Raw genomic sequence first — 57671 nt, 5'->3', positions numbered from 1 at the left:
AGTCATCCCACTAATTAAACGTATCATGCCTCTCGTATTCGAAGATACATAATATAAAGTATGTTGAGAGTCTGTATCTTCAAAGTACTCAGTATGTGTTTCTAAAGTTGAAAAGGGGAACTGTGAATTTAATTGTTCTTCACTATGATGTTGAGTAGACGATTGGTTTGGATTCATATTTTCGTCAATTGCTTTAATAATGCCCGATATGGAATGCTTAATTCTTTTTTTTATGGGGCGCCAACCATATGCAGGTAATGAAATTAAGCTTGCGCCATTTTTACTATTGATATCAAATGCGACAACATGCTTGTTCTTAATAATTGGTAAATCAGTTAAACCAATCGTATATTGCCATTCATTATCATTTTGATTATCAGAAATTTTAGTGTATATCTTTTGCACCGTTTCAGCAGAACCAGTAAGTGGGTCAATCATTGTATCAATTTGCCATTCAACTTCTGAATTTATAGTAGATGATAACAATGAAGGTAGCTCTTGTTGCAAATGGTTGGCTATTGTTTCAGTCACACCAGGTGCAGCTACTAAACCTATCTTGATAATGTGATTGCACATTATTCTTCCTCCTCTCTGTGCGTTTGTTTTCGACCTGCATAATCATTTGATTCTTCATCGTTATTATAATCCGCATCATTTTCTTGTTCTAATTGCTTGTTTCTATAATATTGTCTGAATGAATAAGTAGCACGTTTAATCTTGTCAGCATTTTCTACGGTTGATCCCATTGCACCTGCTAAGATTCCTAAAGAAGTGATAAACCATATCAAATTAATATAATTGATTAAAGTGGGTTGTTTACTACCAAGCGAAGTCCAGTTGGAAAACAATTCCGGAGGTACAAATAATAATGTGCTAATGGTTAGTAATAGAAATAGGGTTATAAAATTAAAAAGCGTAATTACAGTTAATGTGGTCAACGTTGTAAAATTATAGATATATCTATATAACTTTTGTGTTTTTGGGTTTTTACGTTCCCATAAATTATAAGAATAAATAAGCCAACCAACCATGCCGAAAATGGACATAAACATAAGTAAAATGAAGCGCCAATAATCATAATCTAAGCTTATATCCCAAGGAGTAGAGAAAATTGAAATATAAGTACCTGTCGCAAAGGAGACAGAAATGATTTTTTTGAAATCAAAAATTGTTGACCATGGCTCATTAGCAAAAGTCATACCGGATATGAGGTGTAACCAACCTATGAAGGTAGATGTTGAAATAATACGTAAATGATTTTTATTTTTATCTTCTTCATTTGGAGTAACTGTGGTAAATTTAGTTAATTTAAAATGTTGACTATTCAAGAGATTATTATCTGAACCATTACTATACATATATTGAATGACAAATGAAATAAAATGGCGTAATTTTTGTTTTAAATTTATTGCACCTAATGCTGGTAATGAAATCAAGGCAATATTATTTGTTAAGTCTATGTCACATACGACGGTTTTATTGTTAGAAAGAGTAGGTAAATCTGTAATACAAATAGCATAGTCCCATGCTTTTTGTTTTTTCATATTCGTCGTGATATCCATTGCTTTATCCATGTGCTCAGCAGTGCCTACAATTGAAGCAATGTGTTTTTCAATGTGCCATTCATCATTTCCCCCTGTATGATGACGGATTTCATTCGGTAAATCAGTATATATTTTATTTATAATTTTATGTGGCATATCGGGTGAAGGGATTAAACCAACGGTGATATTAGCCATAAACAACACCACCAATCTATGTATGTGATTAAATTTCCACTGTTTTATAATTCCCTTTATGACCAGTATTAATCATGCACCATTTTATAAGAGTACAAAATATCAAGCGCTAGCGCGCGTTTATTATTCAATGTTGGTGGTAAATAGATAACAAGAACAAAACAGATTGGAAGTGCTCATAATGCCTTGGACAATGGAAGATTACCCTCAAAGTTGGAAAAATATGGATAAACTTGAACGAAAAAAAGCCATTGATATTGGCAATGCCATGTTAAAAGATGGTTATGAGGAGAGTAACGTGATACCTATTGCTACAAAGCAAGCAGAATCTTGGTATAAAGATGCATCCGAAAAAGAATTGGAATCCTTAAAAAACAAAAAAATTACTAAACATGAAAAAGATGATTCAGCAGATCCTGCATTAAACAAGAAAGATGTACATGTTTATTATGAAGATGATGAATGGAAGATTAAATCAGATGGTGCGAAACAGGCATCTGATAGTTTCGATAAAAAAGAAGATGCCATGAAACGTGCACGTAATATCGCTGATAACCGTAGAACTGAAATTATCGAACATAAAAAAGATGAATAAAATTAAGCATGCTAGAACAATTAAAAATAATTAAAAGGGCAATCCAATGCATAAATTGAAGGCATTGGGTTGCTTTTCTGTATTGAAAATAACCACTTAAAACACAAATTGAATCTTTTAGAAGCGTAAAATTTGAATGACTTTTTAAATTTAATAAGTCAATTATAATAAGCTATAATGAATTTTAAAGAAGTTTTTTATTGGAGGTAAGACAAAATGTATATAGAACGTAAACCCTCGGTAAACATTGACGATTTGAAAGCTGAATTTAAGGAAAGTATTGATCATATAAACGCGTCAGAAGAAGCATTAGATATGGTTGTAGGCTTTGTTGCTTTAGAGCAACTTTATACGTCGGCTCTTAAAGAAATTAGTACAAAGTTAGATATTTTAGATGATCAATTTCAACAGATGTATAAACATAATCCCATTCATCACATGGAACGTCGTGTGAAAGAGATGAGAAGCTTAATTAAAAAATTAGACAGAAAGCGTTACCCTATTAGCACTGAGTCAGCCAAAGAAAACATATTAGATATTGCGGGTATTAGAGTAGTTTGTAATTACTTTGATGATATATATGTTATTGAAAAATTATTATTAAAACAAGAAGACGTGAAATTGATTAAACGTAAAGATTATATCGAACATCCGAAAGAAAATGGTTATAGAAGTTTACATATTGTTGTAACCATCCCAGTTTATTTAGCGCATTCTGTTGAAATAGTCCCCGTAGAAATACAAATAAGAACGATTGGAATGGATATGTGGGCGAGCTTAGAGCATAAAATACGTTATAAAAACACAGAAAATACGGAAAAATATAAAGCGATATTGAAACAATGTGCAACAGACATTACATCAGTAGAAAGTAAAATGCAGGAAATACATTCTGAAGTATTTGATAATTAAATAATAACAATGCAATATAACAATTTGCTTGCTCATGACGTCGCGTCATCAACTATGATTAGACTCAGGAGGTGATTACATGAGCCAATATCAAACAGGTGAATTAGCGAAACTAAAAAATGTTTCTGTTCGGACCATTCAATATTATGATAGAAAAGGTTTATTAAAAACGGTACAAACAGCAAAAAATGGGCGGCGTATATTTGATGAACAAAGCAAACAAGATTTAGAAATCATTCTAATTTTAAAAGCTTTTAATTTCTCCTTGAAAGATATTAAAACAATCTTGAATGAAAAAAATAAGTTGAAAACGGTTCGTGTTATGTTAGCACAAAAAGAATTAGATATAGAAAAGGAAATGCAGAGCCATAAGACTTTGCTTGCAGAGATACGACAATTTAAACAATATATTGGTCGACGTTCTGAAGCGCCTTTAGAAAAACTATTAGAAACAAAAACATACGTAAATCAAAAACCAAAAATGAAACAATTTAAACAATCTGTATTGTATCGCATCATACCTATAGGTATATTTCAATATACTGCTTTAATAGTAAGTATGGTCACTAAAAAATGGTGGCCATTGTTATCTACCTTACCTATATTGTTTACCTATGCTGTAAATTTTACAATATTTACTTATACGGCACTAAGCTATGTTTGTCCAAATTGCCAAGCAACATTTAAACCCAATTTAAAGCAATGGATGTTTTCGGCACATACGCCTAAAACGAGAAAATTACAATGTCCACATTGTGACCAAGATCATCACTGTGTAGCAATTGTCCAATCTTAATCAAATTTCATATGAATAAAAAAATTTTTGAAACCGATGTGTGAGGGATGAAACCTGACATATCGGTTTTTTTACTTTAAGAAAAACGATATTTATAATTGCAAGCGCTTGCAAATTGGGTACTTGTGTTTTAATATACTTGTATACAAGTATATCGTAAAGTTATCGAGGTGATGTTTTAGTGAAATACGATTACCCAGAACAATGGTTAGAAGGTGTTTCAAAGGGCGAAATGATTGCGGCAGAAATTCGACTGAGAATTGTAGATGGAAAAATAGCACCAGATACATTATTAACGGAGAACCAAATTGCTAAAGAATATAATGTAAGTCGATCACCAGTGAGAGATGCATTTAAATTATTAAAGCAAGACCAACTCATTCATCTTGAACGAATGGGAGCAGAAGTTTTACCGTTTGAAGATAAAGAGAAAAAGGAACTCTATGATTTGAGAATTATGCTAGAGTCCTTTGCTTTTAGTAGAATTAAAAACTTAAATCATGAGCAAATTGTAAAAGAAATGAGAAAGCAGCTTGAAATGATGAAAGTTGCAGTGCAATTTGAAGATGCAGAAGCCTTCACTGAACATGATATGAAATTTCATGAATTAACGATTATGGCTTCAAAGCACCAATATTTAAAAACATTCTGGAATAATTTGAGACCAGTGATGGAATCACTCATATTATTATCTATGCGTAAAAGAATGAATGAGAATCCGGAAGATTTTGAACGTATTCATCATAACCATGAGATATTTATAGAAGCGATAGAACAACAAGATGCTAAGAAATTAAATAAAGCATTCCATTTAAACTTTGATGATGTTGGTGAAGACATCGATAGTTTTTGGTTAACTTAGCAATTTAATGCAGTAAAGATTGTAGGAGGCGAAATCATGAAATACATGATTGGTGTTGATATTGGTACAACAAGTACAAAGTCAGTACTTTATGACGAAAAAGGTCAGTTTATAATGAAACATAATATTGGTTATCCATTGCACACACCAAATGTTGAAGTTTCAGAAGAGAATCCAGATGAATTATTTGATGCCGTGTTAATGACCATAAAATATGTTATGAGAGAAGCAGACATAGCTAAAGAAGACCTCAAATTAATTTCATTTAGTGCACAAATGCACAGTTTAATTGCAATGGACGCAAGTCATCAACGTTTAACAGAGAATTTAACTTGGGCTGATAATCGTGCGAGTCGATATGCAGAATCAATTAAAACCAAGCATAATGGCGATGCGATTTATCAAAGAACAGGGACACCTATCCATCCAATGTCGCCATTGTCTAAGATATTCTGGATGAAACATGAACAACAAGAAATATTCAATCAAACTGCAACGTTTGCGGATATTAAGACCTATATCTTTTATCAACTTTTTGAAACGTTTGTGATTGATCAATCAATGGCTTCTTCGACAGGGATGCTTAATTTGGAATCGTTGGAATGGGATAAAGAAGCCTTGTCGCTTTTAGGTATAACTGAAGCTCAATTGCCTGAAATTGTACCAACGACACACATCTTAAAAGGTATGAAACGTAGATATGCAGCATTAATGGGTATCGATGAAAATACGCCAGTTGTAGTGGGTGCAAGCGATGGCGTACTTTCAAATTTAGGTGTGAACGCATTTAAAAAAGGTGAAGTTGCAGTGACCATTGGAACTTCTGGTGCCATTAGAACCGTGATTGACAAACCACGTACAGACTATAAAGGTAGAATATTTTGCTATGTTCTGACAGAAGACCATTATGTTATTGGTGGTCCAGTTAATAATGGTGGTGTTGTACTGAGATGGTTACGCGATGAATTACTAGCTAGTGAAGTAGAGACAGCTAAACGTTTAGGCGTTGATCCTTATGATGTCTTAACCAAGATTGCTAATAATGTCAAACCCGGTGCAGATGGACTAATCTTCCACCCTTATTTAGCGGGAGAGCGTGCGCCTTTATGGAATGCTGATGCAAGAGGTTCATTCTTTGGTTTAACACTATCACATAAGAAAGAACATATGATAAGAGCCGCTTTAGAAGGTGTACTTTATAATCTATACACTGTGTATCTTGCGCTTATTGAAGTGATGAATGAAACGCCTAAAACAATCAAGGCGACTGGTGGTTTTGCTAAAAGTGAAGTCTGGCGTCAAATGATGGCAGATATATTTGATACAGATTTAATTGTGCCAGAAAGTTACGAAAGTTCTTGTTTAGGCGCTTGCGTATTAGGTATGAAGGCATTAGGTGAAATTGATGATTTTTCAATTATAGAAGATATGGTTGGAACAACAAACAAACATCATCCTAATGAGGATAATGTAAGAACGTATCAACAGTTAGTATCTATATTTATTAATTTAAGTCGTTCATTGGAAGCACGTTATACAGAAATAGCAGCATTCCAACGCGAACATATGACAGGAGACGAATGATGAAATATTAGAGCAGGTATAACGGATGTCATGATTAAACAAACAATGTATTTTTAATCATGACGTTACCTTACCTGTGTCATATTATTAGGAATAAAAATTTTACGTAATTAAGAAAGCGTTACCAAGATTGAATGGCGATTTCAATTAGCTGAAATTCAATCTTGATATTGAAAGGGGAGAACGGAAATGTTTGAAACAATTTGGCCACTGATCACTGTGGTAATCGGTATCATTGTATTATTGTCGCTCATCATATTCTTGAAATTAAACACGTTTATTTCACTTATTATTACATCAGTTGTAACTGCTATATTACTAGGAATGCCTTTAGATAAAATCATAGAAACAATCGAAAATGGCATGGGCAGTACACTAGGTCACATTGCTTTAATATTTGGTCTAGGTGCCATTCTCGGTAAATTACTTGCGGACGGTGGCGGTGCTACACGAATAGCTGATACGCTTATAAAGAAATTCGGTCATAAGCACGTACAATGGGCAATGTTAGTTGCCGCATTTATTGTAGGTATTGCGTTATTCTTTGAAGTAGGTCTTGTCTTATTAATTCCATTGGTATTTACGATTGCCAAACGAGCTAATGTTTCACAATTAAAATTAGGCTTACCAATGGTAGTGGCGCTATCTGTAACACACGGATTTTTACCACCACACCCTGGCCCAGTTGTAATTGCAAAAGAATTACAAGCAAACTTAGGACATGTATTACTATACGGTATTATTATTGCAATACCAGTGACATTAATTGCTGGACCATTATTCAATAAAATTGCACAAAAAATCACACCATCAGCTTATCGTCGTGAAGGCGACATATCAGCTTTAGGTGCACAAAAAGAATTTACTGAAGAAGAAATGCCAGGATTTGGCATCAGCTTTTTGACAGCTGTGTCTCCAGTTATCTTAATGTTATTATCAACAATTGTACAGTTAGTAACAGGACATGAATCAGCGACGAATGGTTTTGAATCATTTATTTACTTTATTGGTACTGCAGCAACTGCAATGTTGATCGCTGTCTTATTTGCGATTTTTACAATGGGTATCAAACAAGGACGTAAAAATGCCGATATTATGGATTCAGTTTCAAATGCGATTTATCCAATCGGAATGATGATTTTAATTATTGGTGGTGGCGGTACTTTCAAACAAGTATTAATTGATGGCGGTGTCGGTGATACAATCGCTAAATTATTTGAAGGTACAGAAATGTCTCCGATATTACTTGCGTGGATTGTAGCTGCAGTGCTTCGTATTGCACTTGGGTCATCAACCGTAGCTGCTATTTCATCCACAGGTATCGTTTTACCGTTATTACAAGCATCAGACGTTAACGTTGCATTAGTGGTATTAGCAATTGGTGCAGGGAGTGTTATTTTATCTCATGTTAATGATGCTGGGTTCTGGATGTTCAAAGAATATTTCGGTTTAACAGTTAAAGAAACCTTCCTAACATGGTCATTACTAGAAACAGTTATCTCAGTTTCAGGTCTTGTCTTTATCTTGATTTTAAGTATATTTGTATAAAACGAAATCATAGCAGTGAAAACGATAGAAGATTGAATGGGATCACGGTTTACATTGTAGATGTTTTTTGACCAGACTCACTAACATAACTTCAATTTTTAAAGGCTTAGATTAAGCTTATTTTAAATTAAGTTAATTATTGAGTTTGGTTTATTTTATAGTATGGTACAAATGCTTACTGAATGAATACTTGGACAATGTTTTAACGTAAAAGGGTCAGTGAAGGAGTTTGAAAATAACAAAATTTAGTTTAGAAAGTTTTTCTTTAAAAGGTAAAAATGCGATAGTAACAGGCGGTGCACGCGGATTAGGCAAATATTATACCATTGCTTTAACAATGTATGGGGCAAATGTAACTGTAGTTAGTTCTTCAACCAATGCCTGGGATGAAATGAAAGCATATGTGAAACAGCATGAGGGTAATGTATCCTTCCTTCAGCAAGATTTAACCGAATCGGGTTCTGCAGCAAAGGTTATCACAAATGCAGTTGGAACGTGGGGATCACTTGATATATTAGTTAATAATGCAGGTGTTCAAATTAGAAATAATATTTTAGATTATAAAGATGAAGATTGGCAAAATGTCATAGATATTAATTTAAATGCAACGTATTATATGGCTCACGAAGAGGCTAAAGTGATGACAGAACAAGGCTCAGGTAAAATCATTAATATAGGTTCTATGCAGTCATACCGCGCTGGAAAAAATATCTTTCCTTACGCAGCGAGTAAGCATGGTGTAGTTGGCATTACGCGCGCCTATGCAGATGCTTTGGCACCATACAATATACAAGTAAATGCATTATCTCCTGGTTATATCCGTACTGATATGACGAAAGTGCTAGAAGAAGATCCAATTCGAGGGCCAGAAATTAAAGGACATATACCATCGGGACAATGGGGTGTTCCGGAAAATTTAATGGGTCCACTTATATTTCTAGCTAGTGAAGCCTCAGATTATGTAACAGGTATATCATTACCAGTAGATGGTGATTATTTACTAAGATAATAGATAAACAGATGCTTCGGACAAAATCATTTTTGTCCGATTTTTTAATGAAACAAATTTAATAATGTTGATATCAATGCCGTTTGTTTGAATGTGAGACCATTGAATTACAACATGAATTAATTTTAAAATGATAAAATAGAGAAGTTACTATTGTCTGAACTTACTGAAAATGCATTGGAATGTATAATTTAGATGCTAGATTAAAGTATTGAGATAAACGGAAGTATGTTGTAAAGGAAGTAGTTATATCGCTATAGGGGGTTGGAAAATGAAAAGGATATTATTGATTGCGAGTGCTTTTATTGGCGTCATTGTTGGTGCAGGATTCGCTTCTGGACAAGAAGTGCTCCAATACTTCACAAGTTTTGGCATGATGGGAACATTCGGCGCAATGATAACGACCGCATTATTTACATATGTTGGAATGATGTTAGTTTGGCTGGGAAGTAAGTCTGAAACTGATTCTCATAAAGAAGTCATTTATCGTATCACGGGTAAGTCAATGTTTGGAAAATTATTGGGATGGGTGATTGATTTAGTCATCATATTCACATTATTTGGTGTAGGGGTTGTCATGATTGCAGGTGCAGGTTCAAATCTTAATCAGCAGTTTGGCTTACCATCTATCGTTGGCACACTATTGATGACTGTACTTATCATTCTCGCGGGTATGCTGAAAGTTGAAGGTGTTGTAAAAGTAATTGGAAATATTACGCCGTTTTTAATCATTTTTATAATTATTATTTCAGTTTATAGTTTTATGACAACGGATAGTTCATTTTCACAGTTAAATACTTTGTCTGATGCGAAACCTTCAACATTACCGAATTGGTTTGTAGCAGGTGTGAACTACGCATCATTTAATACAGCTGTAGGTGCATCAATGGCCATTGTTATGGGAGGTTCAGAGAAGAATACGAAAGTAGCAGCTATTGGCGGACTAGTTGGTGGATTCGCGTTAGGCGTCATGATTGTATTGAGTCATTTGGCTATATTCACACAAATAGATATCGTTGGAAATATGGAAATGCCAATGTTAGGTATTGTGAATCATATTTCACCAATACTTGGAGTCATTATGGCTATTGTTATTTTTGGAATGATCTTTAATACGGGTTTAGGTATGTTTTATGCGTTTGCTACAAGGTTTACAGTCGTAGATACGAAAAGTTTCAAACTGTTCTATGCTGTTACCGTTATTGTAGGTCTATGTCTGAGTTTTGTTGGTTTTACAGATTTAGTAGCAATCTTCTACCCATTAATCGGCTACCTAGGCCTTGTATTAATTTTTGTATTGTTGTATGCACCTTTTAAATTGAAGTTTGGCAAGAAAGATATATAAAAGTTTTATTATAATCTATAACTTTGTTTATGCTTGTTGACACTTATGTATATAAAATTAATTTCGAAACACACCTTATCCTTATTTTTAGTTATAATAAAATAAAGGAATAGGGGGTGTTTTTTTATGAACGAGGAAACATTAGAAATTTTACAGACGAATGCGTTGTAATTTTTGGGGATTCAACTAGAAGGCTATGATATGGATGACTTAAAAGGGATCAGCAATCATATTAAGTCACCATTTACAAATACGTCACGTAAACAATTCAAAAATGAGTTGAAACATTTTATCGTCAATATGGGCAGTAATAAAATTTACCATTATACCAATGTTTTCGATGTGAACTTCTTAATATTTAAGTTTAAAAAATATAAACAGATTTACATTATAGGCCCATATATGGAACAGCGACCCAATGAACGACGTTGTAATGAACTGCTACAACAAGCGAATATTAAAATATCTAAGCAATGTTCTTTCGTACCTGCTTCTTGTGCGAACATACCATTTAAATAAGGTGTTAGATGATAGGTTTTCCACTCGTGTTGTACTGCAGATAGATTGGCCGAAGATACGATGGCGATATCGGCGAATGTTGCAGCATGTTTTAATGTATCAAGCACATAATTAAATGGCACGGTACTAGGTAATGACTTAATTCGACTACTTACCATGTGAGACCAAGAGAGTGCTTTGCGTAAGCCTATTTGATTTGGAGAGGCAGTAATAGCTTGTTCTAATCTTGGATTAGAAAATGAATCGGTTGTTGTAACCCAATGTTTAATGTATTTATAACCTTCAATTTCAATCCCCTCAGAGACCAATTCGCCTAACATTTTTTCTAAACCTTTGAACCTATTGATACCTCTTGTGATTTCATAGAGGTTAAATGCATTCCAACGGTTTAATATCTTTTCGGAATAGGTATCAAGTTGCCATTCATTAACAAGCGCAGGGCCGAATGCACGTTCATGTTTAATAGTCATTGAATCGATAGCACAGCCATCAGAATCAACACATATTAATTTTTTATAATGTGGTTTGTATTGTGTTAATGATTCGATCATGTTAAAAATTCCTCTCGAAATAAATTGATTGATTAAACAATCGATATGTATCGTTTATAGAGCTTGAGTGTTGAAATGAAAATAGATAAAAGAAAAGCAGAGTGTAAAATAAAGCGCTTTCTTTATACTATTAAAGTTAGCATTTCAAGTTCAAAAAAACTATAGGATTCAATCATATTATGTGATATAACTCACAATATAATCACTTTAGGTTGAATTTATTATAAAAAGGTTAAGTAAATAACAAAATAAATTAACAGTCATCTATTTATATAAAAAGGTTGTATTAATGCACTTTTCAGTAAGCAATAAGATCTCATTGGTTTCGATTGTACAGATTGAAATTAAAAACTTCGTGTATCTTAACAGAAGTTAAAATTGCTGTATTGATTATATTGTCAATTTTAAAACTAAGGAAATTAACCGGAGAAAGGCAAAAGTGATAATTTTGTGAAATTAATCACAAAACACTTCCAATTTGTATCCTTATGAATTAAGATAAAGATGTAATAAATGACGCAAGCTTTGCGAAAGAAAAAATACGGAGTGATTCATATGAGAGAAGTAATTGAAAAGGTTATTTTTTCAAATGAAAGCAGCTATGAAATTTACACTCATACAGGTGTAAATCAAGGTATTATTAATGATATTAAAGATGGATACAGAAGTATTGACTATATAGCTTATATTGATGCAGAAAAGTTATACAACTATGGATTGAAAAAGACGCTATTAGTTAATCATTAATACACTGTATGCATCAAGTAATTAAAAAGTTTTGTTGTATTCACAATCTATTAATATAGCAAACGGGTATTATTTTTAAAGTTTTTCTCCCTCGTATTAACTTTCATGATTTATTTGAAACGCCCTAAAGTATTTTAAAAAGCCTATGTTTACTGTCCATCCAGTAACATAGGCTTTTAGTTATAGTATTTAATGATGACAATTAAACATAATCTTTAAAATTATGCTTGATTTCATTAAAATCATATAAAGAGTTGTACATACGCATACGAATATGTTCTTCAGATGCATAAGGAATGCGTAAGTGATTATGTTGTGCTACATATTTACGGAAAGTTTTTTCTAATTGTTGTCGTTCTAATATAGGCATTTGAATCCATTCATCTTTGTCGAATAAATCTTCAAAATGAAATTGGAAACTTGTTCGATCTATTGATTTTCTTAATGCTTCTAATTTTTCATCAAAATTCATAATATATATGCCCCTCCCTTAACGCTACAATAAACATTATTAATATATACTTTATTATATACCCACTTTATATTGAAATATGGATATTGACAAGCTGATCAAAAGCAAAACTTTCAAGAAAATGAAAACGCCATGATACAATAACCGTAATTAGGGAAATATTTAAATAAATATAGAGAAGTATAAATAGAAAGGAAGATATACATGGTTGAATTACAAGATAAAGTGGCAGTCGTAACAGGAGCGAGTAGTGGTATCGGTGCAAGTATAGCCGAAACATTAGCTAATCAAGGAGTCAAAGTTGTCTTAACAGGACGAGATGAGTCGCGCTTAGCAGAAGTGGCTAAACGTATACAAGATAATAAACAAGCAGTAGTTGAGACAAGTATTGTGGATGTTACACACAAAGAAGAAGTAACAGAATTAGTTGAAAAAACAAAAGAAAAATTTGGTCAGATTGATATTTTAGTGAATAGTGCTGGCTTAATGTTATCATCAGCAATAACTGAGGGTGACGTTGAAGCATGGGAAGCAATGATTGATGTGAATATCAAAGGTACCTTATATACAATTAATGCTGTGCTACCATCTATGCTAAATCAGTCTAGTGGTCACATTATCAATATTGCCTCAATTTCTGGATTTGAAGTTACTAAAAAAAGCACGCTCTATAGTGCATCCAAAGCAGCTGTACACAGTATTACACAAGGTCTAGAAAAAGAATTAGCGAAAACAGGCGTACGTGTGACAAGTATCTCTCCTGGGATGGTTGATACACCATTAAGTGGAGATACAGATTGGGGAGCACGCAAAAAATTAGATCCTAAAGATATTGCAGAAGCAGCAATTTATGCATTACAGCAACCAAGCCATGTCAATGTGAATGAAGTGACAGTGAGACCTGTTTAAACATAAATGAAATATTAGAAGGCCGGGACATTAATAAGAAGTGTCTCGGCCAAATTAATTTATATGGACTGTAATCTACATGCTAAGTTACAAATATAAAAACGCTAGCTCATGTATTACGCAAATGAGATTCATTTAACGCGTTATTTAATAAGAGCGAAGACTATGAAATTTTTATCAGGACTTTTTGATTTTGTTCATTTTTCTAATAGTTTAGCTTGAATGTATTCGTGAAAGAAGTGAGAAAAATGGAAATGCGATACCTTACCGAAAGAGATGTAAAACAGTACCGAGCCATTCGATTAAAATCGTTACAGACGGATCCAAAGGGATTTGTATCAACATATGAACGTGAAAAATCATTGCCGGAAGATGAATTTAAAGCACGGCTTAAATTAAATGATACGCATTTTACGATAGGCACGTTTGATAGTGGGGAGCTTATTTGTATCGCTACATTTTATAGTGAGAGAATGGAAAAGGTAAAACATAAAGGTAACTTAGTGACTGTCTATTGTGATCCCCGATATAGAGGTCAAGGTATTACAGCTCAAATGATACAACATATCATTAACGATGTTAGTGTGGTTGGTGTTGTGAAAATCATTGGCTTATGTGTATTATCTGAGAATACACAAGCCATTCGTTTGTATGAAAAATTAGGGTTTCAGCGTTATGGTAGGGAACCTAAATCAATCTTTGATGGTCATAGGTATTATGATGAAGACTTAATGTATCTTGAAGTGTAGTTGTTATAAATAACACGTATTCAACTTATGGGTGCACATAAAAAAACCAGGGCGAGTCACCATTATGTCTCGTTCTGGTTTTTTAGTTTGAAATATCATAACCATTCTATAATTTCAATTCTGTTACCAAATGGGTCATAGATATAAAAACGATTGGCGCCTTCAAGTTCATCACCATAGATGATTTCAATTTCTTTAGCTTCAAGTTCTTTCCGTATATCTGAAGCGTTCTGTACTAAAAACGCTGGGTGGGCTTTTGTTGCTGGTTTAAAGTCATCTTGAACACCAATATGTAGTTGTTGGTCACCAACTTGAAACCAAACGCCACCATTTTTCGCGAGATTGGAGGGTTTTGCTATTTCTTTAAAACCTAATTTATCAGAATAAAAAGCCTTTGCTAACGATTCATTGTGAGGTGGTGCAGCTAACTGAACATGATCAATACCTAAAAATTGATTGAACATAAATAACAACTCCTTTAATATATAATAGCAAAAATATAACTATAAAAGTATTTGGTAAATTATTTTTTTATAAATTAGAAGCAACTAATTATTTTAAAAGTTCATTTTATTCTATTGCAATTGATAATCGTTTTCGATTAAAATAGTAGTAATAAACAAGAGAAGAGGTTATCGTTTTGAACAAATTTTTATGCTTGATGTTATGTTTGTTATTATTTTTAGCAGCTTGCGGTAATGGTTCGAAAAATTCAGAGTCAAAAGATGACAAAGATACAAAGACTTATACTACAGATGATGGTAGTAAAGTAAAAATACCTAAAAATCCAAAAAGGGTACTTGTGTTAACCGCTAATTATGGAAACTTTAAAAATTAGGTGTTAAACCTGTCGCTATCACAAATGTATTTCCAGATTCTAAATATATAGATATGAGTAAGGTTAAAAAATTAATCCTGAAAATGTTGAAGCGGCGGCAAAATTAAAAACAGATTTAATTATTACATATAAAGAGAACAAGAATAATAAAAAATTAGCTAAAATTGCACCGACAGTACCTATTAAAGTACAGGATATGGACTATAAAGATACACATATTGAAATTGGGAAATTAGTAAACAAAGAAGCTAAAGCTAAAAAACAAGCTGATAAACTATGAGAAAAACTAGCTAAAGATGGTAAAGAAATTAAGAAAGCAATTGGTAAAGATAATACTTTTTCAATTATGGATATTCAAGCAAAAGATATTTATCAATTTGGCCCTAGATTCGGCCGCGGAAGTAAAGCTATATATGAAGGGTTTAAGTTGAAAGAGGACCCAGAAGCTAAGCAAGCAATGCCAAAAGAGAAGTTTATGAAAGTTTCAAAAGAGAAATTCAATACGTATTCGGGAGATTATTTACTCCTTCCTACTAAAGATGGTAAGAAACCGAATAATGATTTTGTGAAATCAAATACTTGGAAAAATAATAAAGCTGTTCAAAACGGTAATGTTATTTATTATTCTATGGATGAAGCAATTTATGCAGATTTAATTTCAGTAGAGAAACAAGCTGAACTATTTAAAAAAGAACTTTTAAAGCATAAGTAAAAACTAAGCACGTCATAGTCATCGAATTTATATAATTTGATATCTATGATGTGCTTAGTTTATTTTGACGCTTACCAGTGATCAATATCACTTCGTTCGCCTTTAAAATTATTAGCTGTTTGATGACGTTTTGCTAGTACTTTTTCAACTTCTTCAAATTTAATATTTAAAGCATGTAATAATACAAAAAGGTGATACATAACATCGGCGGTTTCATTCGTCACTTCTTCAACGTCGCCTTTCATTGCACCAATCACCACTTCAAATGCTTCCTCACCAAATTTTTTAGTTATTTTTTCAAGTCCTTCTTTTAATAAATATTGAGTATACGAATTACTTTTATCTGCCTGCGCACTTGCTGCAACTGTTTGTTCAAGTTGTTGCACATTAAAAGGTACGGACGTATTAAAACAACTTTGATTACCTGTATGACAGGTTGGTCCGTTTGGAAGTACTTCAATAAGCAATGTATCTTGATCACAATCCAGATGGATATGTTTCACTATTTGAGTGTGACCTGAAGTTTCACCTTTAGTCCATAAACGTTCTTTTGAGCGAGAGTAAAATGTAACAATCCCCTCAGTGAGTGTTTTTTGATAGGCAGTTTCATTCATATATCCTAGCATGAGCACTTGCTTGTTACGTACATCTTGTAATACAACAGGGATAAGTCCTTTGTCAAAATCAGGCTCTTGAGTAGTCATCTTACTGGAATACCTCCTCGTTTCATTGATGATTTAATTTGATTCACAGTTGTTTCTTTATCGTGTAATATGCTTGCCGCAAGTCCCGCTGAAACGTTTGTTTCTTTAAACAAGTCAACGAAATGTTCAGGATTTCCGCCACCACCAGAAGCGATAACGGGAATATTCACAAGTTTTTCAATTTCATGTAAGTGTGAGACATCAAAACCTTGTTTCATACCATCGTGCGTCATACTTGTAATGAGAAGTTCACCTGCGCCTAGGGCTTCAACTTCTTGAACCCAATCATAAACGCGTTTATCCGTTCGCTGTTTACCACCGTGTGTGTAACAAAAATAATCATTTAGTTCGCTATCGTAATTGCTATCTATGGCGATACATATACATTGTCGTCCAAATTTTTCGCTGGCTTCCTTTATAAAACTTGGATTTTTAAGTGCACTTGAATTTAAGGATACTTTATCTGCACCGTGGTTTAATAATTGAGAGATATCGTCAATGGTTGAAATACCACCGCCAACTGTCAATGGAATGAAAAGTTTTTCTGCTGTTTCCGAAATAACATCAAGTATAAGATCATGTCCAGCTTCTGTACGTGAAATGTCTAAGAAAACAAGTTCATCAGCACCTTGTTCATTATAATAAAGTGCAAAATCTACAGGGTTGCCAATATCACGCAAGCCTTTAAATTGAATGCCTTTGACGACGCGACCATCTTTGACATCTAAGCATGGAATAATGCGTTTTTTAATCATGACAATCCCTCCCAGAAGGTAGCGTTGTGTGCAGCTTTGCCAACAATGGCTGCATGAACGCCAATGGATTCTAATTGGGCTAAATCTTGTTGATGACGAATACCACCAGAAGCAATAATTGGTTTTTGAGTTGCTTGAACTAATTGTTGTGTGATTTCGAAATTAGGGCCCTCGAGTTTGCCATCTTTAGAAATATCTGTGTAAATGATACCACCGAGTGGGAGAGCTTCTACTTGTTGTAATAAATCAAAGATATCGAGGCCAGCATCTTCTTCCCAGCCATTAATTTTGACTTGTCGACGGTAAGCGTCAATGGATAGATATAAACGATTTGGAAATGCTTGTGTCATGTGCGATAACCACGCTAAATCTTCTATACCTTTGGTGCCGATGATACAATAATCAATACCATTATTAAAGTAAGTGTCAATGGTATTTCTATCTCTAATACCACCGCCAACTTCCATAGGTTTATCAGTCAGTGAGCGTAATTGATTGATATAGTCACTCTCGATGGATACTTGATTTTTTGCACCAATTAAATCGACGATATGAATTCGGTCTACACACTGATACTGATTGTAGAAAAGTACACTTTCTTCTGCGCTACGCGCCATTTTAACTTCTGAATCGTATTTACCTTCAGTAAGTCGCACGCTAGTAGCATTGATTAAATCAATTGCCGGCCATAGTTTGATCATCTTGAAATCCGCCTTTCAGTGCTTGATTAAGTATTGCTAATCCATCATCACCACTTTTTTCTGGATGGAATTGAATGCCGATATAATTTTGATATTGCACAATTGCTGGGATTTTTGTGCCGTATTCTGTGTAAGCAACCACATGTTGTGACATTTCAGCTTGATACGCATGGACAAAGTAAACATCATGTAATAATAAAGGGTGTTTACTTATTAGATTATTCCATCCTAAATGCGGTACAGGATAAGGGGACTGTATTGGAATTATATTTCCCGGGAAAATATTTAACCCTTTGACATCACCCTCTGCACTCCAATGATAAAATAGTTGCATACCGAGACAGATACCAATCACTGGTTTATCCGTAATGGATGTGATTATATTTGCTAAACCGCGCTCGTTAATTGCTTGCATGGCATCTTTAAAGTGACCTACACCGGGTAAGATGACGACATCAGCATTTGCAATTTCGTTATACTTATCGGTCAATATCGCATCGTATCCTAAATACTGAACTGCGCGTTGAACATTTTTTACATTACCTAATCCGTAGTCAATGATCGCAATCACTCAATCACACCCTTAGATGAAGGGATGTTATCATTATCATTTTCTGAAAGTGCCATTTTTAATGCACGGGCAAATGATTTAAATATGGCTTCAATTTCATGATGCGTATTGCCGCCTCTAAGTAGATCAATATGCGTAGTTAAACGTGCATTGATGATCAAAGCACGGAAGAACTCTTCAACCAATTCGCTATCAAATGTGCCTACTTTTTCTTTACTCAAAGTGGCATTAAACGATAAATAAGGGCGTCCACTAATATCAACTACAGCACGAGATAAAGTTTCATCCATAGGGATGTAACTCACACCATATCTTTGGAAAGATTTGCGTTCTCGAATCATGTCTAATAATAGCTGACCTAGTACGATGCCAATATCTTCTGTTACGTGATGATCATCTACATCGGTATCTCCATTTGCTTCAATTATAATTGACAGCCCACTATGAAACGTAAAGAGTGTGAGCATATGATTTAGGAAACCAACCCCTGTGTTAATTTCACTTGTTCGTTTGTCATCGGCTAAAATGATTGATAACTCTGTTTCTGCAGTCTTACGTTTCTTTTGAAATATCATATTGTGACCTCCATGATTTAATGAGCTGTTCTAATTGGTCTAACTGGTCGTCTGTGGCGATGGAATATCTTACATAATCGTTCATGTTTGGTTCGTCATAACGTCTAGGTAAGAAGCCATGATCTTCAATATAAAGGCCAAGACTTTGCGCTGCGGATCCTTTTGTTAAGACAAAGTTAGTTGATGAAGGGAAGACTTTCATTATATCGCTAACATTATCTTGGAACATTTGTCTTAATCTAACAGCTAATGCACGCTGATGTTCAATGAATGTGCGTGTCTTATCAATATGTTCAAACATGAAAAGTGCAATGTGTAAAGTGAGTGTGTTTAATGGATAAGGATGTTCAATACTTTGTATAAGTTGAATCGTCTCAGGTGTTCCAATTAACACGCCTAAACGTAAACCGGCAATACCAAATGCCTTTGAAAGGGTACGCATTTGAAGAACATGTGGTTGCAATTCAAGCGTGTAGGCATCCCCAAAATCTAAATAAGCTTCATCAATAACAAAATAACCACCAATATTTTTCATTTTATCTGCAATTGCAGTTAAAAATGTTAGATTATACTGCTTGCCAGATGGATTGTGTGGATTACTCATAATAAAGAATGCGGGTTGCACTGTTTCAATGCGACTTAATATATTTTCTAGATTAAATGTTAAGTCGTTATCTGCATTTACAAACGCTATTGGTCGATGAACTTGGTCGGCATAGGCTTGGTACATAAAGAAATCTGGATTAAGTGCTAATGCTGGACCTTCTGGCATGATAAGCATTAATTTTTGAATTAATTCATCAGAACCATTACCTGCAATAATTTGGTCTGGTGATAGATTATAATAACGCGCATAACCTGCCTTAAATCGTTCATATTCTTCATCTGGATAAAAGTTAAATGAAGCATGATGTATAATCGATGTGAGTTGTGCTTCTGTTAAAGGGCGAAGTGGGCTTTCATTTTTGTTAATTCTTATCATCGTTAAACTCCTTTGATGTTCTAATTTCTATGGATTGTTCGTGATTATATAATTGTTCAACATGGGCTAATTTACGCGCAGTCAGTTCTACGGTATCGAATGTATCTTTTGATAAATCTATCACTGAATGACGTGTTAAAAAATCATTAACAGATAGACCATTGGTAAATCGAGCTGTTTGATTGGTTGGCAGTACGTGACTTGGGCCAGCGACATAGTCACCAATAACTTCAGGTGAATAATAACCTAAGAATAGTGCGCCGACGTAACGGACATGATTTAGATAATCATGTGGTGAAACTGTTTGTATTGAAGCATGTTCTGGTGCAATGAGATTCATTAAATCACACGCTTCGCTAAAGTTATTCACATGTATCAAAAAATGGTTATCATTTAAACTTGCTTGAACGATTGATTGACGTTCAATTTGAGGAAGTATGTGCTGTATTTTTTGTTCAAGTTGTTTTAATAATGCTTCATCTTCACTAATGACAAAAGTTCTTGCAAGTTCATCGTGCTCTGCTTGTGCAAATACATCATATGCGATGGCGTCTAAATCAGCAGAGTCATCAATAATTAATGCAATTTCACTAGGGCCCGCGATTTGATCAATTCCTACTTGACCAAAGAGGTATTTCTTAGCATAGGCAACAAATTGGTTACCAGGTCCTACAATTTTATCAACTTTTGGCAATGTTTCTGTACCGTAAGCTAGGGCAGCAATACTTTGAGCACCTCCAACTTGATAAACGTTATCGACACCTGAGATATAACAGGCGGCTAATACGATATCTGGTATACCATTTAGTTGTGGGGGCGTGACTACAGATATATTTTTTACACCAGCTACCTTTGCCAGTGTTACTGTCATTAAGACGGTTGATGGGTAACTGGCTTTACCACCTGGTACATATACGCCAACGCGTTCTAAAGGATGATACAATTCATAACAATCTGATGTGCCTTGTTGCTTAGTCCATTTAATGGATTCTTGGTAAGATTGAATACGCGCGTGACTTTGTTGTAAGGCCTCACGTAAATCACTGTCTAGGCGATTATAGGCATTTTCTAAAGTTTGATAAGCGACTTCTAAATTGCAAGTCTCTACCTGATCAAACTGTTGATTATAATTTCTGAGGGCATCATCTCCGTGAAGTCTGACGTTTTCGCAAATATCCTTTACGATGGGGTATAGGTCTTCATTTAAGGAAGATTGGTTTAAATACTTTTTCAAAAATAGCGTTTTATCTATGATCAATGAGTGACACCTCCAGTGTTGATAAAAAAGCATCAATTTCAGATGATTTTTTAAAATAGGATTGCTTATTTGTGATAAGTTTCGCGTTAATGGGTTTAATCGTATCTTTTTCAACTAAGCCATTTGATTTTAGTGTTGTACCAGTCTGTACAATATCTACTATTCCATCCACCATTTCTACGAGACAAGCTAATTCAATAGAACCTGATAGTTTTACCAATTCTACATCTATACCTTGTGCTTCGAAGTAGGCACGTGCAGTTTTTACATACGACGTAGCAATTTTATTGAAAGAAGAAGTTTCTGGTTTAGCAGCTAAAGCAAAATGACAATCTCCAAATGGTAAATCCACCAAATTATTAATTGTATAATTTCCTTCTTCTAAAATATCACTGCCAACAATCCCGACATCAGCTACACCTTGTTCTACATAAATAGGGACATCGCTACCTTTAACTAATACGATTTGAATAGATCCTACAGAAATTAATAATTGACGTTCTCGTTTTTCTAATGCATCTACTAGTTCTTGTTCATTAGCTTGTTTTAAATAAGTAATAAAGCTTTTTAATAATCGACCTTTGGCTATAGCTACTGTAAGCATAATAAGAACTCCTTTTATTTATAATATAAAACCTAATCCAAAACCATCTAATTCACCTTTGTAGAAACCTCCCGTAAGTTGGTGGTTTTTATCATTTTTTAGATAACATTTTAAAAATGCACCTTTGTAATATGAACGAGGCGGTTGTGGTGTGATATCTAAATGTATATCTTTTACATTTAATGACTTAAACCACTGTTCCCAACGACGCAAAGCTTGTATTGTACGATGATCGTAAGGAAAGAGTTGACTTAGTAAATCTAATTGATCCGTTGTTTTTGTTGTCAATAATTGAACAAGCGCATGAGAAGTGCCAAGTTCGGATGAAAGTTCTGAAATATTACGCTCTTGTACTAATTTTAAAATCGTTATTGTTTGTTCTTTAGTAGTTAACAGTAAATCGATAAGTTGATAATGTCCTAAAATGACAAAATCGATATCGTCATTAAGATATTGTTGTATATATTTATAAAACGTCATAAAATCTTCCTGCATATCCGTTATGGTAGGGTTGTAATGTTCGATACCCAATTGCGTATAGACATGGTTATCACGAACAATCGGTCCCGCATAAACTACTTTTTGATGACGCGGAGGATAATTACTGTAATAACGCAATAATTGGTCGGTGAAATCATTACGTAATGCAAAGATATGATGGTCATGTTGCCAGAAACTTCTTTCAGTCATTTGCTGTAAATCATCTTTATTCAATGTTTGCCAAGCTAGAGATTCAATAAAGCTAAAATCTACTAAGTTAAAGTCAGCTTGTTGAAAATGCTTTAAAAAGTTAAGTTCTTTTTCTTTGTTATTAATGATTGTTGCTGCATCCATATTAAAACCATCCTTTGCATATACTTTGTTTCTCTACCGAACTAAAGTAAATTAATAAAGAATACTTTAACACATTTATTTTTAGAATTCAATAAATATTCTGAAAATGTTTTTGGTTAAGCGGTATAAAAATGCCCTTGCATTTAAAAAAGTGCAAGGGATTAATACTTATAAGCAAGATTTACCATGATTAACATATTTTAGCATTTCTTCTTTAGGCACCATATTACCACCAGTTGCCCATACAATATGATTTGCTTGATTCATTTGGACGCCCTGTTGTTTGGCTAATGTTATTGCTGATTTAATGCCAGCAAACCCTGACGCGGCAGAGGGCTCAATAAAGATATCTTCTTTTTCACTTAAAAGATATAGATAACGATACATTTCGCTATCAGATACAGTCTGTATACCATAGAGTAACGTATTCATAATTTGCCCGACTAAGCGAGATGGACGTACAACTGCTAAACCATCCGCATCTGTGCTTCCATCAATGCCAATATCCTTAACTGAAATTTTATCGTGTAATTGCGTCATCATACCTAATAACATACAAGGGGCATGTGTTGGTTCAGTAAAAATACAATAAACATGTTCTCCAAAGACTTGTTTTAGACCGAACGTCACTCCTCCTGGGCCACCACCGACACCACAAGGTATGTAGACAAATAGAGGGTGTTCAGCATCTATTTGTATATTTTCAGCAGCTAATTGTGCTTTTAATCTTAATGCAGCGACTGTATATCCTAAAAACAAGTCAGATGAACCTTCGTCATCCACAAAATGACAGGTAGGATCGTTTTCAGCATGTTTTCTTCCTTCTGCTACAGCGTACTGATAATCTGACTGATGTTCTATGACTTCCACACCACGTGACCTCAAAAGATCTTTCTTCCACTGACGTGCATCTGTAGACATATGAACCGTCACTTTAAAGCCCAGTTTTGCACTCATAATACCGATACTTAATCCTAAATTACCGGTTGAACCAACGGCAACATTATATTTACTAAACAGACCTTGATATTTTTGCTCAGCCAGTACACGATAATCATCTGTCTCTTTTAAATCGCCATCTTGCATCCCTATCGTTTCAGCTAATTTAAGTACTTCATAGATACCACCGCGCGCCTTAATTGATCCAGATATAGCGAGGTGACTATCACATTTTAGCCATAGCTTACCTTCAGTGGGTAAGGACTCTAAGTTTGTCAAAGTATTTTGCATAAAAGGTATGTGTTTTAAAGGTGATTCAATAAGGCCATGATTATTTTCCGTTTCTGGGAATACAGTGCTTATGTAACTACTAAATCGTTCAAGTCGTTGCGCAGCGTCTTCCATATCTTTTAAAGTAAACGCTAATGACGCTGGTTTACGAAAATTTGTGTTTTCCCAAAAAATAGGCTTATAATTTTGCATACTATCTATGAGAGGGAAATCTTTTTTAAGTGTTGCTAAATCGTTCATATTAATACCTCCGTATCATTTTAATAACAGTACGAAATATAAATTTCACGCTACATTAATTATAACAAGAAATAGATGAAATCGCCTGATTCGCCGATATAATATGATGATATTGGTTATTGTAGTTAGAACCATTGACTCGATTTAAAAATGGGTTTACACAGAGTGAACGATAATATTTTTACAAATTAGCGTGATTGCTTATTTTAATTGTAAGTTAGAAAAATGATTGATGAAATATAAACAAAAAAGAGTCAGGAACAACTTTGAATGTTCCTGACTCTTTGTGGACTAGTTAAAATGACTGCTTTGTCTAAGCTATCTTACTAACAAATTACTTTCTGAATTGCTTACGTATTTTAGTAAACCAGCCTTTACGCTCGTTAACAGACATAACTTGTGGGCGTGTATTATCCTCTTTTAATTGTTGGCCATAATCCATAGCTTCTTTCATTAGAAATGCTTGAGAATTTAAAGGTGATAAATTATTTTCAATATAATGATATTGACCTAATTCATCTTGGTAACGTCCTTTTTGGTTATCTGAGAGTTGTAAGTTCATATAATCTAATAAACGTTTCGCAATATCTTTATCTTCAACTGGGAATAAAATTTCTACACGTTTAATCATATTTCTAGTCATTGCATCGGCGGAAGAAAGATATATGATGTCGTCGCCATTATTATGGAAATGATAGATGCGTGAATGTTCTAGGAATCTACCAACGATACTTACGACTTCAATGTTTTCACTGATTCCTGGAACACCTGGCTTGAGACAACAAATACCACGAATGATCAATTGAACTTTTACTCCTGCACAGGATGCTTCAAACAATTTAAGAATGATATCTTTATCCGTTAATGAGTTCATTTTCATGATAATCTTACCGTTACCATTTTCACGATGTGATTTGATTTCGTTATCTATTCTAGCTAAAAAGACATCACGAATATCGAAAGGTGCGACAATCAATTTGTTATATTCAGGTTTTACTGAATAGCCACTTAAATAATTGAAGAAATTAATCGCATCTTCAGCAATTTCAGCATTCGTTGTGATCAGTCCCATATCGGTATAAATATTCGCTGTTTTATCATTATAGTTACCAGTACCTAAATGAATGAATGAAGTTAATTTATTATTCATTCGCTTAACAACGAGTGCAATTTTACTATGTGTTTTCAAATGTGTCATACCATAAATAACATGACAACCTGCATCTTCCAACATTCTTGCCCAATGTACGTTGTTTTCCTCATCAAAACGTGCTTTTAATTCGACAAGCACAGTGACTTGTTTGCCATTTTCAGCTGCATTTTTCAAACTATTAATAATAGGAGAATCCTTACTTACACGATAGAGTGTTTGTTTTATTGCAATAGTATTTGGATCTTCAGCTGCTTCCCGTATAAAATCAACAATAGGTTCAAATGATTCATATGGGTGGTGGAAGAAGATATCTCTTTTTAAAGATAAATCAAAAATATTGTGATTTCCTAGAGATTGAGGTATTTGTGGGACATATTTATTATATTTCAAATATTTCAGCTTATTGGATAGGTGGTCAACTAAATCAGTCAACATGGTTAAATCGAGAGGCCCATCTACAAAATAGACTTCATTATCGTGCACATCTAGTTGGTTGATAATCCACACAATATCCTCATGTGTCGCTTGTCGGCCATCTACTTCTAAACGTACAGCAGTACCACGTTTACGCTCTTTTAAGAAGCGCTCAATTTCTATTAATAAATCTTCTGCGCCATCTTCATGAATAGTTAAGTCAGCATTACGTGTGATTCTAAACGTAAATGTGTTCAAGACCGTATATCCTGAAAATAAGTCGTTAATGAAGTAGGTGATAATATCTTCAATCAAAATGATATATTGTTTATCACCTTTGTTAAATGAATAAAATCGAGAAATAAGTGAAGGTATTTGAACGATAGCAGAATTAATATCATCTTCTGTATCGATATCTACAAAAATATTCAAGCTTTTATTATTTAATTTAGGGAAAGGATGATAAGCATCAATCCCTAAGGGCGTTAGTGTTGGCAAGATGCCATACTTAAATTCTGATTCAAGTTGAGGCAATAAATCGTCAGGTAGTTGTTCTGGTTTTATGATTTCTACTTGATATTGTTTTAAGTCATCAATTAATTCGTTATAACGCTTGTATTGTAAATCAACAATTTCCTTGTTCTTTAGCTTAATTTGATCGAGTTGTTGCTTAGGTGTTAATTGTGCTTTGTTTTCAGGTTTATCGTATCCCATTTTGACTTGATCTTGTAAGCCCGCTACGCGAACCATAAAGAATTCATCTAAATTCGAACTAAATATAGAGATAAAGTTAAGTTGTTCTAATAGTGGGTTGTTCTTATCTTGTGCTTCTTGTAATACACGGTAGTTAAAATCTAACCAACTAAGCTCTCTATTATTATAATATTGCGGTAAATTTAAGTCTTTATCTCCCAAATTTCTATGCATAACGCTTTATACACCTCGTTGTAGTCTAAAATACATATTTTGCTACGTATACCGTATCATATGAATTTTAAGATTTTGTAAAGATAATAGAAAGATTTTCTTTTAAAATTTTCTCAATATGTTTTTTTTGACGAAGTGACTGATATTCTTCAGCAATTGGTGCACCATTATAGTAAACGTATAATGTATACTCGCCATCTTTTTCTTTTAAATCTATCGACTCAACAGCACTTGTATGAGAGATGTTGAGCGCATTAACAAATTTTATAATGCCACCAAGTGATTGAACATTATCCAATTCTTTACCACGTAGCCATTCCGTCTCATGACTAAAGAATTTTAACAGTGATTTATTTTTAAAACTTGCAAGCAATGCTAATTTAACGCGGTCCTCATGTTTGAAACCATCAATCATAGAGTTAGCAATAATATAATATGTGTGCGGTGAACTAGAATCTGAATCAATAAATCTACCTAAGTAATACAGGTAAGCACCCTCGGCAAATAATGTTTTTTCGTCATCTGATACCTCAATTTTATCTAAATTGATAAGTTGTTTTAATAAAGACTGTGCCAATTTAACACGTTGATTTGCGCTCGATTCCTCTATGCCATATTCATTAGCTAAGTGGAAAAGGGCATCTTTTCTAATGTTTTCTTTTTTAAATTCTGTTGGATAACGCTCACTAATAATATTCATGGCATAGCCTTCGCGTAAACCTTTACGAGAAAATGTAAACTGCGAAGCTTCTATTTTATTAAACAGTACTTTAAAGACGGAGACAGCAGGCAGTATAATATCTACACGATCTCTACTTAAACCATCGATGTCTTTCAATTCATCACGAGAACTTTTTTTAAGTATAGAATATACCTCATCGATATTATCGTCCGTCATTGTATAATTATGGACACCGCCAATAGGGTATGAATGTTCAGATTGATGGATGCGTGCAACATTACGAGCTGAACCGCCTATCCCAACTAAAGCGACTTCTTGGTCTTTTAACCAAGCGAGTTGATCAAATTGTTTAGATAAAAATTTCTCCATATCTTTGATTGAAGATTTATCATTATGATCTTTACCGTCAAAGAATTTACGCTGTAAAGTGACGACACCAAATGGAAAACTGTGTGCTTCTATTAACTTTTTGTCTTTAAAAAGTGTAACTTCTGTAGAACCACCACCGATGTCGACAGAAACACCATCTTGGATGTCTGTGGTATGAGTAATGGCATAAAAACCATAAAATGCTTCTTCTTCTTCAGGTATTAACTTGATTTTTATATTCAGTTCTTTTTTGATGTTTTCAATAATTTTGTTTCTGTTTGTTGATTGTCTAATTGCCGCTGTAGCAATGGGATGTAATTCAGTTACTTCAAACTTATCTGCTACAGTTTTAAAACTGCTTAATGTCTTAGTTAATACTTCAATACCTTCGTTGTTCATCGCCAAATCTTTTGTTAAATATTGGCTTAGCCTTGCTGGTGTTTTAATGTTCAATAATTCGTTTAGACCTGTTTTTTTATCAAATTCGAAAATAACTAACCTGATTGTATTTGAACCGATATCAATTAATCCTATACGTTCCATGTTTGCCTCCTATGTAAAAAATGAGGTTCTATCATATGCTCTATTTTGTTTACCCTGTTCTTTCCTATATATTACATTAAAAAATAAAATTTGTGATTAAAAATTTTCATATTGTCCAATGTAAATACAAATAAGTCAATTGTTTGAATGATAATGATGAAAAAAACCAAGCATACAGTAACATCGCTACTTGTATGCTTGGTTATAATCGTTTATTTAACCTGTAAAGGACTGCCTGGACCTAATGGCCAACCTAATAAATACCAGATAATCATAAATAAAGGCCATACGATACTTAACACAATTGTATAAGGCATTAGACTCGATAATAATGAACCTAACTTCATGTTATTATCATATTTTTGTGCATATGATAATAACAGTGGTAGGTAGGGCATCATCGGTGTAATCGGATTACTTATTGAATCTCCGATGCGATAAAGCATTTGTGTGAAAGCAGGATGGAAACCTACAAGCATGAGCATAGGTATAAAAATAGGTGCTAAAATGCCCCATTTGGCAGAAGCGCTACCAATCAATAAATTGATGATTGCGCTTAACAAAATAATGCCTAAGATAAGTATGATGCCATTTTGACCTTGTAATAAGGCGGCTCCCTTAACAGCAACGATAACGCCTAAATTACTCCATTCTAAAAATGCTAGTAGTTGTGCTGCAAAAAATACGATGACGATAAATGAACCCATCGACGACATAGAATCAGCTAACATTTTACCTAAATCTTTAGAGTTTTTAAATTCCTTCATCATTAAACCATAAACTAAACCAGGTACTAAGAATAAAACAAGGATAATTAGCCCAACGCCATTAATAATAGGGGCATCGTTAAGTAAGCTACCTGTTTTAGCATTTCTTAAAAAACTGCCTTGAGGTATAGCTAAAATAATAAGTAACGCAATCATGATGAAAAAACTTATATTTGCCCAAAATACAGCGCGATTTTCTTCTGTTGTCAGTCCAGTATTTTCATCATCAACTTGAATATCAGAATTTGAGTCGTCGTATGAACCTAATCTTGGAATAACAAAGCGCATAGTTACCCAATAAACGGCGGGGAGTAAAACAAGTACACTTGCAGCAATAAAATACCAATTCATGGCCACATTGACATGAACATTGTCAGAAACAATTTTAGTCGCAGGTTCAGTAAATGCATATAATAAGGCATCTGACATACCGATCATGATATTTGCTGAAAACCCACCAATGGCTGATGCGTATGCCATCGCTAATCCTGCAATAGGATGATATCCCAATTTAATAAATACCATGGCAGTTAACGGGGGTAAAACGATAGGTGCAGCATCACCAGCTGCATTACCTAAGATTCCAATAAGTATGATGACTGGAACGATAAATTTTTTAGGTGCTTTATGTACAACTTGAACCATTAATTTGTCAAAATAACCTGTTTTTTCAGCCACACCTACACCAAGCATAACAGCTAATACGAGACCTAGAGCTGGGAATTCAGAAAAATTCTTCACAGCATCATTTAATATCATCATTAGACCGTCTTTACTTAAAATACTCTTAATAGCAATTGTATCTCCTGTACCAGGGTGTTTTACGGTGATGTGAAATAGTGAAACAATCCATGTGATAATAGCAAGTCCTAAGCACATCAAGAAAAATAAAATACTAGGATCAGGTAGTTTATTACCAACTTTTTCTACAATATTTAAAAATCTATCTACGAGTGTCGGTTTATGCTTTGTATTTGAAGTCATATGTACTACCTCCTAATTAAGTTAGCGTAAGTATATCAGAATAATCTTTTTAATTGAACAAATATTCTGAAAATAAATATGTGCTTAAGAAAAAATTTACACATATGCATGTAAAAAAGTATCAAAAAGCGTAATCAAGTTTCAATTTTCTAGAAAAGGTAATTATATAAAGAAACGTTTTTTACAGAACTGGAAATACATTTTTTAGATAGGAGAAGTGATGAATGATGGGAAGATTAAATAACAAAATCGCTATTTTGACAGGTGCAAGTACAGGTATTGGTGCTGCCTCAGCAAAAGTATTAGCGAATGAAGGTGCGCATGTATTGGCAGTGGATATTTCAGAAAAAGTGCATGACACTGTCAAAGAAATCAATAATGCAGGCAATACAGCTTCAGGTTATATCGTCGATGTGTCCGATGCGCACGCAGTTGAACGCTTTGCTCAAGCAATTAAAGAAAAGTATGGAAAAATAGACGTGCTCTTTAATAACGCTGGTGTTGATAATGCGGCGGGGCGTATTCATGAATATCCAGTTGAAGTATTCGATAAGATATTAGGTGTTGATTTAAGAGGTACATTTTTAATGACTAAATTTTTACTACCGCTTATGATGGATGAGGGCGGTTCGATTATCAATACGGCATCATTTTCTGGATTAGCTGCAGATTTAAATCGTTCAGGTTATAATGCAGCCAAAGGTGGGGTCATTAATTTCACGCGTTCGACTGCGATTGAATATGGTCGTGAAAATATTAGAGCAAATGCTATTTCACCAGGTACGATTGAAACACCACTTGTAGATAAATTAACAGGTACGGCTGAAGATGAAGCGGGTAAAGCATTTAGAGATAATCAAAAATGGGTTACACCATTAGGTAGATTAGGAACACCTGAAGAAGTTGGCAAACTTGTAGCCTTCCTTGCGTCTGATGACAGTTCATTTATAACGGGTGAGTCTATCACAATAGATGGTGGTGTTATGGCGTATACATGGCCAGGAGAAATGTTAAGTGATGATAGTTGGAAAAATACAACGAAATAATTTGGTAGCTGTTTTTATGAACGAATGTGAAATGTAGTAAAATCCACACAGTAACTGATTAAACTCAGTCTCTGTGTGGATTTTAATTTATAATTAGGTTAGCGAATATTACCAGATAATTTGATCGACAACATCATTATTTAATGATTTTACAATCTCAGTTACAAGCGCTACCGAATTTTTATAATCATCTGTGTGTAAAACGGACACATTAGAATGCATGTAACGCAATGCAACCCCGATAGAGACGGTTGGTGTGCCTTCATTAGCGACATGAATGCTGCCGGCATCAGTACCGCCACCAGCAGTGGTATCTAATTGAACAGTAATATTATGTTTTTTAGCTACGTCTTTAATATGTTTTGTGAAACCAACATGACCAATGTTGGATGCGTCCATAATAATCACAACCGGCCCATTACCAATAGCCGTATCACTGACTTGACCTGACATACCTGGCGTATCATAAGCAATGGCAACATCAATGGCAATTGCCAAATCAGGTTTGATTTTATTGGCAGCAACTTTGGCGCCACGCAGACCGACTTCTTCTTGTACATTTGCGCCAGCCACCAAGTTGATATCTATTGCTTCATTCTTTAAATTTTGTAATACATCTATGGCAAGTGCACAGCCATAGCGGTTATCAAATGCTTTAGCAGTTAAGTATTTTTGATTAGCCAATGTTTCGAATTCACTGTATGGCGTCACCATATTACCGATTTCGATGCCAAATTGTTCTGCCTCTTTTTTACTCTTAACACCAATATCAATAAACATTTCTTTCATATCAATTGTTTTTTTACGTTCCTCTGGTGATAATACGTGAGGGGGTTTTGAACCGATGATACCTCTGATTTTTTTACCTTCATCTGTTGTAATCGTTACCTTTTGCGAAAGCATGACCTGGTTCCACCAACCGCCAATGGGTGTGAATTTTAAGAAACCATTGTTATCAATTTTAGTAACGATAAAACCAACTTCGTCTAGATGACCTGCAACCATTAATGTTTTATCTCCATTAGTAGCTGATTTTTTACCAAAAATACCACCAAGATTGTCTTCGATAATTTCATCGCTTACGGGTGTTAAATAATCGTTCATTAATTCTTTGACTGCCATTTCGTGTCCAGCAATGCCATCGACATCCGTTAGTGATTTTAGTAATTTTACTGAATCATTCATAAGAATTCCCCCTTAAAAATTAATGTGTATCTATATTTTACCATTTAGAATTTAATAATATAGTTTTTTGATTGAATACAAATTCAAATCATAAGAAACAACAATGATTGTTAATCCTTACTAAAATACTAAGACTAAATGAGTGCAATATGTAATGTGTCATGTTTCAATAGTATTATAGATAAAGTGGAGGGATTAATTATGACAGAAGTTAAACATCTAACATTTGGTTCGAAAAATGCGCCAATAACAATTGAGTCGTTTATCAATTTTGCATGTCCGTTCTGCAAGAACTATTTTAAAGCAGCAGATCATGCACTCACACCTTATATTGAGTCAGGTGAAGTGCAACATGTCGTTAAACATTTTGATAAAACAAAACAAGCATTATTAAAAGGAACAGTTGCAAACATTCATTTAAATTATGACAATCCTGAAGAAACATTAGCAATTATTCGCCAATTATACGATACACAAGATCAATGGAAAGCAAGTTTTGCCACTGTTGAAGATAAAATGGCAAATGAATTTAATTTAACACCTCAAAAAGATGCAGATGAACGCTCTTTAGCAATCAATGAAGAAACTTTTGAACGCGGTATTAAAGGGATACCCACTGTATTTATTAATGACAAAAAATTTGAATTTAACCCGTTAAAAGATGAACAAGATAAAATTGAGTCATTGTTAAATGAAGCTATTTCTAAATTAAAGTAATCTATAAAATAAAAAAATCTCAAGCGTTAAATTTAACGCTTGAGATTTTTTTGGCTTAGCTTGGATTAAATCATGTGAATTGCAAAAGTATTGAGTAGTTCAATGCTTATTATTTACTTTAACTTTAGCGAACTTAATCAGTTAAGCGTGTTCAATTAATTTTAATTTATAGTCCTGTATAGATTGGATACCACCATCTTTATTTTTAATGATAATATGTTCTTTTGTAATTTTTGTAGGGGAATCTACGCCTATAGCTGCAGAAATATTAAATAAGCCTTCATGTAAACTTGTAATAAAATTAGTGACACGATATTTTTTCTCATCGATGATTAATCCTTTTTCACGTTTAGGATCAGTCGTTGCCACACCTACTGGACAAGTATTCATATGACATTGTTGGCTCATAATACACCCAACACTAATCATCATGCCACGGGCGATGTTTACCAAGTCTGCGCCAAGTCCTAATGCGATAGCTATCTTATCTGGCGTTATCAATTTGCCTGATGCAAAAACTTTAATTTGATCTCTAATACCATATTTTTCCAATAATGCTGTTAAAATAGGAAGCGCTGTAAATAGAGGTAAGCCGACACCATCTTCTAATTCTTGGAATGTTGCACCAGTACCGCCTTCTCCTCCGTCGATGGTAATGAAATTAGGATATTGCTGATTTTCAACCATTGTACGAACAAGGTTTTCTACTTCAGATACTTTGCTAATGACCATTTTAAAGCCAACAGGTTTTTGTCCGGTTTGTTGTAATTCATGGACCCAATTCAATAAGGCATCTGGACTGTCGATATGCTCAAAACGGTTAGGTGAGTTTATTGTCACCCAAGGTTCTACTTTTCTTATAGAAGCGATTTCTTCTGTGACTTTGTTGCCTTGCATGTGGCCACCACGTGTTTTGGCGCCTTGTGCTAATTTGATTTCAAATGCTTTAATATGTTGATTATGGGATAAATCGATAAAGGCTTGTTGGTCAAACTTTCCTGCTTTATCACGAACACCAAATAAGCCTGGTCCAATTTGAAATATAATATCAACGTTTCCAGATAGATGATGTTCCGATAAACCACCTTCGCCCGTGTTCATCCATGTACCAGCTTGACCCAGCCCTTTTGAAAGGGCAGTGATAGCACGGCTACCTAAAGCGCCATAACTCATACCTGATTGACCTACTAAACGTTTTATTTTAAATGGATGCTTAAGTTGAGCACCTAATATAATTTGGTCTTCATCTGATAAATAGTAAGGATCTATTTCAACTTTTGTTCTATGTTCATCACGGTTAAACAAGCGTTCGTTATCAATTTTATAAATAAAAGAAGAAATCATAGGTGATTGGTCGATATGTAACTCAGCTGTTTGTAAAGGAAACATCGTGTTTTGTATATAAAAACCATCTTCATAATCATGTTGTGTTCCAAAACTTGTCATTCTAGAATTATATTTACCCGCAACGACAATATTTGTAAAATCATTTCTTGTAAATGGTTTACCTTTGGTATCAGCCAAAAATAGATACTGACGTAATTCAGGCCCAATTTTTTCTCCAAAATAACGTATGCGTGCAAGTAGTGGATAATTGCGTAGCACACTATGTTGCTTTTGTCGTTTATCTTTAAAAAGTAACACTGCCCCCATTACCAGAACACTAAATAAAAAGAATACAATTATAATATTAACGATAAATTGCAAGGTAGTTAATATAGTCATAAAAATCAGCCCCCCCTTATGTTAATTATATAGTACAACAAAATGAACATATTACAATAATATAGTGAGTTGAATAAGTAAGTTATTTGAGATTATAATATTTTAGAAAGGAAGTTGATAAAAAATTTAATAATTTGTATATACACTATAAGTAGACATGATATATTTAGTATATGTACGAATTAGGAAGGTGTCATATGACTGAGAAATCAACCGAATTAAAAAATAATAATCAGCAAGATATAAGTGTTTGGGATAACAAAAAAATTGTAAAAAGAGATTTTTGGCTTATTCCAATTTATTTATTAGCGAATAACATCATGCCACTCTTGTTATTTGCTGCTATATATATTGTCTATTCAGTATTTAATTTTAAAAATGAAACTTTTGTAACTGATGAAAACATACTAATTATGGGTGGCTTGCTTGCCGAAATCGTTATATTAGTTAGTTTTTATGCAATGCATTTAAAAGATCGTTTAATACCGATTTCCAACCAACGCATTCTTGCAATCCCTAAATATCTGTTTATCATCGTGGCGACTTATATTGTCACACTTGGATTAAATAGTTTATATGATTGGATGATGGAATTTTTACCTAAAGGATTGCAATATACAGAAACTCAAAATCAAATGCTTTTAGAAAAAATGTTTGAAAATAATTGGATGTTACCATTTCTATTTATAGATATTGTCATACTCACACCAATCATCGAAGAACTATTATTTAGACATTTAATTATTCATGAGTTAGGCAAAAAGATAACATATACTGTTGCCTCGATACTCTCAACGATATTATTTGCAAGTGTGCATGTGTTAGGTGCAACATCACTATTTGAAATCGGTAGTTATCTCATCATTGGGGCTGGTTTAGCCTTTGTATATGTGAAGAGCGGAATGAATTTGGCCGTTTCAATAACATTACATGCATTAAATAATCTCATATCATTTATAGCTATCGTTATTTTAAAATAAATGATTTTTGAGCTTATTGATGAAACAAGCTATTAAAATTGAAAAGTTAGGGAATAGTAATGCGAGAAATTAAAAAAGGTGGGCTTCTATGTTAGAACTAAAAAACATAACATATAAGATAGATAACCGGGATATTATCAATGATATAAATTTAAAAATTGAGGCAGGCGATACGATAGCAATTGTAGGGCCTTCCGGAAGTGGTAAAAGTACATTGTTGCGTTTGATTAGTAATTTGATTAGCCCAACAAAAGGAGAACTATATTTAAATGATAAGCCTTACGAACAAATAAACCCAGAACAACTACGTATGAATGTAAGTTATCTATTACAAGAAAGTGATTTATTTGATAGAACTATCGGAGAAAATCTAGCTTTTCCAGCAGAAGTTAGACAAGATAAATTCGATCGTAAACAAGCTAAACGTTTATTGAAAACAGTAGGTTTAGGTCATTATAATTTTAATACACGTGTTGAACATTTATCCGGTGGTGAAAGACAACGTATTACGATAGCGAGACAACTCATGTACACACCAAAGGTATTGCTTCTAGATGAAGCGACAAGTGCTTTGGATGTGCATAATAGTGAAAAAATAGAATCCTTAATCTTTAAATTGGCTGATGAAGGCGTTGCTATTTTATGGATTACACATAGTAATGATCAAAGTAATAGACATTTTAAAAAGAAAATTAGAATTGTGGATGGCAAAATCGATAAGGAGGAGCGTTTATCATGAGTACAACTGCACTAGCATTAACGGGTCTCCTCTTACTTTTTCCGATTATTGTTTCTTACAAAGAAAAATTACATATTATTAAAGATTTATTAATTGCGACGGTTAGAGCAATTATTCAATTAATTATTCTCGGCTTTCTATTGCATTTTATATTTGGTGTGAATCAAACATGGCTATTAATCGTATTTGTACTAGTCATTATTATTAATGCTTCGTGGAATACAATTAGTAGAGCATCTCCAGTAATGCATCATGTATTTTGGATTTCGTTTGTTTCCATTTTTGTTGGTGTAGCGTTACCTCTAGTTGGTGTCGTTTTAACAGGGGCGATAGAGTTTAAGCCTAATGAAGTGATACCGATTGCAGGTATGCTAGGTAGTAATGGTTTAATTGCTATAAATTTAGCCTATCAAAATTTAGATAGAGAATTTGTGAAAGAAATGAGCCAAATTGAATCTAAGTTAGCACTTGGTGCGAATCCCAAATTATCTTCTAAAGAAACGATACGTAATAGTGTGAAAACGGCGATTGTACCAACAATTGATTCCGTTAAAACGTATGGCATTGTTTCGATACCAGGTATGATGACCGGCTTAATTATTGGAGGCGTAGAGCCGTTACAAGCTGTTAAATTTCAATTAATGGTTGTCTTTATTCACACAACTGCGACGATTATGTCTGCGCTTATTGCGACTTATTTAAGTTATAAACAATTCTTTAATCACCGCGATCAACTGATAAGTAGACATTTAAACCAAGAAGACGCATAAATATTGGATAGACGGCGAGTATATAAAGCACTGTTCAGCATTTTAATAAAAATTTTAAAAAGAATTGAGCAGAGCTTTATTGTTATGTTTCAATATAAACACGAATCTGAGATATCTATTGATGTCTCAGGTTCTTTTTTTGTATGGTTGGATATTTGCTGTGAGAGCAAATTCAGAAGTGTTCAAACGTGTTGACGTATGGTTTATAATGTAATAGTTATGTAAAAATTTACATCTTAATTTAAGGGAGGAGTGAAAAGATGTCGATTATGAGAATTGCCACCTTTATTTTGAGTATCTTTATCGTAGGTATGGTTGAAATGATGGTTGCAGGGATTATGAATTTGATGAGCATTGACTTGCATGTTTCGGAAGCGATTATTGGACAGTTAGTGACGCTTTATGCCATCACATTTGCCATTGCAGGACCTATATTAGTGAAATTAACGAATCGGTTTTCTCCAAGACCTGTATTATTATATGCATTGCTTGTTTTTATTGTCGGAAATATGATCATTGCTTTTGCACCTAATTTTTCTATTTTAGTATTTGGACGCATCATATCATCTGCAGCAGCAGCACTTATCGTGGTTAAAATATTAGCGCTAACAGCTTTATTAACTGCGCCACAACATCGAGGGAAAATGATAGGTATTGTTTATTCAGGCTTTAGTGGCGCAAATGTACTTGGTGTACCAATTGGGACAATTATCGGTGACTTAGTTGGATGGAGATATACATTCTTATTTATTGTCTTTGTAAGTGTGTTAGTAGGTATATTGATGTATTTCTATGTACCACAACCTCAATATCAAACGGTAAATACAGAGTCTAGTACTAAGCAGCGTGAAAGTAATTATTCTAAAATACTTAGACCAGGAGAAGTCGCTAAGTTTTTAGCTATCACATTCTTATTGCTAGTTGCAAATTCTGTGACATTTATTTATATTAATCCACTTATGTTATCAAGTGGTCATGACTTATCCTTCGTATCGATTGTATTATTAATCAATGGTGTTGCAGGTGTTATTGGAACATCGATGGGTGGGTTCCTTTCAGATAAATTGACGAGTAAACGTTGGCTAACGATTGCCACTATTATATTTATCACGATGATGTTACTGTTGAATTTATTCTTATCAGTGACAGGCGTATTATTAATGATTATCTTCATATGGAATATCATGCAATGGAGTACAAATCCAGCTGTTCAAAGTGGTATTATAGAACATGTTGAAGGTGATACAAGCCAAGTGATGAGTTGGAATATGTCTAGTTTAAATGCGGGTATCGGCATTGGTGGTATTGTCGGTGGTCTAGTTGTTTCTAAAATAGATGTTTTAGCAACTACGTACTTCACTGCAGCCATCGCATTCGTAGCTTTTATTTTAATCATTAGTCTAAAGCAAATGACTAAATTTAATAGAGCCTAAGGTAAATCAATTACACTTATAAAATGAACAGTACTTTGTATATAAAAGTGGACTTACATTCTCAATGTAGAAGAGAGGATGTAAGTCCTTTTTTTAATTTATAAAGTTGATTTTTCTATTGATTGGGCTGTATTAAAATGAATATCGCTAAGTGCAATTTTATTTTTCTTATTAGAAACTTGCGCAATAATAGCGGAAAGTAAAATATAAATTAATGTACCAATAATATAACCTATTTTTAAATCAGAAATTAATAAATAAGATTGATACAATAGCACAATAATAGCAATGATTGCCATCGTTACAAGTATTGGATAGGGTACTTTAAACGGCGATTGCTTATAAGCATCTGGATATTTTTTGGGTAGTTGCGTAGAAGCTAAAGCTGGAAAAGCAAAAACAATTAATGAAATCCCAGTACCTAACTGTGCTACAACATTTAGTGACATACCTGTAATAATAGGTAATGCACCAATAATGTAGAAAAGTAATAAAAGCCAATGAGGTGTACCAAATCGTTTGTTCACACTACCTAAACGTTTAGGTAAATAACCATCGTGTATTGCAACTAATAAACTTTTAGTTACCCAAGTAAACGTTGAATTGAGTGTAGTCGCTAATGCGAACATTGCGCCCCCAACCATGAAGAAGATGAATACTGGGGTCGGCAAGACTTCTTGCGCAACACTCGTTAATGGTCTGCCAGAAACCTCTGGAATTGGGAGTACCCCTACAGCAATAGAAGCGATAAAAGCGTATAACAAACCTACAAATATAGTTGCAATGATAATGACTATTGGAATATCTCTTTTTGGATTTTTCATTTCTCCACCTAATTCAGCAACAACTTGCGCGCCACCAGTTGCAAACGAAACAAGCCCAACGGCAGTAAAGAATCCTGTGAATCCATCCGGAAGCATGGCATGCATATTAAAAACACCAAAATCCACATGTGGAAGACCGAAAATGATAAAACAAGACAAAGCAATAATTAGAATGACAACCATTAAATTACCAATGATAGATGCTGACTTAATACCAATGATATTAACAATAAATAAAATGGTAAGTAAGGCAAAAGCAACAAGTCTAACAGGAATACCTGGTAAGAGTCCTTCTAAGTATTGTGCGAATGATAAAGCATATAAAGATAATGTAACCTGTAAAAAGATGAATAATAATAACCAAAATATCCCGATTTTAGGGGACAATAAACGACTTGTATACTGATACATACCACCAGTCGTAGGTAATGTGGATCCTAATATGGCAATTGGGAACATCGTTAGTAATGTAATGATTGCGGATAAGATAAATGCGGGTGTGATACCACTTCCGGTCATTTGTATGCCAATGCCTGTTAGCGACATGACGCCAGCACCGATAATTTGACCTATAGCAATACCCATTACATCCGTAAAGCCTAATACTTTTTTTAAGTTTGTTGCTTGTTGCATTCAATCACCTCTAAATTATATGTATTTTTAAAAATAATAAAAAAATTATAACATAATTATCCCTTAATTCATAGTAAACTTATCGGAAAACAAGAGTTAAGTTTTTGAAAAAGCTAATTATAGATAAATCAAAGGTTTTCATAGTAGAATAAAGTTAATAAAAAAATTATTAAGAGGTGTAATTTTTATGACTAATGAAAAAGAAAATATTAAAGTAAATGCATTTATTGATAGATTGAAACAATGGCAAGAGGAATTTAAAATTTTACGTTAAATTATAAATGAAACGGAATTAACTGAAGATTATAAATGGATGCATCCTTGCTACACGTTAGATGATAAAAATGTCGTTATCATACAAGACTTTAAGCATTATTGCGCATTACTTTTTGAAAAAGGTGCTATTATGGAAGATCCTTATCAATCACTTATACAACAAACTAAAAATGTACAAGCAGCAAGACAATTACGTTTCGAAAGTTTAGATGAAGTTAATCAACGTAGAGACGAGATTAAATGGTATGTTGAAGAAGCGATTAGAATAGAAAAATCAGGTGAGAAAGTACCTATGAAAAAAACTGAAGACTATGATATGCCTGAAGAATTACAAGCAAAATTAGATGCAATGCCAGAATTAAAAGAAGCATTCAATAACTTAACGCCTGGTAGACAAAGGCAATATATGTATCATATTGGTCAGGCAAAGAGAGCGGCAACACGTGAAAATCGAGTAGAAAAATATATTGATTATATATTGGATGGCAAAGGCATGAATGATTAAATACTTGAAAGCATTTGTACAAGTAAAAGAAGTTATCATGTGAACGACGTATGCAAAAATACAAAGCGGATTGCCTTATGAAGGTTAACGCTTGAGTTATGATAAAATAGCACACATTTTAGTTCAGCATCCAAAAATGAAGTTGCAACTTTATCATATATCGTATATAGTTTGCTCGAATATAAAACTACGGTTAAGTCATATTTTGAAACGTATTTTGAGAAAGAAGGTGTATGAATGCCGAGAGTTTCCAAGAGGATACAATTACTACAAGCTGCTGCAGCAATTGTAGATGAGCAAGGTAGTGAATATTTAACGCTAGATGCCGTTGCCAAAAAGGCAGGTGTCAGTAAAGGTGGGCTATTGTATCACTTTAAAAACAAGTTTGCATTAATTCAAGGTCTTGTTGATCATGCCGATGAATTATATAGAGAAAATGTGAATGGACATGTACATGCAGATAAACAAGACCAAGGGAAATGGGCACGGGCGTTTATTGAAGCGACGAGATCTCATCGTTCAGAAAATGGATCGATTACCTCAGGAATGCTTGCTGCACAAGGTATTAATAGCAATTTGTTATTACCTTTACAGGACACTTATAAAGAGTGGCAAACTAATATTGAAAATGATGGATTAGACAAAGTAGACGCTACAATTATTCGTCTGGCAGTGGATGGTTTGTGGCTTTCAGAAATATTTGGACTAGATGGACTTGATGAAAACATGAGAGAACAAGTTTTGAATAGATTAACCGAATATACGCACCCCAATAAAAATCAAGAAAGCAATGGCTAAATGTTCTAAATTAATAAAAAAATAATAAAATGTTTAATTCATGTAAACCACTGATAGTATAAGGATAATCAACTTTTGAATGTTGTTTATCATTATTTTTTATATTTATAAAACTTGAAACTAAACCGTCTGGTTGGTACACTTATCGATGTGTTAAATAACTCTGTGGAGGTTTATAATCAATGAAAAAAGTGATGCTAACAGCAGCTTTAACAGGTGCTGGAGATACTACAGCAAAGAATAAGTGTGTTCCTGTAACACCTCAAGAGATTGCTGAATCAGCAATAAAATGTGCAAGAGCAGGCGCGACAGTTGCACATATTCATGCGAGAGATCCAGAGACAGGTGGTATTAGCCACGATGTTGAATTTTTCAAAGAAGCCGTACGACTTATTAGAGCTGCAGATGAAGATATTATTATAAATATTACGTCAGGTGGTGGCGGAGATTTTATTCCAAACCTTGAAGATCCATATCTCGCTGCAGAAGGATCTGATATACAAACACCAGAAGAAAGACATGAACCGATAGGCAGCTTACTACCTGAAATGTGTACTTTAGATTGTGGTAGTGTCAACATGGGAGATACAGTTTATTTAAGTCCAACTGATTGGTTAAGAAAACAAGCTCAACTTGTAAAAGAGGTTGGTGTTAAGCCTGAATTAGAGTGCTTTGACAGTGGTCATATTTCATTCGCTAAGCAATTAATCAGTGAAGGATTAATTGATGGTGAACCAATGTTCCAATTTTGTTTAGGTATACCTTGGGGAGCTGAAAATGATTCAGAAACGATAGAATACTTTAAAACGCGTATACCGGAGCATGCCCACTGGTCAGCATTTGGTATTGGAAGAATGCAATTTCCAACGGTTGAAGAAGCAGCAAAGCGTGGCGGCAACGTTCGTGTTGGATTAGAAGACAATTTATATTTAGCCAAAGGTGATAAGGCAACAAATGAGCAATTAGTTGAAAAAGCTGTCGAAATATTGAACGGATTAGATATAGAACCAATGACCCCGGCAGAAGCACGTAAAAAATATCAATTAAGAGATCCACAAGGAGGAGCATAATGAAGTTTGCAGTTGTAGGTACAGGCGTTATCGGAAGTGGATGGATTACTAGAATGCTAGCTCATGGGCATGAAGTCATTGCTACAGACCCAAGTGAAGGCGCATATGAAAGAATGTTAAAACAAGTGAAACAAAATTGGCCATATGCAGAACAATTAGGTTTAGCAGAAGGCGCTGCAATCGATAATTTAACATTTACACCTTATTTGGAAGAAGCGGTTAAAGATGCAGATCATATACAAGAAAATGTTCCAGAAATTGAATCTTTAAAAGATCAAGTGCTGACAGAAATTGATTTTTATGCGAAAACAGATGCAACGATTGGTTCGAGTACTTCTGGTATTATGCCATCAGAATTGCAACAAAATTTACAACATCCTGAGAGATTGATTGTAGCGCACCCATTTCATCCAGTTTATATTTTACCGCTCGTTGAAATCGTTCCTGGTAAAGCAACAACGGAAGCAACAACATTAAAAGCTGAAGAAATTTACGAAAGCATTGGTATGGATGTACTTCATGTTAGACATGAGATTGAAGGACATGTAGCAGATAGATTAATGGAAGCACTTTGGAGAGAGGCATTGCACATTGTTAATGATGGTATAGCGACAACGGAAGAAGTTGATAAAGCATTTACACATGCTGCTGGTTTGCGCTATGCACAATATGGTCCATTCATGACTTTCCATTTGGCCGGTGGTGAAGGCGGTATGCGTCACATGCTGAAACAATTTGGTCCAGCTTTAAAAAAACCATGGACTAAATTAGTAGCACCAGAATTAACACAGGACCTGTATGACGAAGTGGTCAATGGCTGTGAATCATCTTCTCAAGGAAAAACAATGGCGGAACTTGACCAAAAACGTAATGAATTCTTAGTAAAAGTAAAACAACTTGCTGAGTCATATTGGCCAGAAGATACACCCTCTATGAAAAAGAAAACACAACAATCGGTGAAATAAAATGACAAACAAATTATATGAATACAAGACGCATGTAAATGAAGCTTGGGTCGACCATAATGGGCATATGAATGACGCAGAATATAATCGTGTATTTAGTGATGCAACGGATGCATGGCTCGCATTTTTAGGGTTAGATGTGCAAACAATTGAAACGTTGGACTACACTGTCTTTACTTTAGAAAACCACGTTATGTATTTAAAAGAAATTAAAGTAAATGAAGCGATTACTGCTACAGTTGAGTTATTTGATTACGACACCAAAAGATTACATGTGTTTATGACATTAAGTGATGAAGCAAATGATAAGTGTGCAACTTATGAGGTTATGTTAATGGGAATGAATACTAAATTGCATAAGCCTGATGCTTTTCCTACTGATATACAAAAAGCAATTGATGATTATGCACAACATGCTTCAATAAAAAAACAACCCAAAGAACTTGGACATCTTATTGGTATAAAACGTAAATAAAATTTTTGAATGAGTTTGAAACGATTGAATAAAAAGGTGTTAAAAATATTTTATATAACCAAATATTTGGTTATAAATTGTTTAATGTTATTTATTAATGTATCTTGTTATATATAGGATGATAAAATCAAAGCTAAATTGATTATTCTGTTTTGATTGTTTACACACGAATAAAGTAGGGCTATGTGTGCTCATGTTTTTACTTATTTTTTAGTATTTGTATAACATCCACAGATAGTCCTATATTTATTATGAAATATTTGAAATTGAATATGTACATAGAAAGGAATTGACTCATGTTAAGTATTAAAAACTTATCTAAAGTCTATGGTGGAGGAAAGAAAGCTGTAGATAATATTTCACTTGAGATTGAAGCCGGTGAATTTATTGCATTTATAGGGACAAGTGGTAGTGGTAAAACAACTGCATTAAGAATGATCAATAGAATGATTGAAGCAACTGAAGGGCAAATAGCTATAAATGGCAAAGATGTTCGCAAAATGAACCCAGTTGAGCTACGTAGAAAAATTGGGTATGTGATACAACAAATTGGATTGATGCCACATATGACGATTAGAGAAAATATCGTATTAGTACCTAAACTTTTAAAATGGTCTCAAGAAAAGAAAGAGAAAAAAGCTAAAGAACTGATAAAATTAGTGGATTTACCAGAAGAATTTTTAGATAGATATCCATCGCAGCTCTCAGGAGGACAACAGCAACGTATCGGTGTTGTGCGTGCGTTAGCAGCAGAACAAGATATCATTTTAATGGATGAACCATTTGGCGCGTTAGATCCAATTACGAGAGATACGTTGCAAGACTTGGTTAAAGAACTACAACAAAAGTTAGGTAAGACCTTCATTTTCGTTACACATGATATGGATGAAGCTATTAAACTGGCAGATAAAATTTGCATTATGTCTGAGGGACGTGTCATACAATTTGATACGCCAGACAATATTTTAAGACATCCTGAAAACGATTTCGTACGAGACTTTATTGGTCAAAATAGATTGATTCAAGATAGACCTAACATGCGTACAGTTAAAGATGCGATGATTAAACCTGTAACAGTTCATGCGGATAGCTCATTAAATGAAGCAGTTAAGATTATGAGAGATCGTCGTGTTGATACCATCTTTGTTGTGGGTAACAATCGTAGATTACTTGGATATTTAGATATTGAAGATATCAATCAAGGTTTACGTGGAAATAAAGAACTGATTGATACAATGCAACGCGATATCTATCGCGTAAGAATAGATAGTAAATTACAAGATTCAGTTCGTACAATATTGAAAAGAAATGTAAGAAACGTACCTGTAGTGGATAGTGATGAAGAAACGTTAATTGGATTGGTTACGAGAGCAAACTTAGTAGATATCGTGTATGACAGTATCTGGGGAGAAACAGATGAAGACGATGATGCTACACAAGACGCAATTGTTGAGCCCGATAATGTAGGAGCTGATAAGTAATGAAACAATTCATAGAGCAATATGGTGGGCAACTGATTTCCAAAACAGTCGAACACTTTTATATCTCAATGATCGCTTTGTTAATTGCAATCGTAGTCGCAGTACCATTAGGTATTATACTATCCAAAATGAAAAGAACTTCAAACATTGTTCTCACAATTGCTGGTGTATTACAAACGATACCAACATTAGCAGTATTAGCTGTAATGATACCAATCTTTGGTGTTGGAAAATTACCGGCCATTGTCGCATTATTTATCTATGTACTACTACCAATATTAAATAACACAGTATTAGGTGTTAAGAATATTGATAGTAATCTTAAAGAAGCAGCAATCAGTATGGGGATGACCCGCTTTCAATTAATGAAAGACGTTGAATTACCATTAGCTTTACCATTAATCTTGGGTGGTATACGATTATCATCTGTTTATGTCATTAGTTGGGCAACACTTGCAAGTTATGTAGGTGCAGGTGGCTTAGGTGACTTTGTATTTAATGGATTGAACTTATATGACCCATTAATGATTGTGAGTGCAGCTGTATTAGTTACAGCATTAGCATTAATAGTGGATGTACTATTATCATTAGTAGAAAAATGGGCAGTACCCAAAGGATTAAAAGTATCCAGATAATTTAAGGAGGACATTATGAAAAAGATAAAACAGTATTGTATCGCGCTTGTACTGTGTCTGACGGTGTTATCTGGATGTAGTTTACCCGGTTTAGGTGGAAATAGCTCAGACAACGAGGTCAAAATCACAGCACTTGCAACGAGCGAGTCACAAATTATGTCTCATATGTTGAGACTATTAATAGAACATGATACAGAAGGAAAAATCAAACCATCATTAATTAACAACTTAGGATCGAGTACCATTCAACATAACGCACTCGTAAATGGTGATGCAAACTTATCAGGTGCCCGTTATAATGGTACGGATTTAACAGGTGCATTAAATGAAAATCCTATTAAAGATCCAAAAAAAGCTATGAAAGCGACACAAGATGGTTTCCAAAAGAAATTTGATCAAACATTTTTTGATTCATATGGATTTGCAAACACTTATGCATTTATGGTAACTAAAGCAACCGCTGAAAAATATAATTTAGAAACTGTGTCTGATTTAAAAGCGCATAGCGATAAATTGAAACTAGGTGTCGATAGTTCATGGTTAAACCGTGAAGGCGATGGTTATCCAGGATTTACGAAAGCATATGGCTTTGATTTTAATACAGTACGACCAATGCAAATCGGATTAGTATATGATGCATTGAATTCGAATAATTTAGATGTAGCAGTCGGGTATTCAACGGATGGTCGAATTGCCGCATATGATTTAAAAGTATTGAAAGATGACAAACATTTCTTCCCACCTTATGACGCAAGTTCAGTGGCGACAAATAATTTATTAAAACAGCATCCAGAATTAAAACCAACAATAAAAAAATTACACAATAAAATTTCAACGAGTGAAATGCAGAAACTTAATTATCAAGCTGATGGTGAAGGTCAAGAGCCTGCAGTCGTCGCTGAAAAATTCTTAAAAGCACATAACTATTTTGAAAATGATAAGAAAGGTGGTCATTAGTAATGGAAGGTAATTTATTTCAACAATTAATTGAATATTATTCAGTAAACTTTGGCTACCTATGGGATTTATTTATTAAGCATTTACTTATGTCTGTTTATGGTGTTCTATTTGCAGCTATTGTAGGTATTCCTATTGGTATCGTCATTGCAAGATATAAAAAATTGTCTTGGACAATTATTACCATTGCAAACATCATTCAAACTGTACCTGTTATTGCGATGTTAGCAATATTAATGTTAGTGATGGGACTAGGTCCTACAACTGTAGTGGTAACGGTATTCTTATACGCACTATTACCAATTATAAAAAATACATTTACTGGTATTGTTGGTGTCGATGAAAATATTAAAGATGCCGGTAAAGGTATGGGAATGACGCGCAATCAAGTCTTGCGTATGATTGAATTACCATTATCTTTATCAGTCATTCTTGGTGGACTGAGAATTGCGCTTGTTGTAGCCATCGGGGTTGTTGCAGTCGGCTCATTCATAGGTGCGCCAACTTTAGGTGACATTGTTATTCGAGGTACGAATGCAACAGACGGAACCACATTTATTTTAGCTGGTGCAATTCCAATTGCTTTAATTGCAATTTTAATTGATATCTTCTTAAGATTTTTGGAAAAACGTTTAGATCCATCTAATAAAACGCATAAGAAGAAAAAACACGAACCACAAAGTATTAATTAATAAAGGTTGTGACTGACTTTGGCAATATTATCAATAAACTATAATTCAACGACGATTGGTATGCATCATCCTTTTATAGTGATTTTACCTGAAGACGCTACTTATTTTGATTCAAATGCACAACCGAAAGCGTTGAAAACGTTATTGCTTTTACACGGTCTTTCAAGTGACGAAACGTCGTATATGCGTTATACGAGTATTGAACGGTATGCAAATGAGCATCAATTAGCAGTAATCATGCCGAATGCAGATCATAGTGGTTATAGTAATATGGTGTATGGTCATAAATATTATGATTATATACTTGAAGTATTGGATTATGCGCATCAAATATTACCACTCTCGACTAGCAAAGAGGACAATTTTATTGCGGGACATTCGATGGGTGGCTATGGCACAATCAAATATGCGCTGTTAGAAGGTCATCGTTTTGCGAAAGCTTGTCCTTTATCTGCTGCATTTAACGCACAAGGTTTGATTGATTATGATTGGTATGATTATTCTGGATCTGCAATTGCTGGTCCAAATGCACAAGTAGCAAATACAAACTTAGATCCGTATTATTTAGTGGATGAAGCGATTAAGAAACAAAAAGAAATTCCCGAATTGCTTATCATGTGTGGTACAGAAGATGATTTATACCGAGACAATCAGCAGTTTGTACAATATTTAAATAAACGCCAAATACCAAACATATTTGAAGATGGACCTGGTGAACATGATTACGCATATTGGGATAAAGCGATACAACGTGCAATCAAGTGGTTCATAGAAGGAATATAGAAAATCAAATCGGAATGATATGAGTCAAAAAAAGCATCCCCATAGAGGGATGCTTTTTTACGTATATTAGAAAAATTTAAACTAATTTACAGTATAATTAGATGATTTAAATTCTTCTTCTAATTTACCTAAATGTCTTAAGGTAGGTGTCAATGCTGCAAAGAAAAATCCTTCTTTCAACTTACGTGCTTGTGGTGCTTTAGGAGAGTATGCTCTTGAACCACCATTGACCATAGACGCCTGATTAACTTCTAATAGTAAATATCCAGCTTCTTTTTTAAGTCGAATAAGTTCGCCAAATTGATTATCCAAATCATTTTTTGCAACAAGGTTATAAAAGTCTTGCTTGATCTGTTTATAGCGTGATTCAAAATCTGAAATGTCGTATTCTAAATATTTATTGATGCCATTTTGTGCGTCAGAGAATTTATGAATTAAATCAAGTGAAGCACGAACGGAACCTAGGGCAATAGGCACTTGTAGAGTTACAAATTTTGGTCGAATATCTGAGGCAAATGATTTTGCGTCATGCGTGATGATTTGCGTGTCAGGAATCAGTACATCATCCATCGTTATCGCAAATGTTGCTGAACCATTGACACCTAAGAAATTCGACTTCTCATCAAGTGTAATACCATCTTGATTGGCATGTACAATAAACATTACTAATTCATCATCAGTTTCAGACTTTGAAATGGCCCCAAAGTAGTGATCAGAACTGATATTGCTTACTGCTGGAAGTCTACCGTTTACGTAAAATTTTCCCTCTTGATAATGGTGAGATAAATTGAAAGACTCTAAATCATTAAATGATTTCATAGGATTTGATAAACCAGTTGCGCCTAATATATCACCATTTAATAATGATTGTTGTAAATCATGATTTAAATGCGCTTGGTCAGCATTTTCTAAGTATGTTGAGAATGCGAGTTGGCACCATAAGCAAAATCCTGTAGTTAGACAAGATTTGGATACTTCTTCAATAATTTCTAAATTATTTTTCAAATCATTTTCTTTAAAATAACCTTCTTTAAATAAAGTTTGAATAAATTGTTTAGGATAGTGTGTACCTTCATCTATTTCAATTAAATATGGATCTAATTCATTTTCGATAAGTGTTTGTAAACTCAAAATAACGTCTCCTTTATTCTCCGAATCGTTTTAGAATTAATTTTTCTAAATAACTAATAAATCTATCTATAATGAAGCCGAACAAACCAATAAAAAATATTGCGGCTAATACATCTTCTAAGTTCAACATATTTCTTGCATCTACTATCAAAAAGCCTAATCCAGACTGGGCACCAATCATTTCACCAGAAACTAAAAATATCCAACTTGTACCTACAGCCATATGAATACCACCCATAATATGTTTGAAGGCACCAGGGAATAAGATATTTTTATATAATTGCCAACCTGTTAAGTTAAGATTTGAAGCGATTTTTAAATATTGAGGTTCAATATGTCTAATGCCTTTAATTGTGTTAAAAACAATCGGAAAGAAAGCAGCGATAAAAATAATTGCCATAGCTGGTAAGCTACCGATACCAAACCAAAGTACAACGAAAGGTGACCAAGCGATAGGTGATATAGGTCTAATTAATTGTAAAAGTGGTTCGATGGCATGGAATAGTGCATTTACACGACCTAATAAAAATCCGATAGGAACACCGATTAAAATGGCAAGAACAAATCCGACTATGAAACGAAATAAACTAATAAACAAATGAGAAAATATTTCCCCGGAAATGATGAACTGCCAAATGCTCTTAGCAACAAGTAAAGGACCAGGTAAGAGGATAGGTTGATAATTTCCTATCCAAATCACGCATTGCCATATAAATAAGAAAATGATGAAACTAATAATAGGTAAAGTGAATTTTTTAGTTAATGCATGTGTCAATGCGTACTAGCCCTCCTTGTATAATGTTGGATCAACAAAATCTTTATAGTCAGGTGTGTTAAATAATTTATGTTCTTTGACTAAATGAGTGATTTTATTATAGCCTTCTTTTTCAATTGTTAAATCTCCATAAGAAGTCCAATCTGCTGATTGTTTTAAAACTTTTTTATCTTGTTTAAAATGTTTACTCATGACTTCTACGCTTTGCTTTTTATTGTTCATTTTATAACCAGCTTTTTTATAATCAGTCATAAAAGCTTGTGCTGTATGATGGTGTTGATTGATTAAATCCTCTCTGAGCACAAGTGCACAGCAATATGCATCAGGTATCACATCGCTACCATGTTTTAGCGTATGTCCTTTGCCTAGTTTTTCTCCTAAGGCACCAAAAGGTTCAGCTACTGAGTATCCTGAAATACGATTTTCACTTAAAGCTGCGGGCATTTCTGCAGGCGCCATTTCATGATAACTAAAGGTATCAGAGTCTAAATGAAGTTGTTTTCGCATTTCTTCTAATAGTAGGTAATGTGTCGAATACCGATGTGGTATCGCAAAGCTATAATCTTCGTGGTTATGGAAGTCTGAAATTGTTTCGTTATTTTGTCCCATAATGACATTACCTTCGTGATGGCCTAGAGCAACTGCTTTAATATTTGAACCTTTCTCTTTAGATTTCATCGCAAGTTCGATTAAGGTAGATGCACCATCGATTTTGCCGCTATTTAAAGCGTCCATCAGGTCAGGCCAATTATTAAATCTTACTAGTTCTAAGTTGTAATTCGCGTTTTTGGTTTGTTGCTGTATTTGTTGGGTCATCATCAAGTTTGCTGAATGTGTAATAGGTAAATAACCAATTTTTATAGTTTCTTTTTTATCGGATTGTTTTTGACTATTACTTTGTGTACAAGCAGAAAGTAATACTAGGAATATTAGAGAAAGGATTAATAATTTTTTCAATATGCTGCCTCCTTATAAATAATATTCCGGTTCTGCCATATAATGATTTAAGGCAAACTTTTCCATGATAGTATTACGGATATTTAATAAATGGCTATCATTGCGATTACGAGGATGTGATTGCTTAATCTTATATTGATTGATAATTTCACAACCCTCTCCAAGTAAAATAATATTGTCAGAAAGATATAATGCTTCATCTATATCATGTGTGACAAGAATAATAGTAGCGTCAGTTTGATGCTTTAATTGAATCAATTGATCTTGTAGTTTATAACGGGTAAATGCATCTAAAGCACCAAGTGGTTCATCCATTAAAATAACTTTCGGTTGATGTACTTGTGCTCTACAAAGTGCAACACGTTGTTTCATCCCACCAGATAATGATTCAGGGAATGCTGAGCCTTTATTATTTAAATCGACACTTTTTAAATGATGGTTAATTTCTTCATTACTCATACGCTTATTTAAACCAATGCGTATATTGTCATAGATATTTTTCCATGGAAAAAGATTATGATGTTGGAATATCATCAAACAATCTGGAGATGGCGTTTGTTTAATTTGACCATTGATATTAACAGAACCAGATGAGGGTGTTAAGAAACCTCCAATAATATTTAATAAAGTTGATTTGCCACATCCACTTTTCCCAATAAAAGTAATGATTTCTCCTTTATCTATATTTAGTTCGAAATCGTTAATGACAGTATTCTCTCCAAATTGATGATGAACTCGATTAATATGAATCACGGTAGACACCTCAATTATTCTTATCGTTTTAATAAGAATTGCGTTTACACTAAAGGGCTATGCAAGTACATAGCCCGTGAAGTGGTTGTTTATGAATTTACTTTTTAGAAAATCTAGTGATTAATCACTTTGTAAAAAGGCAGTAGATGACTGGATTGAATTGCGCTTATATTAAGCTTATTCAACCCTAGTCATCCTTGCCGGGGTGGGACTACGAAATCTTTATTAAAACAAATGATTTCTGTCCCTCTCCCTAAGAACTACTAATCTCAATTCTATTGAGAAATATATAAGGATTACATTAGCTAAAGCTAATGCATAAGAACTACTAATCTCAATTCTATTGAGAAAGTAGTTCTTTATATTTTTTCGATGTCATCGATTGGTGTATCTACAGCTTTACGAGCACGGCGTACAGCGTCTTCATCTGGCGCATCGTACATACAAATACATTTTGTCATGTCTTCACAAACATACGTACGTTGGAATTGTACTTCCGGTACTTCTTCGTAGTGAACTGAATTTTTCTTCTTACGTGCTAAATATTGATCCATTGTAATACCTTCTGGGATATTCCAAGTTACAAGGTAGTCAATTTTAGGATCGCCTTTTTTAACTTCATCCAGTTCTTTACCAACTAGACGCACTTCTTTAACTAAATTTATATTAATTGAAGCATCTTCTAGAAATTGTTTTGCTTCAGTATCATTATTTGCTTCTACAATAAAGTAACCATGTGTTAAGTCTTCAGTAGCTTGAACTTCAATTAAAGTAGGTACATCACCAGTTGTTAATTGAGCAGCTTTATCTTCTAATTCTTTTTTATTTGAGGCAAAAGCCAAATCGTTTGCTTCTAGTAAAAATAATGTCATAAATCTTAACCTCCAAATATTAATAGTAGGTGTATAATACAATAAACCTTATCAGATTACAAGGATATGAAAATAGGTAATTTAAATTTTCTGATAAATTATAAAAATAGTATATAGTTAGCGGTTAAATTGTAATGGGTGCAGTAAGGTAATAAAATATACGTGTATAGATTTAAGTTTTTAAAAAATAAACCCGCACACGTCATTTAACTTTATACGTGTGCGGGTTATTAAATTATAATAGTAATGTTGCTAATATTGGAGCTACGATTACAACAATCACACCAACAATAACTAGAGAAATAGATGCCATAGATGCTTCAGTTTCACCAAATTCTTGTGCAGAAGAAACACCTAACGAATGGCCACTTGTACCAAGTGCTAAACCACGTGCAATAGGATTTGTTATATTAAATAACTTAATTAATTTAGATCCTAAAGCATATATCATCACACCATTTAAAATAACTGCTAGTGATGTCAACTCTTTGATGCCGCCGATATCTGCAGATACGGGTAATGCAATGGCAGTTGTCGCACCTTGAGGTAACATAGATGCTATGATGCCATTAGAAAATTGGAATGCTTCGGCGATAAGATAGATACAAACAAGTGCAGCAGTTGTACCTAATGTGATGCCGCCTAGGATTTGTTTCCAATATTTTTTCAAGACATCGCGACGTTTATATAAAGGTATAGCGAAACATATTGTTGCTGGTTCTAAGAAGAAATTAATGATATCGCCACCGATTTTATAATTTGAGTAATCAATACCAGTTAATTTTAAAAAGGCAATGCCGACGACCATGCTGACAAACAATGGTGTGAACAAGAAAAAGCCATTTGTCTTTTTAAATAAAAAAGTTGCGATGATAAAAGGTATAAGTGATAGTAGAATACCAAAATAAGGTGTATTAATCGCTAAATGTTCAATCATAATTTATCCTCCGCCAATTTTTTTGTTTTGAATTTTTCGGAATAAAGGATTTTGTAATAAGCAACTGAGATAAAAATCCTGTACATAACAACAAGAGCAATGTTGAAATGATAATTAATAATATAATTAGGATTGGACTTGTGCTTAATATGCCTAATGAATTAATGACTGAAACACCTGCTGGTACGAATAAGAAACCAATGTTATTCGTTAATGTGGTTCCAACAGTTTCTACTTGGCCAAGTTTTACAATACCAGTACATAAAGCAATAAATAATAGGACAAGTCCTATTACTGAAGCTGGCATTGGCACCGGCATGAAACTTTCGATGATGTTTGAAATAAACATAATAATCGCTATAACAAGCGCTTGATGGAAAAAATTATATGTTTTAGAGATTTTATTGTGCGTTTTGCGTTGTTCTTTTTCTACTCCCATTTAAAATTGCCTCCCAAAATCATCTTGAGTTAATTATAAAATGAAAGCGATTACGATGGGGCGTTTTTGATGTGACTTACGACACGTTAGAGCTGAAATGCATAAATTGAAATGTGACTATCAATTAAGCCCCATCATTTGTTTGAAAGTTTTCATATAGGAGCGGCTAACTTGAAACTTTAATTGATTTGTCATGGTAAGTTGATACGTATAATTGAACCAATGTTCAATGGTTTGAATATGGGATTTATTAATTAATGTTGCACGATGGATACGCATGAAATTTTGCGTTTCAATTTTCTTTTCATAATGACTCAAAGGCTCTGAAGTTTCGAAATCGTCGAGTGTTGTATTGATTGTAGTAATACCATTGTTGACCGAAACTGCAATAATATCATCTAAGTTAATAATATGAATGCGTTCATTTACCTCAATAGGGAGCACTTTACTTGTTTTTGTTTTTTCGTTGTTTTGAGTATCCATAGAAGCTGTTGTATAACTATCACTATGATGTTCGGTAGTTTGCCCCAAAGCTTGTTCTACTTTGTGAACTGCTTGTGCAATACGTTGTTGCTCAAAAGGTTTAAGGATATAATCGATGGCATCCAATTCAAAAGCCTTTACAGCAAAAGTATCATGCGCTGTGGCAAAGATGATAAAAGGTGCATGTTTCATTTTCTTTATTTTATTGGCAAGATCAAGACCACTTTCGTCCATTAAATTAATATCAAGAAAAATAACATCATAATCATCATAAAGTAATAGTTCTAATGTCTCAGAAACATTTTCTGCTTCATCAATTTTTTCAAAATGGTTTATTTGATTTAGCAAATAGTGAAGTTCATTACGTGCTAAGGGTTCGTCATCTACAATGATTGCTCTCAATTTTTTCCTCCTCTAAATTATGGTACGGAATCGTACAACTCACTTGTGTGCCTTGGTGATCGGAATGAATTTGAAGACTTGCTTCATAACCAAACAATCCATCTAATCTGCGATTTAAATTTTCTAACGCGCTGCCTGAACCAGATTCTGAATGGACACTGGTTTTACCAATTTTATCAAGTTTTTCATAAGGGATACCATGACCATTATCGGATACGGAAATGACTAAACCTGTTTGAGCTTTGTGTGCTTTTATGATAATTTCGTTATTGTATTTCCTATTTTTAAAAGCATGCTTAATGGCATTCTCAACAAGTATCTGTATAGCAAAAGGCGGTACAAGTGCGCCGTAACAAGTACGATCTATGTCAAACGACACATTGAAGCGGTCCGGATATCTAGCTTGTTCTAGAGATAAATAGGATTCTACTTGTTGTAATTCTTTTTCTAAAGAAATCGTGTTATTACGCGCACCTTGTAAATTAGATCTGAAAAATTGACTGAGTTGTAAAAGTAATTCACGTGCTTTTTCACTATCAATACGTACTAATGCAGAAATGGTATTAATTGCATTAAAGAAAAAATGTGGATTAACTTGTGCTTGAAGTGATTTAATTTCAGCATCACGTATTAAGGCACTTTGTGTTTCGGCTTGACCTAATTCAAGTTGACTGGAAAATATTTCAGCAAGTCCAGTTGCTAATTGTTTATCTGAATAGTTAACATCATATTTATTTGTAAAATATAATTTTAATGTACCGACAACATCATTCTTGACGCGTAGAGGTACTACGATTGCTGCTTCTAAAGGGCATCCTGGGTGGTTACAACCGATTTCTTCACTAGAATATGCTTCTTTTAAAGTGCCAGATTGAATGGCTCGTTTAGATAAATTAGTAATAATTGCTTTTTGGGCAACATGATGGTCGCTCGCTGCGCCAACATGAGTCAAAATATCTTTACGGTTGGTAATTGCTACCGCAGATACGCGCATTAAATTAAGTATAATCTCTGCTGCTTTTTTCGCTGATTGCTCATTCAAACCAGAGCGGAAATAAGGCAATGTCTGGTTAGCAAGCTGTAACACATCATGTGTTTGTATCGCACGCGTTTCTTCCTCTTGTTTAATAGTAGATAAAATAATAGATAAAAATATTGCTGTACCGATGGAATTAATCGAAATCATAGGGATAGCGATGAGTTTTACTAATGTCCACGCATGTTCAGTATTATCAGAAAATAAAAGAATACAAAGCATTTGAATTATTTCTGTTGTACCACCAATGCACGCACCTTTGACTATCGTAGGATAACGGTTAGCACGCATCGCTTTATAGCCAAAATAGCCAGAAATTAAAGCGATGAAAATAGATGAAATCAAGTAAATATATGCATCTGCACCACCAATGTAAACACGATACATACCTGAAACGACGGCAACTGCTAATGCTACAAATGGACCACCGATAAGTCCTGATACGCCAATAGTCAAAACACGTGTATTTGCTAAAGAAGCATCAGGGTCTAGATGGTTATAAACAGTTCCATTAATTATTTCATCGCCTCGGATTTGTATACCAGTGAAGTTTGAAATCATAGAGAAGCAACCAAAAATAATAATTAATTGCCATTGTGAACGTCGTTTCTCGCGCTCATTCATCATTGTTTTAAAATGGTTGATGTTCATTAGTATATAGGCAATAAGTATGATTAAGCCCACACGTTCAAGAAGTAGTATAAATAAATTTAACATAATGCACCCTTATCATAGTTTGTCTTAATATAGTATACAGAAATTTTTTAGCTATATGTTATTGCAGAAAAGTAATTATCATTTTAAGCGATAAAATTTTAGTATAATTCGATGAATTTCAAAGAGAACATTACTCTTTAAGTTTAAAAATACACATTTAACGCTGTTTTTTAGCAATATCTATAGCTAAGTGTTATTTTGTTAATATTGGGTTTTTAAATATTTTGTGAAAACGAAAAAAATTATATAATAAATAATTGTCTGATGTTTTCACAAATAAAGATAAAGTCCGTATAATTG

The 57671-nt window shown here is 33.8% G+C and carries 58 protein-coding genes and 1 pseudogene (1 of these 59 running past the window's edge); 29 read left to right on the top strand and 30 right to left on the bottom strand.

What is annotated here, in order from left to right; genetic code table 11:
• On the bottom strand, positions 1 to 576 hold the beginning of the coding sequence (locus tag KA893_RS05650; protein WP_041079294.1) for a cell envelope integrity TolA family protein. It extends 636 nt beyond the left edge of the window; 576 of the gene's 1212 nt are visible here — the first part of the coding sequence; it begins with the start codon at positions 574 to 576; the stop codon falls past the left edge of the window.
• Positions 576 to 1739 carry a hypothetical protein gene (locus KA893_RS05645; RefSeq protein WP_075339876.1) on the bottom strand — a complete coding sequence of 388 codons (1164 nt, stop codon included), beginning with the start codon at positions 1737 to 1739 and terminating at the stop codon, positions 576 to 578. The genes KA893_RS05650 and KA893_RS05645 overlap by 1 nt, the downstream gene beginning before the upstream one ends.
• A 181-nt stretch (positions 1740 to 1920) precedes the next feature.
• Between KA893_RS05645 and KA893_RS05640 the strand changes: the two genes are divergently transcribed.
• The 8 genes from KA893_RS05640 (at position 1921) to KA893_RS05605 (ending at position 10390) form a co-directional block, all read left to right on the top strand.
• Positions 1921 to 2334, top strand: coding sequence for a DUF2188 domain-containing protein (locus KA893_RS05640; RefSeq protein WP_037537688.1), 414 nt, complete (start codon positions 1921 to 1923; stop codon positions 2332 to 2334).
• Between the two features lie 216 nt (positions 2335 to 2550).
• Positions 2551 to 3246: a GTP pyrophosphokinase gene (locus tag KA893_RS05635; RefSeq protein ID WP_002482367.1), complete on the top strand. Its 696-nt coding sequence runs from the start codon at positions 2551 to 2553 to the stop codon at positions 3244 to 3246.
• Between the two features lie 79 nt (positions 3247 to 3325).
• The gene (locus KA893_RS05630) at positions 3326 to 4042 is read left to right on the top strand and encodes a MerR family transcriptional regulator (protein ID WP_002482368.1); all 717 of its coding nucleotides are present in this window, start codon (positions 3326 to 3328) and stop codon (positions 4040 to 4042) included.
• A 181-nt stretch (positions 4043 to 4223) separates the two neighbouring features.
• The gene (locus KA893_RS05625) at positions 4224 to 4904 is read left to right on the top strand and encodes a GntR family transcriptional regulator (protein ID WP_002482369.1); all 681 of its coding nucleotides are present in this window, start codon (positions 4224 to 4226) and stop codon (positions 4902 to 4904) included.
• Positions 4905 to 4940: 36 nt separating this feature from the next.
• Complete coding sequence (gene gntK, locus KA893_RS05620; protein WP_037537690.1) at positions 4941 to 6488, top strand: gluconokinase; 1548 nt, start codon at positions 4941 to 4943, stop codon at positions 6486 to 6488.
• Between the two features lie 189 nt (positions 6489 to 6677).
• Positions 6678 to 8036, top strand: coding sequence for a gluconate:H+ symporter (locus KA893_RS05615; RefSeq protein WP_037537693.1), 1359 nt, complete (start codon positions 6678 to 6680; stop codon positions 8034 to 8036).
• Between the two features lie 229 nt (positions 8037 to 8265).
• Positions 8266 to 9045, top strand: coding sequence for an SDR family NAD(P)-dependent oxidoreductase (locus KA893_RS05610; RefSeq protein ID WP_206237009.1), 780 nt, complete (start codon positions 8266 to 8268; stop codon positions 9043 to 9045).
• A gap of 271 nt (positions 9046 to 9316) precedes the next feature.
• The gene (locus KA893_RS05605; RefSeq protein WP_069821591.1) at positions 9317 to 10390 is read left to right on the top strand and encodes a YkvI family membrane protein; all 1074 of its coding nucleotides are present in this window, start codon (positions 9317 to 9319) and stop codon (positions 10388 to 10390) included.
• A 383-nt stretch (positions 10391 to 10773) separates the two neighbouring features.
• Here KA893_RS05605 and KA893_RS05600 read toward each other — a convergent pair whose 3' ends face one another.
• Positions 10774 to 11460 carry a glucuronate isomerase gene (locus KA893_RS05600; RefSeq protein ID WP_075339875.1) on the bottom strand — a complete coding sequence of 229 codons (687 nt, stop codon included), beginning with the start codon at positions 11458 to 11460 and terminating at the stop codon, positions 10774 to 10776.
• A 555-nt stretch (positions 11461 to 12015) separates the two neighbouring features.
• Here KA893_RS05600 and KA893_RS05595 point away from each other — a divergent pair.
• Positions 12016 to 12207 carry a hypothetical protein gene (locus tag KA893_RS05595; protein ID WP_002482375.1) on the top strand — a complete coding sequence of 64 codons (192 nt, stop codon included), beginning with the start codon at positions 12016 to 12018 and terminating at the stop codon, positions 12205 to 12207.
• A 202-nt stretch (positions 12208 to 12409) separates the two neighbouring features.
• Here the strand turns inward: KA893_RS05595 and KA893_RS05590 are convergent, their stop codons facing one another.
• Positions 12410 to 12679: a DUF1413 domain-containing protein gene (locus tag KA893_RS05590; RefSeq protein ID WP_002482376.1), complete on the bottom strand. Its 270-nt coding sequence runs from the start codon at positions 12677 to 12679 to the stop codon at positions 12410 to 12412.
• Positions 12680 to 12883: 204 nt separating this feature from the next.
• Here KA893_RS05590 and KA893_RS05585 point away from each other — a divergent pair, with 204 nt between their 5' ends.
• Together KA893_RS05585 and KA893_RS05580 are read left to right on the top strand one after the other, a co-directional pair.
• Complete coding sequence (locus KA893_RS05585; RefSeq protein ID WP_002482377.1) at positions 12884 to 13588, top strand: SDR family oxidoreductase; 705 nt, start codon at positions 12884 to 12886, stop codon at positions 13586 to 13588.
• A 248-nt stretch (positions 13589 to 13836) separates the two neighbouring features.
• Entirely contained in the window at positions 13837 to 14337 is a 501-nt protein-coding gene (locus tag KA893_RS05580; RefSeq protein ID WP_041079284.1) for a GNAT family N-acetyltransferase, read from the top strand.
• A gap of 95 nt (positions 14338 to 14432) precedes the next feature.
• On the opposite strand, the gene KA893_RS05575 is transcribed toward KA893_RS05580, so the two are convergent.
• On the bottom strand, positions 14433 to 14801 hold the full coding sequence (locus tag KA893_RS05575; protein WP_002482379.1) for a VOC family protein: 369 nt from the start codon (positions 14799 to 14801) through the stop codon (positions 14433 to 14435).
• A 176-nt stretch (positions 14802 to 14977) separates the two neighbouring features.
• On the opposite strand from KA893_RS05575, the gene KA893_RS13950 reads away from it, so the two are divergent.
• Both KA893_RS13950 and KA893_RS13945 read left to right on the top strand, forming a co-directional pair.
• Complete coding sequence (locus tag KA893_RS13950) at positions 14978 to 15175, top strand: hypothetical protein (protein WP_228160954.1); 198 nt, start codon at positions 14978 to 14980, stop codon at positions 15173 to 15175.
• Between the two features lie 346 nt (positions 15176 to 15521).
• Complete coding sequence (locus tag KA893_RS13945) at positions 15522 to 15887, top strand: TroA family protein (protein WP_002482381.1); 366 nt, start codon at positions 15522 to 15524, stop codon at positions 15885 to 15887.
• A gap of 71 nt (positions 15888 to 15958) precedes the next feature.
• Here KA893_RS13945 and hisIE read toward each other — a convergent pair whose 3' ends face one another.
• From hisIE to KA893_RS05505, 13 genes are all read right to left on the bottom strand, one after another.
• Positions 15959 to 16591 (bottom strand): bifunctional phosphoribosyl-AMP cyclohydrolase/phosphoribosyl-ATP diphosphatase HisIE, encoded by a 633-nt coding sequence (gene hisIE / locus KA893_RS05565; protein WP_002482382.1) that lies wholly within the window; start codon positions 16589 to 16591, stop codon positions 15959 to 15961.
• The gene (gene hisF, locus KA893_RS05560) at positions 16588 to 17346 is read right to left on the bottom strand and encodes an imidazole glycerol phosphate synthase subunit HisF (RefSeq protein WP_210125614.1); all 759 of its coding nucleotides are present in this window, start codon (positions 17344 to 17346) and stop codon (positions 16588 to 16590) included. The genes hisIE and hisF overlap by 4 nt, the downstream gene beginning before the upstream one ends.
• Positions 17343 to 18047, bottom strand: coding sequence for a 1-(5-phosphoribosyl)-5-((5-phosphoribosylamino)methylideneamino)imidazole-4-carboxamide isomerase (hisA, locus tag KA893_RS05555; protein ID WP_069826162.1), 705 nt, complete (start codon positions 18045 to 18047; stop codon positions 17343 to 17345). Before hisA ends, hisF begins: the two co-directional genes overlap by 4 nt.
• Positions 18022 to 18618: an imidazole glycerol phosphate synthase subunit HisH gene (gene hisH / locus KA893_RS05550; protein ID WP_002482385.1), complete on the bottom strand. Its 597-nt coding sequence runs from the start codon at positions 18616 to 18618 to the stop codon at positions 18022 to 18024. Before hisH ends, hisA begins: the two co-directional genes overlap by 26 nt.
• Positions 18615 to 19193: an imidazoleglycerol-phosphate dehydratase HisB gene (gene hisB, locus KA893_RS05545; RefSeq protein ID WP_002482386.1), complete on the bottom strand. Its 579-nt coding sequence runs from the start codon at positions 19191 to 19193 to the stop codon at positions 18615 to 18617. Before hisB ends, hisH begins: the two co-directional genes overlap by 4 nt.
• Positions 19171 to 20175, bottom strand: coding sequence for a pyridoxal phosphate-dependent aminotransferase (locus KA893_RS05540; protein WP_002482387.1), 1005 nt, complete (start codon positions 20173 to 20175; stop codon positions 19171 to 19173). The genes hisB and KA893_RS05540 overlap by 23 nt, the downstream gene beginning before the upstream one ends.
• Positions 20162 to 21430, bottom strand: a complete 1269-nt coding sequence (gene hisD, locus KA893_RS05535; protein WP_228160984.1) for a histidinol dehydrogenase — start codon at positions 21428 to 21430, stop codon at positions 20162 to 20164. Before hisD ends, KA893_RS05540 begins: the two co-directional genes overlap by 14 nt.
• The gene (gene hisG / locus KA893_RS05530) at positions 21420 to 22037 is read right to left on the bottom strand and encodes an ATP phosphoribosyltransferase (RefSeq protein ID WP_002482389.1); all 618 of its coding nucleotides are present in this window, start codon (positions 22035 to 22037) and stop codon (positions 21420 to 21422) included. The genes hisD and hisG overlap by 11 nt, the downstream gene beginning before the upstream one ends.
• An 18-nt stretch (positions 22038 to 22055) precedes the next feature.
• Positions 22056 to 22871, bottom strand: coding sequence for an ATP phosphoribosyltransferase regulatory subunit (locus tag KA893_RS05525; RefSeq protein WP_069826163.1), 816 nt, complete (start codon positions 22869 to 22871; stop codon positions 22056 to 22058).
• 168 nt (positions 22872 to 23039) lie between these two features.
• Entirely contained in the window at positions 23040 to 24341 is a 1302-nt protein-coding gene (locus tag KA893_RS05520; RefSeq protein WP_069821587.1) for a D-serine ammonia-lyase, read from the bottom strand.
• Positions 24342 to 24675: 334 nt separating this feature from the next.
• Entirely contained in the window at positions 24676 to 26835 is a 2160-nt protein-coding gene (locus KA893_RS05515; RefSeq protein ID WP_069821586.1) for an RNA degradosome polyphosphate kinase, read from the bottom strand.
• Between the two features lie 67 nt (positions 26836 to 26902).
• Positions 26903 to 28429: an exopolyphosphatase gene (gene ppx, locus KA893_RS05510; RefSeq protein ID WP_069821585.1), complete on the bottom strand. Its 1527-nt coding sequence runs from the start codon at positions 28427 to 28429 to the stop codon at positions 26903 to 26905.
• Between the two features lie 212 nt (positions 28430 to 28641).
• Positions 28642 to 30180 carry an AbgT family transporter gene (locus KA893_RS05505; RefSeq protein ID WP_069821584.1) on the bottom strand — a complete coding sequence of 513 codons (1539 nt, stop codon included), beginning with the start codon at positions 30178 to 30180 and terminating at the stop codon, positions 28642 to 28644.
• A 227-nt stretch (positions 30181 to 30407) separates the two neighbouring features.
• On the opposite strand from KA893_RS05505, the gene KA893_RS05500 reads away from it, so the two are divergent.
• Positions 30408 to 31226 carry an SDR family oxidoreductase gene (locus tag KA893_RS05500; protein ID WP_037537770.1) on the top strand — a complete coding sequence of 273 codons (819 nt, stop codon included), beginning with the start codon at positions 30408 to 30410 and terminating at the stop codon, positions 31224 to 31226.
• Between the two features lie 108 nt (positions 31227 to 31334).
• Here KA893_RS05500 and KA893_RS05495 read toward each other — a convergent pair whose 3' ends face one another.
• On the bottom strand, positions 31335 to 32411 hold the full coding sequence (locus tag KA893_RS05495; protein ID WP_069821583.1) for a M42 family metallopeptidase: 1077 nt from the start codon (positions 32409 to 32411) through the stop codon (positions 31335 to 31337).
• Between the two features lie 201 nt (positions 32412 to 32612).
• Between KA893_RS05495 and KA893_RS05490 the strand changes: the two genes are divergently transcribed.
• A complete protein-coding gene (locus KA893_RS05490) occupies positions 32613 to 33128 on the top strand; it encodes a thioredoxin domain-containing protein (protein ID WP_069821582.1) in 516 nt (171 codons plus the stop codon).
• 141 nt (positions 33129 to 33269) lie between these two features.
• Here the strand turns inward: KA893_RS05490 and KA893_RS05485 are convergent, their stop codons facing one another.
• Positions 33270 to 34853, bottom strand: a complete 1584-nt coding sequence (locus KA893_RS05485) for an FMN-binding glutamate synthase family protein (protein ID WP_041079270.1) — start codon at positions 34851 to 34853, stop codon at positions 33270 to 33272.
• A 197-nt stretch (positions 34854 to 35050) separates the two neighbouring features.
• Between KA893_RS05485 and KA893_RS05480 the strand changes: the two genes are divergently transcribed.
• The 4 genes from KA893_RS05480 (at position 35051) to KA893_RS05465 (ending at position 38775) form a co-directional block, all read left to right on the top strand.
• A complete protein-coding gene (locus tag KA893_RS05480) occupies positions 35051 to 35833 on the top strand; it encodes a CPBP family intramembrane glutamic endopeptidase (RefSeq protein ID WP_041079269.1) in 783 nt (260 codons plus the stop codon).
• Between the two features lie 88 nt (positions 35834 to 35921).
• The gene (locus KA893_RS05475; protein ID WP_002482400.1) at positions 35922 to 36572 is read left to right on the top strand and encodes an ABC transporter ATP-binding protein; all 651 of its coding nucleotides are present in this window, start codon (positions 35922 to 35924) and stop codon (positions 36570 to 36572) included.
• Positions 36569 to 37342, top strand: a complete 774-nt coding sequence (locus KA893_RS05470; protein WP_069821581.1) for an ABC transporter permease — start codon at positions 36569 to 36571, stop codon at positions 37340 to 37342. Before KA893_RS05475 ends, KA893_RS05470 begins: the two co-directional genes overlap by 4 nt.
• Before the next feature lie 260 nt (positions 37343 to 37602).
• Positions 37603 to 38775 (top strand): MFS transporter, encoded by a 1173-nt coding sequence (locus tag KA893_RS05465; RefSeq protein ID WP_002482402.1) that lies wholly within the window; start codon positions 37603 to 37605, stop codon positions 38773 to 38775.
• Positions 38776 to 38873: 98 nt separating this feature from the next.
• On the opposite strand, the gene KA893_RS05460 is transcribed toward KA893_RS05465, so the two are convergent.
• The gene (locus KA893_RS05460; RefSeq protein WP_069821580.1) at positions 38874 to 40232 is read right to left on the bottom strand and encodes an APC family permease; all 1359 of its coding nucleotides are present in this window, start codon (positions 40230 to 40232) and stop codon (positions 38874 to 38876) included.
• Between the two features lie 187 nt (positions 40233 to 40419).
• Between KA893_RS05460 and KA893_RS05455 the strand changes: the two are divergent.
• From KA893_RS05455 to KA893_RS05410, 10 genes and pseudogenes are all read left to right on the top strand, one after another.
• Positions 40420 to 41013: pseudogene (locus tag KA893_RS05455) on the top strand (YdeI/OmpD-associated family protein).
• Between the two features lie 237 nt (positions 41014 to 41250).
• Positions 41251 to 41811 carry a TetR/AcrR family transcriptional regulator gene (locus tag KA893_RS05450; RefSeq protein WP_002482405.1) on the top strand — a complete coding sequence of 187 codons (561 nt, stop codon included), beginning with the start codon at positions 41251 to 41253 and terminating at the stop codon, positions 41809 to 41811.
• A gap of 182 nt (positions 41812 to 41993) precedes the next feature.
• Complete coding sequence (locus KA893_RS05445) at positions 41994 to 42881, top strand: beta-keto acid cleavage family enzyme (protein ID WP_210125612.1); 888 nt, start codon at positions 41994 to 41996, stop codon at positions 42879 to 42881.
• Complete coding sequence (locus KA893_RS05440; protein WP_075339871.1) at positions 42881 to 43846, top strand: 3-hydroxyacyl-CoA dehydrogenase NAD-binding domain-containing protein; 966 nt, start codon at positions 42881 to 42883, stop codon at positions 43844 to 43846. Before KA893_RS05445 ends, KA893_RS05440 begins: the two co-directional genes overlap by 1 nt.
• A gap of 1 nt (position 43847) precedes the next feature.
• Positions 43848 to 44321, top strand: coding sequence for a thioesterase family protein (locus KA893_RS05435; protein WP_069821577.1), 474 nt, complete (start codon positions 43848 to 43850; stop codon positions 44319 to 44321).
• A gap of 296 nt (positions 44322 to 44617) precedes the next feature.
• Positions 44618 to 45802, top strand: coding sequence for a betaine/proline/choline family ABC transporter ATP-binding protein (locus KA893_RS05430; protein ID WP_002482409.1), 1185 nt, complete (start codon positions 44618 to 44620; stop codon positions 45800 to 45802).
• A complete protein-coding gene (locus tag KA893_RS05425; protein WP_002482410.1) occupies positions 45802 to 46437 on the top strand; it encodes an ABC transporter permease in 636 nt (211 codons plus the stop codon). The genes KA893_RS05430 and KA893_RS05425 overlap by 1 nt, the downstream gene beginning before the upstream one ends.
• Before the next feature lie 15 nt (positions 46438 to 46452).
• Positions 46453 to 47394: an osmoprotectant ABC transporter substrate-binding protein gene (locus KA893_RS05420; protein WP_069821576.1), complete on the top strand. Its 942-nt coding sequence runs from the start codon at positions 46453 to 46455 to the stop codon at positions 47392 to 47394.
• 2 nt (positions 47395 to 47396) lie between these two features.
• The gene (locus tag KA893_RS05415; RefSeq protein ID WP_002482412.1) at positions 47397 to 48086 is read left to right on the top strand and encodes an ABC transporter permease; all 690 of its coding nucleotides are present in this window, start codon (positions 47397 to 47399) and stop codon (positions 48084 to 48086) included.
• Positions 48087 to 48104: 18 nt separating this feature from the next.
• Positions 48105 to 48869, top strand: a complete 765-nt coding sequence (locus KA893_RS05410) for an alpha/beta hydrolase (RefSeq protein ID WP_037537721.1) — start codon at positions 48105 to 48107, stop codon at positions 48867 to 48869.
• Between the two features lie 81 nt (positions 48870 to 48950).
• Here the strand turns inward: KA893_RS05410 and KA893_RS05405 are convergent, their stop codons facing one another.
• From KA893_RS05405 to KA893_RS05365, 9 genes are all read right to left on the bottom strand, one after another.
• A complete protein-coding gene (locus KA893_RS05405; protein ID WP_228160985.1) occupies positions 48951 to 50003 on the bottom strand; it encodes an acyl-CoA dehydrogenase family protein in 1053 nt (350 codons plus the stop codon).
• Between the two features lie 10 nt (positions 50004 to 50013).
• Positions 50014 to 50775 carry an ABC transporter permease gene (locus KA893_RS05400; RefSeq protein ID WP_002482415.1) on the bottom strand — a complete coding sequence of 254 codons (762 nt, stop codon included), beginning with the start codon at positions 50773 to 50775 and terminating at the stop codon, positions 50014 to 50016.
• A 6-nt stretch (positions 50776 to 50781) separates the two neighbouring features.
• The gene (locus KA893_RS05395; RefSeq protein ID WP_011302420.1) at positions 50782 to 51732 is read right to left on the bottom strand and encodes an ABC transporter substrate-binding protein; all 951 of its coding nucleotides are present in this window, start codon (positions 51730 to 51732) and stop codon (positions 50782 to 50784) included.
• 12 nt (positions 51733 to 51744) lie between these two features.
• Positions 51745 to 52485 carry an ABC transporter ATP-binding protein gene (locus KA893_RS05390; RefSeq protein ID WP_069838189.1) on the bottom strand — a complete coding sequence of 247 codons (741 nt, stop codon included), beginning with the start codon at positions 52483 to 52485 and terminating at the stop codon, positions 51745 to 51747.
• 359 nt (positions 52486 to 52844) lie between these two features.
• The gene (locus KA893_RS05385; protein WP_002482418.1) at positions 52845 to 53357 is read right to left on the bottom strand and encodes a DUF4242 domain-containing protein; all 513 of its coding nucleotides are present in this window, start codon (positions 53355 to 53357) and stop codon (positions 52845 to 52847) included.
• Positions 53358 to 53592: 235 nt separating this feature from the next.
• Positions 53593 to 54294, bottom strand: coding sequence for an antiholin-like protein LrgB (gene lrgB / locus KA893_RS05380; RefSeq protein ID WP_075339870.1), 702 nt, complete (start codon positions 54292 to 54294; stop codon positions 53593 to 53595).
• Complete coding sequence (lrgA, locus tag KA893_RS05375; RefSeq protein WP_011302421.1) at positions 54287 to 54733, bottom strand: antiholin-like murein hydrolase modulator LrgA; 447 nt, start codon at positions 54731 to 54733, stop codon at positions 54287 to 54289. The genes lrgB and lrgA overlap by 8 nt, the downstream gene beginning before the upstream one ends.
• A gap of 120 nt (positions 54734 to 54853) precedes the next feature.
• Positions 54854 to 55618, bottom strand: a complete 765-nt coding sequence (locus KA893_RS05370) for a response regulator transcription factor LytR (RefSeq protein ID WP_002482420.1) — start codon at positions 55616 to 55618, stop codon at positions 54854 to 54856.
• Positions 55596 to 57371, bottom strand: coding sequence for a sensor histidine kinase (locus KA893_RS05365; RefSeq protein ID WP_210125610.1), 1776 nt, complete (start codon positions 57369 to 57371; stop codon positions 55596 to 55598). Before KA893_RS05365 ends, KA893_RS05370 begins: the two co-directional genes overlap by 23 nt.
• Between the last annotated feature and the right edge of the window lie 300 nt (positions 57372 to 57671).

The sequence above is a fragment of the Staphylococcus sp. GDY8P126P genome (assembly GCF_017891965.1).
Lineage (GTDB): Bacteria > Bacillota > Bacilli > Staphylococcales > Staphylococcaceae > Staphylococcus > Staphylococcus saprophyticus.
The sequence above is the reverse complement of the archived record's forward strand: the minus strand, read 5'-3'. Positions and strand labels throughout refer to the sequence as shown.

Coding starts and splice junctions, on each gene's coding strand:
- KA893_RS05645 (WP_075339876.1), bottom strand. CDS start 1,739: ATGGCTAATATCACCGTTGGTTTAATCCCTTCACCCGATATGCCACAT.
- KA893_RS05640 (WP_037537688.1), top strand. CDS start 1,921: ATGCCTTGGACAATGGAAGATTACCCTCAAAGTTGGAAAAATATGGAT.
- KA893_RS05635 (WP_002482367.1), top strand. CDS start 2,551: ATGTATATAGAACGTAAACCCTCGGTAAACATTGACGATTTGAAAGCT.
- KA893_RS05630 (WP_002482368.1), top strand. CDS start 3,326: ATGAGCCAATATCAAACAGGTGAATTAGCGAAACTAAAAAATGTTTCT.
- gntK (WP_037537690.1), top strand. CDS start 4,941: ATGAAATACATGATTGGTGTTGATATTGGTACAACAAGTACAAAGTCA.
- KA893_RS05615 (WP_037537693.1), top strand. CDS start 6,678: ATGTTTGAAACAATTTGGCCACTGATCACTGTGGTAATCGGTATCATT.
- KA893_RS05605 (WP_069821591.1), top strand. CDS start 9,317: ATGAAAAGGATATTATTGATTGCGAGTGCTTTTATTGGCGTCATTGTT.
- KA893_RS05600 (WP_075339875.1), bottom strand. CDS start 11,460: ATGATCGAATCATTAACACAATACAAACCACATTATAAAAAATTAATA.
- KA893_RS05595 (WP_002482375.1), top strand. CDS start 12,016: ATGAGAGAAGTAATTGAAAAGGTTATTTTTTCAAATGAAAGCAGCTAT.
- KA893_RS05590 (WP_002482376.1), bottom strand. CDS start 12,679: ATGAATTTTGATGAAAAATTAGAAGCATTAAGAAAATCAATAGATCGA.
- KA893_RS05585 (WP_002482377.1), top strand. CDS start 12,884: ATGGTTGAATTACAAGATAAAGTGGCAGTCGTAACAGGAGCGAGTAGT.
- KA893_RS05580 (WP_041079284.1), top strand. CDS start 13,837: ATGGAAATGCGATACCTTACCGAAAGAGATGTAAAACAGTACCGAGCC.
- KA893_RS05575 (WP_002482379.1), bottom strand. CDS start 14,801: ATGTTCAATCAATTTTTAGGTATTGATCATGTTCAGTTAGCTGCACCA.
- KA893_RS13945 (WP_002482381.1), top strand. CDS start 15,522: ATGGATATTCAAGCAAAAGATATTTATCAATTTGGCCCTAGATTCGGC.
- hisIE (WP_002482382.1), bottom strand. CDS start 16,591: ATGACTACTCAAGAGCCTGATTTTGACAAAGGACTTATCCCTGTTGTA.
- hisF (WP_210125614.1), bottom strand. CDS start 17,346: ATGATTAAAAAACGCATTATTCCATGCTTAGATGTCAAAGATGGTCGC.
- hisA (WP_069826162.1), bottom strand. CDS start 18,047: ATGATCAAACTATGGCCGGCAATTGATTTAATCAATGCTACTAGCGTG.
- hisB (WP_002482386.1), bottom strand. CDS start 19,193: ATGATATTTCAAAAGAAACGTAAGACTGCAGAAACAGAGTTATCAATC.
- KA893_RS05540 (WP_002482387.1), bottom strand. CDS start 20,175: ATGATAAGAATTAACAAAAATGAAAGCCCACTTCGCCCTTTAACAGAA.
- hisG (WP_002482389.1), bottom strand. CDS start 22,037: ATGCTTACAGTAGCTATAGCCAAAGGTCGATTATTAAAAAGCTTTATT.
- KA893_RS05525 (WP_069826163.1), bottom strand. CDS start 22,871: ATGGATGCAGCAACAATCATTAATAACAAAGAAAAAGAACTTAACTTT.
- KA893_RS05520 (WP_069821587.1), bottom strand. CDS start 24,341: ATGAACGATTTAGCAACACTTAAAAAAGATTTCCCTCTCATAGATAGT.
- KA893_RS05515 (WP_069821586.1), bottom strand. CDS start 26,835: ATGCATAGAAATTTGGGAGATAAAGACTTAAATTTACCGCAATATTAT.
- ppx (WP_069821585.1), bottom strand. CDS start 28,429: ATGGAACGTATAGGATTAATTGATATCGGTTCAAATACAATCAGGTTA.
- KA893_RS05505 (WP_069821584.1), bottom strand. CDS start 30,180: ATGACTTCAAATACAAAGCATAAACCGACACTCGTAGATAGATTTTTA.
- KA893_RS05500 (WP_037537770.1), top strand. CDS start 30,408: ATGGGAAGATTAAATAACAAAATCGCTATTTTGACAGGTGCAAGTACA.
- KA893_RS05495 (WP_069821583.1), bottom strand. CDS start 32,411: ATGAATGATTCAGTAAAATTACTAAAATCACTAACGGATGTCGATGGC.
- KA893_RS05490 (WP_069821582.1), top strand. CDS start 32,613: ATGACAGAAGTTAAACATCTAACATTTGGTTCGAAAAATGCGCCAATA.
- KA893_RS05485 (WP_041079270.1), bottom strand. CDS start 34,853: ATGACTATATTAACTACCTTGCAATTTATCGTTAATATTATAATTGTA.
- KA893_RS05480 (WP_041079269.1), top strand. CDS start 35,051: ATGACTGAGAAATCAACCGAATTAAAAAATAATAATCAGCAAGATATA.
- KA893_RS05475 (WP_002482400.1), top strand. CDS start 35,922: ATGTTAGAACTAAAAAACATAACATATAAGATAGATAACCGGGATATT.
- KA893_RS05470 (WP_069821581.1), top strand. CDS start 36,569: ATGAGTACAACTGCACTAGCATTAACGGGTCTCCTCTTACTTTTTCCG.
- KA893_RS05465 (WP_002482402.1), top strand. CDS start 37,603: ATGTCGATTATGAGAATTGCCACCTTTATTTTGAGTATCTTTATCGTA.
- KA893_RS05460 (WP_069821580.1), bottom strand. CDS start 40,232: ATGCAACAAGCAACAAACTTAAAAAAAGTATTAGGCTTTACGGATGTA.
- KA893_RS05450 (WP_002482405.1), top strand. CDS start 41,251: ATGCCGAGAGTTTCCAAGAGGATACAATTACTACAAGCTGCTGCAGCA.
- KA893_RS05445 (WP_210125612.1), top strand. CDS start 41,994: ATGAAAAAAGTGATGCTAACAGCAGCTTTAACAGGTGCTGGAGATACT.
- KA893_RS05440 (WP_075339871.1), top strand. CDS start 42,881: ATGAAGTTTGCAGTTGTAGGTACAGGCGTTATCGGAAGTGGATGGATT.
- KA893_RS05435 (WP_069821577.1), top strand. CDS start 43,848: ATGACAAACAAATTATATGAATACAAGACGCATGTAAATGAAGCTTGG.
- KA893_RS05430 (WP_002482409.1), top strand. CDS start 44,618: ATGTTAAGTATTAAAAACTTATCTAAAGTCTATGGTGGAGGAAAGAAA.
- KA893_RS05425 (WP_002482410.1), top strand. CDS start 45,802: ATGAAACAATTCATAGAGCAATATGGTGGGCAACTGATTTCCAAAACA.
- KA893_RS05420 (WP_069821576.1), top strand. CDS start 46,453: ATGAAAAAGATAAAACAGTATTGTATCGCGCTTGTACTGTGTCTGACG.
- KA893_RS05415 (WP_002482412.1), top strand. CDS start 47,397: ATGGAAGGTAATTTATTTCAACAATTAATTGAATATTATTCAGTAAAC.
- KA893_RS05385 (WP_002482418.1), bottom strand. CDS start 53,357: ATGACATTATTTTTACTAGAAGCAAACGATTTGGCTTTTGCCTCAAAT.
- lrgB (WP_075339870.1), bottom strand. CDS start 54,294: ATGATTGAACATTTAGCGATTAATACACCTTATTTTGGTATTCTACTA.
- lrgA (WP_011302421.1), bottom strand. CDS start 54,733: ATGGGAGTAGAAAAAGAACAACGCAAAACGCACAATAAAATCTCTAAA.
- KA893_RS05365 (WP_210125610.1), bottom strand. CDS start 57,371: ATGTTAAATTTATTTATACTACTTCTTGAACGTGTGGGCTTAATCATA.